46 protein-coding genes (2 of these 46 cut by a window edge) are annotated in these 57,671 nt (G+C 71.7%); 20 read left to right on the top strand and 26 right to left on the bottom strand.

Features of this window, described 5'->3' with window-relative positions; all coding sequences use genetic code 11:
• The 9 genes in view from ABJI51_RS06100 to ABJI51_RS06060 are tightly spaced (at most 41 nt apart) and all read left to right on the top strand, a layout consistent with a single transcriptional unit that may run on beyond the window.
• Positions 1-950 carry the 3' portion of an MCE family protein gene (locus ABJI51_RS06100; protein ID WP_348948119.1) on the top strand. The gene continues 325 nt to the left of window position 1, outside the view, so the window shows 950 of its 1,275 coding nt (coding positions 326-1,275); the start codon falls outside the window, past its left edge; it ends in the stop codon at positions 948-950.
• The gene (locus ABJI51_RS06095; protein ID WP_348948117.1) at positions 947-1,954 is read left to right on the top strand and encodes an MCE family protein; all 1,008 of its coding nucleotides are present in this window, start codon (positions 947-949) and stop codon (positions 1,952-1,954) included. The genes ABJI51_RS06100 and ABJI51_RS06095 overlap by 4 nt, the downstream gene beginning before the upstream one ends.
• Complete coding sequence (locus ABJI51_RS06090; RefSeq protein ID WP_348948115.1) at positions 1,951-2,943, top strand: MCE family protein; 993 nt, start codon at positions 1,951-1,953, stop codon at positions 2,941-2,943. Before ABJI51_RS06095 ends, ABJI51_RS06090 begins: the two co-directional genes overlap by 4 nt.
• Positions 2,940-3,947: an MCE family protein gene (locus tag ABJI51_RS06085; RefSeq protein WP_348948113.1), complete on the top strand. Its 1,008-nt coding sequence runs from the start codon at positions 2,940-2,942 to the stop codon at positions 3,945-3,947. The genes ABJI51_RS06090 and ABJI51_RS06085 overlap by 4 nt, the downstream gene beginning before the upstream one ends.
• The gene (locus tag ABJI51_RS06080; protein ID WP_348948111.1) at positions 3,944-5,035 is read left to right on the top strand and encodes an MCE family protein; all 1,092 of its coding nucleotides are present in this window, start codon (positions 3,944-3,946) and stop codon (positions 5,033-5,035) included. Before ABJI51_RS06085 ends, ABJI51_RS06080 begins: the two co-directional genes overlap by 4 nt.
• The gene (locus tag ABJI51_RS06075; protein ID WP_348948109.1) at positions 5,035-6,237 is read left to right on the top strand and encodes an MCE family protein; all 1,203 of its coding nucleotides are present in this window, start codon (positions 5,035-5,037) and stop codon (positions 6,235-6,237) included. The genes ABJI51_RS06080 and ABJI51_RS06075 overlap by 1 nt, the downstream gene beginning before the upstream one ends.
• Positions 6,222-6,737, top strand: coding sequence for a hypothetical protein (locus ABJI51_RS06070; protein WP_431605578.1), 516 nt, complete (start codon positions 6,222-6,224; stop codon positions 6,735-6,737). The genes ABJI51_RS06075 and ABJI51_RS06070 overlap by 16 nt, the downstream gene beginning before the upstream one ends.
• Positions 6,734-7,354 (top strand): hypothetical protein, encoded by a 621-nt coding sequence (locus ABJI51_RS06065; RefSeq protein WP_348948107.1) that lies wholly within the window; start codon positions 6,734-6,736, stop codon positions 7,352-7,354. The genes ABJI51_RS06070 and ABJI51_RS06065 overlap by 4 nt, the downstream gene beginning before the upstream one ends.
• 41 nt (positions 7,355-7,395) lie before the next feature.
• On the top strand, positions 7,396-8,064 hold the full coding sequence (locus tag ABJI51_RS06060) for a hypothetical protein (RefSeq protein ID WP_431605577.1): 669 nt from the start codon (positions 7,396-7,398) through the stop codon (positions 8,062-8,064).
• Positions 8,065-8,117: 53 nt separating this feature from the next.
• Here the strand turns inward: ABJI51_RS06060 and ABJI51_RS06055 are convergent, their stop codons facing one another.
• Positions 8,118-9,065: an RCC1 domain-containing protein gene (locus ABJI51_RS06055; protein ID WP_348948105.1), complete on the bottom strand. Its 948-nt coding sequence runs from the start codon at positions 9,063-9,065 to the stop codon at positions 8,118-8,120.
• A gap of 359 nt (positions 9,066-9,424) precedes the next feature.
• Between ABJI51_RS06055 and ABJI51_RS06050 the strand changes: the two genes are divergently transcribed.
• Both ABJI51_RS06050 and ABJI51_RS06045 read left to right on the top strand, forming a co-directional pair.
• Positions 9,425-10,048: a DUF6801 domain-containing protein gene (locus ABJI51_RS06050; protein WP_348948103.1), complete on the top strand. Its 624-nt coding sequence runs from the start codon at positions 9,425-9,427 to the stop codon at positions 10,046-10,048.
• An 87-nt stretch (positions 10,049-10,135) separates the two neighbouring features.
• Positions 10,136-11,563, top strand: a complete 1,428-nt coding sequence (locus tag ABJI51_RS06045; protein ID WP_348948101.1) for a DUF6801 domain-containing protein — start codon at positions 10,136-10,138, stop codon at positions 11,561-11,563.
• A gap of 4 nt (positions 11,564-11,567) precedes the next feature.
• On the opposite strand, the gene ABJI51_RS06040 is transcribed toward ABJI51_RS06045, so the two are convergent.
• The 4 genes from ABJI51_RS06040 to ABJI51_RS06025 are packed head-to-tail and all read right to left on the bottom strand — an operon-like array spanning position 11,568 to position 16,454.
• A complete protein-coding gene (locus ABJI51_RS06040; protein WP_348948099.1) occupies positions 11,568-13,442 on the bottom strand; it encodes a hypothetical protein in 1,875 nt (624 codons plus the stop codon).
• On the bottom strand, positions 13,439-14,353 hold the full coding sequence (locus ABJI51_RS06035; RefSeq protein ID WP_348948098.1) for a polyprenyl synthetase family protein: 915 nt from the start codon (positions 14,351-14,353) through the stop codon (positions 13,439-13,441). Before ABJI51_RS06035 ends, ABJI51_RS06040 begins: the two co-directional genes overlap by 4 nt.
• Positions 14,350-15,840: a chymotrypsin family serine protease gene (locus ABJI51_RS06030; RefSeq protein ID WP_348948096.1), complete on the bottom strand. Its 1,491-nt coding sequence runs from the start codon at positions 15,838-15,840 to the stop codon at positions 14,350-14,352. The genes ABJI51_RS06035 and ABJI51_RS06030 overlap by 4 nt, the downstream gene beginning before the upstream one ends.
• Positions 15,841-15,848: 8 nt before the next feature.
• Positions 15,849-16,454, bottom strand: coding sequence for a hypothetical protein (locus ABJI51_RS06025; RefSeq protein WP_348948095.1), 606 nt, complete (start codon positions 16,452-16,454; stop codon positions 15,849-15,851).
• Between the two features lie 173 nt (positions 16,455-16,627).
• Here ABJI51_RS06025 and ABJI51_RS06020 point away from each other — a divergent pair, with 173 nt between their 5' ends.
• The 5 genes from ABJI51_RS06020 to ABJI51_RS06000 are packed head-to-tail and all read left to right on the top strand — an operon-like array spanning position 16,628 to position 25,637.
• On the top strand, positions 16,628-17,704 hold the full coding sequence (locus tag ABJI51_RS06020) for a hypothetical protein (protein WP_348948093.1): 1,077 nt from the start codon (positions 16,628-16,630) through the stop codon (positions 17,702-17,704).
• Between the two features lie 45 nt (positions 17,705-17,749).
• Entirely contained in the window at positions 17,750-21,733 is a 3,984-nt protein-coding gene (locus ABJI51_RS06015) for a nucleic acid/nucleotide deaminase domain-containing protein (RefSeq protein ID WP_348948091.1), read from the top strand.
• The gene (locus ABJI51_RS06010; RefSeq protein WP_348948089.1) at positions 21,733-22,134 is read left to right on the top strand and encodes a hypothetical protein; all 402 of its coding nucleotides are present in this window, start codon (positions 21,733-21,735) and stop codon (positions 22,132-22,134) included. Before ABJI51_RS06015 ends, ABJI51_RS06010 begins: the two co-directional genes overlap by 1 nt.
• Positions 22,131-24,149, top strand: coding sequence for an AbfB domain-containing protein (locus ABJI51_RS06005; RefSeq protein ID WP_348948088.1), 2,019 nt, complete (start codon positions 22,131-22,133; stop codon positions 24,147-24,149). The genes ABJI51_RS06010 and ABJI51_RS06005 overlap by 4 nt, the downstream gene beginning before the upstream one ends.
• Before the next feature lie 12 nt (positions 24,150-24,161).
• Complete coding sequence (locus tag ABJI51_RS06000) at positions 24,162-25,637, top strand: AbfB domain-containing protein (protein ID WP_348948086.1); 1,476 nt, start codon at positions 24,162-24,164, stop codon at positions 25,635-25,637.
• 4 nt (positions 25,638-25,641) lie between these two features.
• On the opposite strand, the gene ABJI51_RS05995 is transcribed toward ABJI51_RS06000, so the two are convergent.
• Positions 25,642-26,922 (bottom strand): PucR family transcriptional regulator, encoded by a 1,281-nt coding sequence (locus ABJI51_RS05995; RefSeq protein ID WP_348948084.1) that lies wholly within the window; start codon positions 26,920-26,922, stop codon positions 25,642-25,644.
• Between the two features lie 287 nt (positions 26,923-27,209).
• Here ABJI51_RS05995 and ABJI51_RS05990 point away from each other — a divergent pair, with 287 nt between their 5' ends.
• Positions 27,210-27,905, top strand: a complete 696-nt coding sequence (locus tag ABJI51_RS05990) for a hypothetical protein (RefSeq protein WP_348948082.1) — start codon at positions 27,210-27,212, stop codon at positions 27,903-27,905.
• Positions 27,902-28,285, top strand: coding sequence for a GntR family transcriptional regulator (locus tag ABJI51_RS05985; RefSeq protein WP_348948081.1), 384 nt, complete (start codon positions 27,902-27,904; stop codon positions 28,283-28,285). The genes ABJI51_RS05990 and ABJI51_RS05985 overlap by 4 nt, the downstream gene beginning before the upstream one ends.
• A gap of 7 nt (positions 28,286-28,292) precedes the next feature.
• Here the strand turns inward: ABJI51_RS05985 and ABJI51_RS05980 are convergent, their stop codons facing one another.
• The 5 genes from ABJI51_RS05980 to ABJI51_RS05960 all read right to left on the bottom strand — a co-directional run bounded on the left by ABJI51_RS05980 (position 28,293) and on the right by ABJI51_RS05960 (position 37,149).
• Positions 28,293-29,081, bottom strand: coding sequence for an arginase family protein (locus ABJI51_RS05980; RefSeq protein ID WP_348948080.1), 789 nt, complete (start codon positions 29,079-29,081; stop codon positions 28,293-28,295).
• A gap of 16 nt (positions 29,082-29,097) precedes the next feature.
• Positions 29,098-32,475, bottom strand: a complete 3,378-nt coding sequence (locus ABJI51_RS05975; protein WP_348948079.1) for a pyruvate carboxylase — start codon at positions 32,473-32,475, stop codon at positions 29,098-29,100.
• A 132-nt stretch (positions 32,476-32,607) separates the two neighbouring features.
• Entirely contained in the window at positions 32,608-33,492 is an 885-nt protein-coding gene (locus tag ABJI51_RS05970; protein WP_348948692.1) for a S8 family peptidase, read from the bottom strand.
• A 43-nt stretch (positions 33,493-33,535) separates the two neighbouring features.
• A complete protein-coding gene (locus ABJI51_RS05965; protein ID WP_348948077.1) occupies positions 33,536-35,962 on the bottom strand; it encodes a caspase, EACC1-associated type in 2,427 nt (808 codons plus the stop codon).
• A gap of 53 nt (positions 35,963-36,015) precedes the next feature.
• Entirely contained in the window at positions 36,016-37,149 is a 1,134-nt protein-coding gene (locus ABJI51_RS05960; RefSeq protein WP_348948075.1) for an erythromycin esterase family protein, read from the bottom strand.
• 31 nt (positions 37,150-37,180) lie between these two features.
• On the opposite strand from ABJI51_RS05960, the gene ABJI51_RS05955 reads away from it, so the two are divergent.
• Positions 37,181-37,795 carry a TetR/AcrR family transcriptional regulator gene (locus ABJI51_RS05955; protein ID WP_348948073.1) on the top strand — a complete coding sequence of 205 codons (615 nt, stop codon included), beginning with the start codon at positions 37,181-37,183 and terminating at the stop codon, positions 37,793-37,795.
• Between the two features lie 10 nt (positions 37,796-37,805).
• Here ABJI51_RS05955 and recG read toward each other — a convergent pair whose 3' ends face one another.
• Together recG and ABJI51_RS05945 are read right to left on the bottom strand one after the other, a co-directional pair.
• Positions 37,806-39,959, bottom strand: coding sequence for an ATP-dependent DNA helicase RecG (recG, locus tag ABJI51_RS05950; protein ID WP_348948071.1), 2,154 nt, complete (start codon positions 39,957-39,959; stop codon positions 37,806-37,808).
• Positions 39,960-39,962: 3 nt separating this feature from the next.
• Positions 39,963-41,537: a DAK2 domain-containing protein gene (locus ABJI51_RS05945; RefSeq protein WP_348948069.1), complete on the bottom strand. Its 1,575-nt coding sequence runs from the start codon at positions 41,535-41,537 to the stop codon at positions 39,963-39,965.
• 156 nt (positions 41,538-41,693) lie between these two features.
• Between ABJI51_RS05945 and ABJI51_RS05940 the strand changes: the two genes are divergently transcribed.
• Positions 41,694-42,893: a nucleotide disphospho-sugar-binding domain-containing protein gene (locus tag ABJI51_RS05940; protein WP_348948067.1), complete on the top strand. Its 1,200-nt coding sequence runs from the start codon at positions 41,694-41,696 to the stop codon at positions 42,891-42,893.
• 44 nt (positions 42,894-42,937) lie between these two features.
• On the opposite strand, the gene ABJI51_RS05935 is transcribed toward ABJI51_RS05940, so the two are convergent.
• From ABJI51_RS05935 to ABJI51_RS05875, 13 genes are all read right to left on the bottom strand, one after another.
• Entirely contained in the window at positions 42,938-44,305 is a 1,368-nt protein-coding gene (locus ABJI51_RS05935) for an amidase (protein ID WP_348948066.1), read from the bottom strand.
• Between the two features lie 128 nt (positions 44,306-44,433).
• Positions 44,434-45,720, bottom strand: coding sequence for a UDP-glucose dehydrogenase family protein (locus tag ABJI51_RS05930; RefSeq protein WP_348948064.1), 1,287 nt, complete (start codon positions 45,718-45,720; stop codon positions 44,434-44,436).
• A gap of 37 nt (positions 45,721-45,757) precedes the next feature.
• A complete protein-coding gene (locus tag ABJI51_RS05925) occupies positions 45,758-46,822 on the bottom strand; it encodes a glycosyltransferase family 4 protein (RefSeq protein ID WP_348948062.1) in 1,065 nt (354 codons plus the stop codon).
• A gap of 28 nt (positions 46,823-46,850) precedes the next feature.
• Complete coding sequence (locus ABJI51_RS05920; protein ID WP_348948061.1) at positions 46,851-48,626, bottom strand: asparagine synthetase B family protein; 1,776 nt, start codon at positions 48,624-48,626, stop codon at positions 46,851-46,853.
• Between the two features lie 59 nt (positions 48,627-48,685).
• Positions 48,686-49,597: a 2-hydroxyacid dehydrogenase gene (locus ABJI51_RS05915; RefSeq protein WP_348948059.1), complete on the bottom strand. Its 912-nt coding sequence runs from the start codon at positions 49,595-49,597 to the stop codon at positions 48,686-48,688.
• Positions 49,598-49,644: 47 nt separating this feature from the next.
• On the bottom strand, positions 49,645-50,538 hold the full coding sequence (mtnP, locus tag ABJI51_RS05910; protein WP_348948057.1) for an S-methyl-5'-thioadenosine phosphorylase: 894 nt from the start codon (positions 50,536-50,538) through the stop codon (positions 49,645-49,647).
• Positions 50,535-50,834: an acyl carrier protein gene (locus ABJI51_RS05905; RefSeq protein ID WP_348948055.1), complete on the bottom strand. Its 300-nt coding sequence runs from the start codon at positions 50,832-50,834 to the stop codon at positions 50,535-50,537. Before ABJI51_RS05905 ends, mtnP begins: the two co-directional genes overlap by 4 nt.
• A 26-nt stretch (positions 50,835-50,860) precedes the next feature.
• Complete coding sequence (locus ABJI51_RS05900) at positions 50,861-52,465, bottom strand: B12-binding domain-containing radical SAM protein (RefSeq protein ID WP_348948053.1); 1,605 nt, start codon at positions 52,463-52,465, stop codon at positions 50,861-50,863.
• A 20-nt stretch (positions 52,466-52,485) separates the two neighbouring features.
• Positions 52,486-53,496: a Gfo/Idh/MocA family protein gene (locus ABJI51_RS05895; protein WP_348948052.1), complete on the bottom strand. Its 1,011-nt coding sequence runs from the start codon at positions 53,494-53,496 to the stop codon at positions 52,486-52,488.
• A gap of 14 nt (positions 53,497-53,510) precedes the next feature.
• Positions 53,511-54,344: a sugar phosphate isomerase/epimerase family protein gene (locus ABJI51_RS05890; protein WP_348948050.1), complete on the bottom strand. Its 834-nt coding sequence runs from the start codon at positions 54,342-54,344 to the stop codon at positions 53,511-53,513.
• Positions 54,341-55,414 (bottom strand): Gfo/Idh/MocA family protein, encoded by a 1,074-nt coding sequence (locus ABJI51_RS05885; protein WP_348948048.1) that lies wholly within the window; start codon positions 55,412-55,414, stop codon positions 54,341-54,343. The genes ABJI51_RS05890 and ABJI51_RS05885 overlap by 4 nt, the downstream gene beginning before the upstream one ends.
• On the bottom strand, positions 55,411-56,658 hold the full coding sequence (locus tag ABJI51_RS05880; RefSeq protein WP_348948046.1) for a hypothetical protein: 1,248 nt from the start codon (positions 56,656-56,658) through the stop codon (positions 55,411-55,413). Before ABJI51_RS05880 ends, ABJI51_RS05885 begins: the two co-directional genes overlap by 4 nt.
• A 159-nt stretch (positions 56,659-56,817) precedes the next feature.
• A protein-coding gene (locus ABJI51_RS05875; protein ID WP_348948044.1) for an amino acid adenylation domain-containing protein crosses the window boundary here: on the bottom strand, positions 56,818-57,671 show its 3' portion. The gene runs 625 nt beyond the window's last position; the window shows 854 of its 1,479 coding nt (coding positions 626-1,479); its start codon lies beyond the right edge, outside the window; it ends in the stop codon at positions 56,818-56,820.

The raw sequence follows: 57,671 nt of genomic DNA, 5'->3' as shown, positions 1-57,671 counted from the left end.
GCGAGCGGTACGTCCAGCTGTCCATTCCGGACGGTGCCGGGGCGCCGCACCTGACCGCGGGCGACGTCATCGAGCAGGACCGGTCGGCGAACGCGGTCGAGCTGGAACGGGTCTTCGACAACCTCCTGCCGGTGCTGCAGGCCGTCCAGCCGCAGAAGCTGGCGACGACGCTGACCGCGGTGTCGACGGCACTGCAGGGCCGCGGCGAGCAGATCGGCCAGACCCTGTCGACCGCCTCGGACTACCTGACCGGCTTCAATCCCCAGCTGCCGGAGTTCACCAAGGACGTCCAGGACCTCGCGGCGGTTTCCCGGCTGTACGGCGACATCGCGCCCGACCTGCTCGACGCGCTCACCGACTCGGCCGTCACGCTGACCACGCTGCACGACAAGGCCCCGAACCTCGCGACGGTCTACCAGCAGGTCCGCGCGTCTTCGGGCGAAGTCCGGCAGTTCCTCGACCGCAACAAGGACAACATCATCGGCCTGTCCGCCGAAAGCCGCGAAGCACTCGAGGTTGCGGCGCGGTACTCCCCCAGCTTCCCCTGCACCCTCAAGGCGATGGACGCGCTGCGCAAGCCGGTCGACGAAGCACTCGGCAAGGGCACCAGCCAGCCGGGCATGCACGCCAAGGTGACGGTCACCCAGTCCCGCGGCAAGTACGTGCCCGGCAAGGACGATCCGGTGTACCGGGCCGACGGTGGCCCGCGCTGTTACCCCAGCGGCGTCACCCCGACGACCGGCACCGCCGCGGCCGCTCCCGGCGAGCCGCAGCACCCGCTGCTTGCCGGCACGCGCGACGACCTCGGCGTCGCGAACTCGCCGCAGGAACGGGAACTGCTCGCCACGGTGCTCGCGCCCCAGCTGGGCGTGCCCGCCGGCGAAGTCGCGGACTGGAGCAGCGTGCTGGTCGGCCCGCTCTACCGCGGCACGGAGGTGACGCTGAAGTGAGGAACATCGCCGCCCCGCTGGTCAAGAGCCTGATCTTCGTCCTCGTCACCGCGGCCGCCACCGTGCTGCTGGCGGTGTCCATCGCCAACACCGGCATCGGCCGGACCGACCTCTACGGTGCGACCTTCACCGATGCGACGTCGCTGAACGTCGGCGACGACGTGCGGATCTCCGGGGTCCGCGTCGGGCAGGTCGAGGAGCTGGAGATCGCCGGGCACAGCCTGGCGCACGTGCGGTTCTCCCTGGAGGCCGGACGGCAGCTGCCCGCCGACGTCCGCGCGGTCATCAAGTACCGCAACATGGTCGGGCAGCGGTACGTCGCGCTGGAACGCGGTGCCGGGAACCGGGGCACCCTCCCGGCAGGCGGCGAGATCCCGCTGGAGCGCACCACGCCCGCCCTGGACCTGACCGACCTGTTCAACGGCTTCAAGCCGCTGTTCCAGGCGTTGTCGCCCACCGACGTCAACCAGCTCTCCGGCGAGATCGTGCAGGTGCTGCAGGGCGAGGGCGGCACCGTCGAGGAGCTGCTCGCGCACACCGGCTCGCTGACCTCGACGCTGGCGAGCCGCGACCACCTGATCGGCGAGGTCATCACCAACCTCAACCACGTGCTCGGCACGGTGAACAGCAAGGGAACCGCACTGACCACGCTGATTTCGACGCTGCGGGAGCTGGTTTCCGGCCTCGCCGCCGACCGCGAGGCGATCGGCGACGCGATCGGCGGCATCGGCGAGCTGTCCACCGCCACCGCGGGCCTGCTCGGCGACGCGCGGCCGCCGCTGAAGGACAGCATCAGCGGGCTCGACGCCGTCACGAAGAACCTGTCCGGCCCGGACACCGTCCGCGACCTGGAACAGACGCTGACCAACCTGCCGGAGAAGCTCAACGGCCTCGGCCGGATCAGCTCCTACGGGTCGTGGATGAACTTCTACGTCTGCAGCGCCACCCTGCAGACCCTGCCCCCGCGCGGGACCCCGGTGACGGCCAAGAGGTGCGGCTCGTGAAGTCCTTCAAGGAACGCAATCCGCTCGCGCTCGGCGTCGCGGGCAGCGTCGTCCTCGCCGCGCTGCTGACCGTGACGTTCAACTACGACAACCTGCCGATCGTCGGCGGCGGCACCACCTACCGCGCGGAGTTCTCCGAAGCGGCCGGGCTGCAGCCCGACGACGAGGTCCGCGTCGCGGGCATCAAGGTCGGCGAGGTCCGCGACGTCGAGCTGGCCGACGACCACGTGCTCGTCACCTTCCGCGTCAAGAACGCCTGGGTCGGCGACCGCACGTCGGCGGAGATCCGGATCAAGACGCTGCTGGGCCGCAAGTTCCTCGCGCTGCGGCCGACCGGCGACGGCGTGCAGGACCCGGACCAGGCGATCCCGCGTGCCCGGACGGTGACCCCGTACGACGTCACCGAGGCGTTCAACGGCCTTGCGACCACCGCGGGCTCGATCGACACGAAACAGCTGGCCGACAGCTTCACCGCGATCAGCGACACCTTCCGCAACGCCCCGGCCCACGTGCGGACCGCGCTCGACGGGCTGTCCGCGCTGTCGAAGACGGTGTCCTCCCGCGACGAGCAGCTCGCCGGCCTGCTGGCCAACGCCAAGCAGCTCACCACGACGCTGGCGAACTCCAACCAGGACTTCGAGCAGCTGCTCTCCGACGGCAACCTGCTGCTGGGCGAGCTGGACCGGCGCCGCCAGGCCATCCACGACCTGCTGACCGGCGCGCAGGCGCTGGCCGGGCAGCTGTCCGGGCTGGTCGCGGACAACGCGAGCGCGCTCAAGCCTGCCTTGAGCCAGCTGAACACCGTGACCGACCTGCTGACCCGGCAGAACGACAACCTGGCGAAGAGCCTGGCCGCCGCCGGGCCGTACTTCCGCCTGGCCAACAACGCGATCGGCAACGGCCGCTGGCTCGACTCCTACCTGTGCGGCCTGCTGCCGGAGAACCGTGACCCGTGTGTGCCGCCGAAGCGGACGGGAGCCCCGAAGTGAACGCCACCCGCACCTACCGGTTCCTCGCCGCGGCGGTCGTCACGGCGCTCGCCGTCGTCGCCGCGCTGTGGTGGCTGTTCTCCGGGACCGGCCTCGACCGCGCCACCGTGCTGTTCTCCCGCGCGGTCGGCGTCTACAGCGGCTCCGACGTCCGGCTGCTCGGCGTCCGGATCGGCCAGGTCGAATCGGTGGTCCCGCGCGGCGAGCAGGTCGAGGTGACGCTGACCTACGACGGCTCCGCGCCGATCGCCGCCGACACCGACGTCGTCGTCATCGCCCCCAGCGTCGTCGCCGACCGGTACGTCCAGTTCTCGAAGCCGGCGCGCGGCGGGCCACGGCTGGCGAACCACGCGACCATCGGCGTCGACCGGACCGCGACCCCGGTCGAGCTGGACGAGCTGTACGCCAGCCTGGACTCGATCACGAAGGCGCTGGGCCCGGACGGGGCGAACAAGAACGGTGCCCTGTCGGACCTGCTCACCACCGGCGCGAACAACCTGCGGGGCAACGGAACCGCGTTCAACGACACCGTGCGGCAGCTCGCGGAACTGGCCAGGACCCTGTCGGGCAACTCCGGCGACCTGTTCGCCACCGTCCGGGAACTGCAGCGGTTCACCAGCATGCTGGCCGCCAACGACGGCCAGGTGAACGAGGTCAACCGGCAGCTCGCGTCGGTGTCCGGCACCCTGGCGGCCAACCGCGACGAGCTGGCCTCGGCGCTGCGCTCGCTCGGCGCCGCGCTCGGCGACATCCAGGGGTTCCTCAAGGACAACCGCGCGCTCATCAAGTCCAATGTGGACAAGCTGGCGGTCACCACGCAGACGCTCGTCGACCAGCGTGCGTCCCTGGCCGAGTACCTCGAAACCGCGCCGCTGGCGGCGACCAACCTCATCCAGACGGTCGACCCCGCGACCGGGGCACTGCAGACCCGCACCGACCTGATCGACTACCTGCCGCTGCCGGTGACCGGGGACGTCTACACGAACGAGGCAGGCGGCAAATGAAACCACTGCGACGCGTCACCGCCCTGGCCGCAGGCTGCTGCCTCGTGCTGACCGCCTGCTCGGGCGAGTTCAAGGGCGTCTACGACCTGCCGCTGCCTGGCGGCGCGGACGTCGGCGACCACCCGTACCACGTCACCGTGCAGTTCGCCGACGTCCTCGACCTCGTGCCGCAGGCCGCGGTCAAGGTCGGCGACGTCCCGGTCGGGCGGGTCCAGGCCATCCGCCTCGGCGCGGACGGCTGGACCGCCGAAGCCGTCGTCGAGGTCAACGGCGACGTCGTGCTCCCCGCCGACGCCGTCGCGCGGCTGCGGCAGTCCAGCCTGCTGGGCGAGAAGTTCGTCGAACTCGCCGCGCCGGAAGGACAGGCCAAGCAGACGGCGCGGCTGGCCGACAACGCCGTGATCCCGGTGTCCCGCACCAACCGCAACCCGGAGGTCGAGGAGGTCTTCGGCGCGCTTTCGCTGCTGCTCAACGGCGGCGGCATCGGGCAGCTGCAGACGATCAACCAGGAACTGAGCAAGGTGATGACCGGCAACGAGGCCCAGATCCGCTCGTTCCTCTCCGGCGTGCAGACCCTCGCCACCGACCTCGACGCTCACCGCCAGGACATCACCGCGGCGCTGGAGGGCGTCAACCGGCTGGCGGCCACGCTCGCCGACCGTGACAAGCAGGTGTCCGGGGCGCTCACCGACCTGACCCCGGGCCTGCGCACGCTGACCGACCAGCGCAGCCAGCTGGTGGCGATGCTGCAGTCGCTCGACGACCTCTCCGGCGTCGCCACCGAGGTCGTCCACAAGAGCAAGGACGACCTGGTCGCCGACCTGTACGCGCTGGCGCCGATCCTGCAGCGGCTGGCCGACGCCGGTGCGTCGCTGCCGAACGCGCTGGAGATCCTGCCGTCCTTCCCCTACACCGACGCGGTGCTCCCGGCGATCAAGGGCGACTACCTCAACGTCTACCTGTCGGTCATTCCGGCCCCGGGCGTGCCGCTGCCGAACTACGGCGAAGGCGTCCCGCCCGGCGTGCCGACCCTGCCGCCCCTGCCGCTCCCGGCCACCGGCGAGGCCACGACGCCGGGAGGGCGCTGATGCTCACCACCAGAGTCCGCGTGCAGGTCATCGCGTTCGTGGTGATCTCGCTTGTCACGGTCGCGTTCGTCGGCGCCAGCTACGCCGGGATCGGACGGCTCTTCGGCGACGGCGGGTACACCGTCAAGCTGGAGCTGGCCGAAGGCGGCGGCATCTTCACCAACGGCGAGGTGACCTACCGCGGCGTCGCCGTCGGGCGGATCGGGGAACTGCGGCTGACGCCGACCGGGATGGAGGCGGACCTCGTCATCGACGACGCGGCCCCGCCGATCCCGGCGAACGCGCAGGCCGTGGTGGCCAACCGGTCCGCGGTCGGCGAGCAGTACGTCGACCTGCAGCCTCGCACCTCCGACGGGCCGTTCCTGGCCGCCGGCTCGGTCATCCCGCGCGAGAAGACGACGCTGCCGATGCCGGTGCAGCGGCTGCTCGGCAACCTCGACGCGCTGACCGCGTCGGTGCCGACCACCGACCTGCGCACCGTCGTCGACGAGCTGGACAACGCCCTGCGCGGCACCGGCCCGGACCTGCAGGTGCTGCTGGACACCACGACGTCGTTCACCCGCGACGCGTCGGTGAACCTGCCGCAGACGACGAAACTGATCGACGACGGCTCGACCGTGCTGCGCACCCAGCTGGACTCCTCGGCCGAGTGGCGCGCGTTCGCGGGCAACGCCAAGCTGTTCGCCGCGCAACTGTCCAGTGCGGACGGTGACCTGCGGCGGCTGATCGCGACCGCGCCGCCCGCCGCGTCCGAGCTGGGCACCCTGCTCAGGGAGACCGACCCCGGGCTGCCGATCCTGCTGGCGAACCTGCTCACCACCGCGCAGGTGGCCCAGGCCCGCACCGGCGACCTGGAGGAACTGCTGGTCGCGACGCCGAAGGCGGTCGCGGCGACGTCGACGGCCTTCGCCGGCGGCGACGGAAACCTGGCCATGGCGCTGACGTTCTACGACCCCGTCCCGTGCCGTGCCGGGTACGCGAGCACGCAGTACCGGCCCAGCACGGACGTCTCGCCGCTGCCGTTCAACACGGGGGTGTCGTGCACGCTGCCGAAGGGCGACCCGACGTCGGTGCGGGGCTCGCAGAACGTGCCGCACCCGCCGGTGCCGCCGCCGGTGGTGCCCGGTTCGGGCACCCCGCCCGCGTCGCCCGGCCTGACGGTGTCCCCGACCCTGGAGGAGATGCTGTGGCTGGGAAAGTGAAGTGGCCGCTGCGGGCCGCCGTGCTCGCGGTCGTCGTCACCGCCGCGTTCGCGGGCTGGTCGGGGTACTCCTGGTACCGCACCGCGCACAGCGAGGAGCTGACCTACGGCACGGCGCGCGACGAAGCGCTCGCCGCGGGCCGCGAGCTGGTCGCGCGGCTGTGCACCCTGGACTACCACCGGCTCGACGAGGGTCTCGGGCAGTGGCTCGACGCGTCGACCGGCCCGCTGCACGACCGGCTGGCCCGCACCGACGAGGCCACGAAGAAGACCCTCACCCAGGACGCGACGGTGTCCACGGGCAAGGTGCTGGACGCGGGCCTGAGCGAGCTGGACGAGCACGCGGGGACGGCGAAGCTGCTGGCGTCGGTGGAGATCACGGCGCAGAAGGCGGGGGTCGCGCCCTCGACCAAGCGCAACCGGTTCGCCGCGGGGCTGCAGCGGACGGATCGCGGCTGGAAGCTCAGCGCGCTCGACGAACTGCCAGTGGGGGCGCGATGAGTACCGCCGACGCACTCGTTCCCGCGGAGGCGGCATCGGACTCCGACGCCTTGACCGAGTCCTCGTCGGAACCCGGCACCGCCGACACTGCCGATGCCGCCAAGACCCCGCGGCGGCGCCGGTTGCTGCTGCCCGTACTGGTCGCCGTCTCGGTGCTGCTGGCGGCGGCGGGAGTGGTGGGCACGCTGGCGGCGCGGTCGGCGGCCGGTGACCCGGCCGCCGCCAACCACGCCCTCACCGACGTCGGGGCCACCGCCGACGTGACCTCGGCGGTGACGCTGGCGCTGAACAAGATCTTCTCCTACTCCTACGACAAGACCGACGTCACCGGACAGGCCGCCCAGGACGTCCTGCGCGGTGACGCCCGCACCACCTACGACCGGCTGTTCGCCCAGGTGAAGGAAAAAGCGCCGGCCCAGAAACTGGTGCTGACCACGCGGGTGACGTCGTCCGCGGTGCAGGAAATCCGCGACGGCCACGCCAGGCTGCTGGTGTTCCTCGACCAGTTCGCCACCCGCGCGGACACCAATTCGAGCAGTTCCGCTGCCGCGCAGCTTTCGGTGACGGCGGAACGCGAGGGCAATACCTGGAAAATCACCGGTCTGACACCCCGCTGACCCGGTTTCCGCACCGCTGCACAATTCGAAGGAGAGTTGGCATGCCTGTTTTGTCGCGCACTCGTAACAATGGCCGGAAAACGACCAGAGCGGCCGCGGTGGTCGCCGCGGCGGGGGTCGCCATGAGCCTGGCCGCCGCGGTGCCCGCGTCGGCCGACGTGGTCGAGATCCCGGTGGGCTACACGGTCACCGGCAGCACGGTGGTGAAGAAGACCGGCAGCACGATGAACCTCGGCCCCGGCACCCTCGACGGCGCCCTGATCATCGACGACCAGACCGGTTCGGTGGGCCTGCGCGCCAACCTGACGCTGCCGCCGTCCCAGGCGAACATCTCGCTGGCATCGGGCATCTTCAAGATCAAGGCCAAGGTCAAGATCACCCCGACCGGCCCGGCAACGGGCACCCTCGCCGACGGCACGCTGACCACGCACGCCCAGGCGAACATGGAGATCTACGACATCTGGGCGGGCCTGCTGGTCCCGGTGATCCCGCTGCCGACGGTGCCGGGCAGCTGCAAGGCGAGCAAGCCGCTCGACCTGGACCTGAGCGCCAAGGACGTCGACATCTTCGGCCCGAAGATCACGGTGACCGGCACGTACACCATCCCGGAGTTCAAGAACTGCTTCATCGCCGACCTGGCGCTGGGCGCCCTGGTCTCCGGGCCGGGCAACACGATCTCACTGGACCTGGCAGCCAAGACCGACGGCTGAGCAGGGTACGGAAAGTGGGGCTTCCCGGCTGGGAAGCCCCACTTTTCGCTGTGTCAGCAGGATGCGTTGGGATCAGCCTTGAGCGTGACCGTGAACCGGTCGCCTGCCGAGACGGCCAGGAACGGCCCGCAGAGACCCCAGCCGGCCGGATCGCTTTCGGACACGTCGTTGGAACCCCAGGTGACGTAGTCGCCATTGCTCTTGAGCGCGAAGTTGAACGTCCAGCCTGCCTCGATCGCGACGACGTCCGACAGCGCGGCTTCGGGAACCTCCGCCTGGTGGCTGTCGTTGCGGCCCCAGGCGATCACGCGGCCGTCCTTGAGAGCGAGGCTGTGCTGGTGACCTGCCGAGATCGCGGTGACCCCGGACTTCGCGTCGGCAGGGACGTCGATCTGGCCGTGGTCGTCGGAACCCCAGGCGAGCACTCCGCCGTCCTTGATCGCCAGGCTGTGGTCACCGCCGGCGGAAACGGCGGTGACGCCGGACGTGGCGGCCGCCGGCACGTCCGACCGCAGCCCCCAGCCGATCACGCGGCCACCCGCCTTGAGCGCGAGGTTGTGCATGGCGCTCGTGGAAATGGCGACGACGCCCGACTTCGCGTCGGCAGGGACGTCGGTCTGGCCGTACCAGTTGTTCCCCCAGGCCAGGACGCCGCCGTTCTTGAGCGCCAGCTCATGTGCCCAGCCGGCGGAGATCGCGCTGACGCCCGACGCCGCCGCCTCCGGTACCTCCGTCTGGCCGAAGTTGTTGTCACCCCACACCAGGACCCGGCCGTCCTTGAGGCCCATCGCGTCCATGCCGCCCATGGACACCGCGGTCACCCCGTCGGAAGCCTCCGGCGGCGGCCCCAGGATGTAGTTCGAGAAACCCCATTCCACGACACCGCCGGCGTCCTGGGGCGAGGCGGACGCGGCCGGTACGAGCGGGACGGCGGCCACCGCCACGGCCGCCAGCACGGCGGCCCGGCGGGGGGCGCTCCGGAAACGGAAGACTTCGGCCACGGGTATCTTCTTTCGCTGAATCGATTCCTGCGGTAACGGTGTACGCGCATCCAGATACTAACCCGGACAATGGCACGACGACAGTGGCCGAGTTCTTTGTCAAGCGACAACCAAGGGGCGGCCGCGAATACTCCGGCGTTGACAAAAACCGCAGCCGGAAGGACCACGGGACAAGCCGGTACGTCACACGCTTGTTGCGCAACCGACTGGCGAGTAACCTCATTTCCCACAGCCACCTCGCGAGGGTCAGGGCTGGACCACCGAAATACCGGGGGAATTCGCGGCACCGGCAGGTCCGCGGGGCGCGTGGGCAGCGCCCACCGAGCCGTCTACTGGATGATCGAAGGAGATTGACAGTCATGACCCGACTCAGGAACCTGTCCCTCAAGGCCGTCACCACCGCCGCCATCGTCAGCACGCTGGGCATGCTGACCGCGGGCGTCGCGGCGGCCGACACGACCTACAACGCCGCGGCCATCCACCGCTGCACGTTCCCCGGCATCCCGCAGCAGGACGTGGCGATCACCGCCTTCCTGACCGGCCCGGACTCCATCCCGGTCAACGGCACCGCCACCCCGACCAACGTCGGCGGCACCGCGACGATCTCCGCCGCGGTCCACTCGCTGCTGACCGCCGTCGGCTACGACGGCATCCGCGGCAAGGCGACCGTCCCGGTCACCGCGGCGCGCGGATCGGTGTCCGGCCCGGCGACCAACCTGAACATCCCGGAGACGATCTACCCGGCCGGTGGCCCGATCACGGTGAACATCAGCCAGGACAGCGGCTCGACGGTGCCGACCTACACCGCCCCGGCGACCGCCGGTTCGGACACGCTGTCGCTCGGCTCGCCGATCACCGCCGCGCTGCAGTTCCACAAGGCGTCCAACAACACCTGGGCGAACTGGAACATGAGCTGCACCCTGAAGACCACCAGCCCGGCGCAGAACAAGGCGTTCTCGCCCGACTTCGTCATCACCCCCTGATCACCGGGTGAAGCACTGCCGTAGGGATGGCCGGGGCCCCGGCCATCCCTACGGTTCGTTCCCCAGCGGCACGGACAGGAGCACGGCATGGCCACACGGCTGACCCGCCGGACGGCGACCCGCGGCGCGATCGCGCTGGCGTGCGCGGTGTCGGTCACCACCGGCGCGTTCACCGGTACCGGTTCGGCCGCGCCGGGCGAACCGGGCGACGCGGCGCCCGGACGGCACGAAACGTCCAAGACCCTGGTCACAACGTGCCCGTTCGCCGATCCCGTCGGCCCGCTGGAACTCGCCGTGAAGACGACCGCCTCCCTGCCCACCTCGATGACCGTGGGTCAGCCGTCGACCATCGACGGCCTGGCCGTGACGTTCTCCCTGCCGCGTGCCGCCGCTCAGCAGCTGCTCGGCACCGGCACCACGCTCGAAGGCGGGCTGACCTTCCAGCTGCTGCTCGAGCAGGGGAAGGTCAAGGACACCCTCGCCGTCCCGATGACCATCGCGGCCACCGGCTTGCCCGCCGAAGGCGATCTCCCGCTGGTGGCCACCGGAAGGCTTGCCGCGTTTTCGCCGTCCAAGGCCGGAGTGCTGCGGATGCGGGTGACGGCACCGAAACTCGCGCTCGGCCCCACGGGGGCGCCGAGGGACCAGCCTGCCGAGCAAGTGACCTGCACGGCAGGCAACGGCCAGGATCTTTCCTTCGGTTCGATCCCGGTGCTCGCGGCCGCCAAGGCACCGGCGGGCACGCCGGTCCCGGGCGAGAAGACCACCCCCGCTCCGCGGCCCACCGGCCCGCAGAAGCACTCCCTGCTGGCCGAAGAACCGCCACCGGACGAGACCACCACGCAGGTCTTGCCGTTGCAGCCGAACCAGGTCGACAACAAGACCACGATCGCCAAGACCGGCGCCGTGATCCGCAGTAAGCCCGCCGCGCTGGTCAACGGCGTCTGGTTCCGGATCGTGACCCCGGACGGTTTCCCCATCAGGAGCGAGGTCACCGGCGAGGTGGCGTTCGCGCCGGTGACGGTGTCTTATCTGGGCTACGGATTCCTGCCGATCAGCGCGACCGTCGAGTTCCTCCCGGTGGACTACCGGCACACGACCATGATCCGCTCGTTCGGAACGCTGTTCGAAGGAACCTTGCGCAACCACCTCGACGTCGTCTCCCGGCTGAGCGACGTCAAGGTCAACGGCGTTCCGCTGGACGCCGGCCCGGACTGTGTGTCCGAGACGCCGATACCGATCGACATGATCGGCGAGTACGACCCGTTCGCCGGCGGCCTGATCACCACCGACCCGGCGAACCCTGACCCGAAGTTCCGTGGCTTCACACTGCCCCCGTTCAAGAACTGTGGCGCCGCGGAAAAGCTGAGTTCCCTGTTCACCGGCCAGAACTCGGGCCCGGGCAACCAGGCCACGGCACGGCTCACGATCATCCCGCTCTGCCAGGAAGCCGACCACCGCGCCTGCCCACCGGTCGCGCCGATCCCCGCGGAGGTCTTCCGCAAGGGCCGCTGAGCGATCACTTCACCGGAGCGGCTACCCAAGCCCCCACGGCGCTCAACAAGCTGCGTGCGAACGGATCCGGGAGTCGACCGCACTCCTGCTCGAACTCCCCTGAGGTGTCTTGCGCGGCCTCCACGGCGACGCGAAGAGCGTGCGGTGGAAGCGAGCCGACCTCCAGACCCGGCGTGGCGAGCAACTCGGGAAGTGCCGAGATCCGCCCGTCGAACAGGTCGGTGAGCGTGGTGTCGAGCCGTGTCCGGTCGCCTCGCAGGGCCAACACGTCTTCGACGCGGAGGAACAGCCTGCCCAGCGTCGCGCCACAGGCCCGGAACGCCTCGGCGTCCGCGCCGCCGAGGGCCGCACCGATGCGCAGCGGGAACTCGAACAGCGAGGCAAAGACCGCTTCCGCGCCCACCCCCGTCGTCACGACGGCGGCCCGCAGCGAGGTCAGCTCACCCAGCCAGTCCGAAAAGGACCAGGCGAGTTCTGGCGCCGCCTCCGCGATCAGCCGCGATGCCTGGCCCAGCAGGTAGTCGCCGGCCAGCACGGTCGTCGCGGACTCCCAGTCCACGCCCCGGACCTCCTGCGGTGTGACCGCGGGACCGAGGAAGGCCAGTGTGCCGAAAGTGGCCAGTTCGATGGCGGCGGCGACAGACGCGTCCCCGCGCGCCGGGGCGTCCTCGCCGCCCACGAGGGCAGCGAAGAAGCCGATCGCGGGCCGCAGCAGCAGCTTCTCTTCCCGGTCGGCGGTGAACATCCTGGCCAGGAACGGCCAGTCGCTCCGGACGAGCGACAGGCAGACCTCGTCGCAGGCGGCGAGGAACGGCAGCAGCCGGACCCGGGTGGCGGGCGGCAGCTCCAGGGGTTCGGCCCCAGCGAGGGCTGACACGCCTTCGGGGAGCATCACGGCCCGACGTCCCTTCACGTAGAAGGGGTGCTCGCTGCCCGCGCCGGCGGCGAGCACGCGCCAGGCGAGGTGGTACCGGCGGGCCGCGTGCCGGGCGGTTTCGAAGTAGCCGACGAACGCCGATTCCAGTAGCCGCTCGTATTCCCGGCGCGCGGCGGCCGGATCGTCCCGTGCGGAAAGGATGGCCCGCGCGGCGAGCCGTCCGGATTGGACGGCGGCGCTCAGTCCCTCACCGGTGAACGGGTTGACCAGGCCCGCGGCGTCCCCAGCCCGCAGCCCGCCTGGACCGGCCGCCGAACCGGGACTGAAACCGCAGGACAGTGGCCCGGAAGCCACCAGGCCGTCCGGGACGCAGTCCCGCACCCGGGGGTCCAGTTCGGCCAGGGCTTCGACCGCCGCGGCCATCAGTTCTTCGGCGGCCACGGCACCCAAGGCGGACGCGCCGATCGTGCACCCGCCCGGCACCGGAGCGAGCCAGGCACAGCGGGGCTGCCCTCGCGGGTCGTCCGCGGGCGGGGCGAGCAGCCTGAGCACGACCCGGTCCCCGGCGACGGGTCCGGTGAACCTCCGCGCACAACTCACCCCGATGCCGTCCGGCTGTGGTTCACCGAGGTGCCCCGCACCGCCCGCCAGCACCACGTGCGGGGCGCCCGGCGCCGTGGACCGGTAGTCCGCACCACACCGGATGGCGTGTTCCCGCAGGGTTTCCCGGAGGACGGAACTGTCCACAACGGCGTATCCGGCGTCGGGAACGGCGTGCGAAGTGGTGGCGTCGAAGGCGATCGTCACCGGGCGGACCGGCCAGTCGTCGACGGCGACGCCGATCGAGCGCAGGATTTCCCGCGCCGGGCCGCTGAGCAGCACATCGTACCGGGGTCCGCGCTCCTCACGCCCGGCCAGCACGACGGGCATCCCGCCGCGGGCCAGCACGGCGGCGGCCACTGCACCGGCAGGCCCGCCTCCGACGACGACGGCGTGACTCAAGACCGGCTCGCTTCGAGCATGCGGGCGAGAGTGCGGCGCGCTTCCCCATCCGCAGTGCGGGCCAGCGCGGCCATCGCATGCCCGAAGTGGACACTGGCGAGGGTACGCGCGGCCCGCAGGCCCCCGTGCGCGGCGACCAGCTCACGCACCCGCGGAAGGTCACCACCCGAGAACGACGGCGCGAGCAGGAGCCGGCGCAGTTCTCCGGTGGAGTCCGCGCGCAAGGCGGCGAGCGTCGGTGCGCCGAACAGGCCGAGCAGGTGGTCGGTGCCCGCCGGCTTGTCGTCGCCTGCGGCTTCGAGGTCGAGGCAGTCGTCGAGGACCTGGAAGGCGATTCCCCACTCCACGCCGAACTCGGCGAGTGCGGCGACCGCCGAACTGTCCGCTCCGGCCTCCACGGCGCCGAGCAGGCAGCACAGCCGGAACAGCACGCCGGTCTTGTGCCGGACGAGATCCACGTAGTCCGGCAAGGACAGGCCGGTGTCGAAGCCACGCTCGACGTCGAGCAGCTCGCCGTGGGCCAGCTCGGCCACCGTCCTGCTCACCGCGGTGGCGACCCCCTCACCGAGGTCCGCGGCCTCGGTCCCAGCCGCCGACAAGCAGGCAAGCCCGGCCAGCACGGCCAGCTCCGGCCCGGCGGTCCGATGGGCGGCGGGTCCGCCCCGCCGGGTCGCCGCCCGGTCGATCACGTCGTCGTGCACCAGCGAGGCCAGGTGTACCAGTTCGACGACGGCGCCGAGCCGCGCCACACGCCCGGCGTCGGGTCGTCCGAACCCGGCGCAGGCGGTAAGCAGCCGTGACCTCAGCAGCTTGCCCGGCCGGTCGACGAGCCCGCCGACGGTGTCACGCAGGGACGCGGGCAGACCGCCGACGAGCCGGACGAGGTGGTACCGGACCGCATCGGCAGTCACCGGGAGGAGAATCCGTAGGTCTCTTCGACCTCGAGACCGGGGATCTCCCGCAGTGCCGCCACCACCCGCTGGTACACCGCCAGGTCGTTCATGTAGTCGAGCAGCTGGGCGCGCGTGCGGCCCACCGAAGGCGCGATGACGTCGTCGAAGATCACCCACAGTGCCTGCTTTTCCGGCAGGGTGACCAGTTCGGGCGACAGTCCGGCGAAGACCGCCCGCACGTCGTCCACGTTCTCCTGGCTCAGCTGCGCGGTCGAGGCGGGATCGCCGAGCAGGCCGATGACGAGCGCGCGGTACTTGTCGTAGTACCGCCGTGCCTCGGCCTTTTCCTCCGGGCTGACGGTCGCCACTTCGAGCCGGTTCACGGCGACGTCGAGATTCTGGTAGACGAGCCGGACGACCAGGTTACCGACGATGCTCTGGCCGAAGAACTCGTCACGGGCCTGGTCGACGTAGGCGTTGTCGTTCTCCAACGGCAGGTCGTACAGGGCCTGGGCCGCACCGAGCATCCGGCAGGCGATCGACGGCATCGGCGTGTAGGTCCGGCCGTTGCCGCCTTCGCACACGACCGCCCCGGAGTCGCCGACGAGTGAGAACCGCTGCGCGTAGATCAGGTCGGTGAAGTGGTAGCCGTCGACGAAAACGGTCGCGGTCGTGTCCAGCACGACGCTCGACGTGTAGCCGGAGCTGCGGCCGACCTTTTCGATCCGGCGGCCCTCGACCGCGGCCGCGGTCGAATCCGGGGTGAGCAGTTCGACGTCCAGCTGCGCCAGCACGGTGTCGATCTTGGTCATGAACGTGCCGCCGTGGGCGCTGGCGAGGAAAGCCAGCCCGATCACCGGATGTGTGGCGGAAATCGGCGCCATCAGGTTGCGGGCTACCGTCGAGCTGACACCGATGCCCGGCTCCAGCTGGGCGATGGCGGCGTCGGCGCTGTTCGCGACACCCTTGACGAGGGGAATGGCCCGTTTGAACCGGGCGATGGTGTTCCCGGCGTCAGCGCCGCCGTCGAGAGGGGCGGGCTGCACGATCGCCGCGCCCGGAGAGGTGGCGCCGAAGTTTGCCAGGACGTGGTTGGCCGAGAGCACGCAGATCGAGCCGTCGGTGCGGTCGCGGACCAGGCAGCCGAGGGTGCCCAGGGTCCCGTCGGCGAGGGAGCCGAGGCTGCCACCCTGTAGTGGGGGCCGGAACCGGTCCGTGATCGGCGACGGCGCGGCCGCCTTGGTGGCACCGGAGAACCGGAACTCCCCCGTCTCGACGACGTCCACGCCGTGCCCGTCGATCGTGGCCGGCAGCAGCCGGCTCCGGGAGACAAGGGCGGCGCGGCGCTTCTTGCGGACCAGGGCGATCACGACCGGCTCTCCGGTCAGTTCACCGTTGCTGGTGCGGAAGCCCTTGGCCACGCCGACGAGGTTCGGGTCGGCGAGGTACCCCTCGGCCAGGCGGGCTTTCGCCGCGTCGAGCGCCGCCACCGTTCGCGTGTCCATGCGCACGGTCAGCGCACCTCGATCGTCGCGACCGGAGGAGTCGGGTACGGCCTGTCAAGAGTGATCACGCTGGTGTAGGAATTGCTGGCGCCGCTGTCCTTGAACACTGTGATGGCACCCTTGGCACCGGACTCCGCCATGATCGTCATGGTTCCGGGATTGCGGACCGCGGGGAGCTGGGGTGACCCGGTCAGCGTGGCGTTACCGGTCAGTACGGTCTCGACGGCGACTGTCGGCATCGTGACGCGCGGAAAGACGATCGTGACCGGCACCCGTCCGGAGAGGCCACGAGCGTCGGTCACCAGGACCGTGCCGGTGACGGTCGCGGTCACCGAGCTGTATCCCGCGTTCCGCATGAGCAGCGGCAGGCTGCGGTCGCTGATCGCCTGCACGATGACCGGACCGAGCATCACGGACGTCCCGTAGCCGACGACCGCAGGGATTCCGGACACGACCCTGGTCCGGAAGGGCTGCGGGGTGATCCCCGGCGCGCTGGCGCGCCAGGCGATCTCCGTGAACTCGCCCGCGGCCGCGGCTCCCACCGGCACTGTCGCGCCCGCGGCGAGTACTGCCGCTCCCCGCAGCGCGGTCCGTCTTTTGAATGCGGGTTCCATCGTGACTCCCCCTCGGAATCGTCCTTTTCGGAGGCTAGCCACAAAATCCGCGGACGGACAAGGATATTTTCCGCTTTCATCGGATTGCGACAAAAAACCCACATGGGTCCGAACGGCCGATTGATCACCACTTCACCGTGCTGTTACGTTGACGTCGATGGGGGGAGGCGACGATGTCGCGGCTGGCTGTCCTGCTGAGCGGTACACTGGTGGTCACCACAATTGCCGGACTCTGCGAAATTCCCGGCGCTGCGGCGTCCACTTCGGACTATCCGGTGATCACTGCCGCCGCCGATCCCGCGGCCACGGCACGGAAGCTCGTCCGGCGGCTGGCCGGGAAGGATCCGCGGGCCGCCGTCCGCGCCGACGCGTGGGTGGCGTGGGCCGACGAGAGCGACGGTGCCGTCTTCGATTTTCTCGACCACGGGCTGGCCGAGGCGGAGCAACGGGCGGCGGAAACCGCGGCCGTCGACGCGGATTTCTGCCGCCGGATCCTGGCCACTTACACCGCGGCGTACGCACCCGAGGTCAACGCCGCCGCGCAACGGGCGCTGCTGGGCACCGATTCGGACCGCGAGTTGTTCGTAAGACAGGGGTTCGCGGCCGCCGAGCAGCGCGACCGGCTGGCCCGGGATGCGGACGGCCGTCAGCAGGCCGCCCTCGCCGAAGCGGACCGCCAGTACGTCCGCACACTGGCCACGCACGATCCGGGCGCGCAGGTGCGCGCGGCGGCCGCGTGGGCGACCCGGCCCGGCGCCACTGACGCGGACATCGTCGAGTTCTTCGCCTACGGCTGGGCGACCGGCGCGGAACTGGACCTGGAGGCACATCGGCTGCGCGACGCGGAACACGAGGCCCGCTGGCTGGCCACCGTCCGGCGGCTGCTGCTCGAGGCTCAGGCAGCGGAACAGGCCGCACTCGACGCCGCGGGGGAAGCCGCCGCCCAGCTCCGGGAGGCTGCCGCGCGGGCGTGGCAGCGGGTCGGCGAGCAGACTGCGGCGCCCCGCGTCGCGTGGGCGGACGCCGAGCGAGCCGCGCGCGAGCAGGCTGCGAACTGGGCCGCCGTAGCGGCGGCCGCGCGGGCAGCGACCGGACCGAACTGGCAGGCCGTGCGCGACGCGGCCGATCCCGTCCTGACCTCCTGGGCTGCCGAACAGGATTGGGCGGCCGGACAGGCCGTCTTCTGGAACGACCTGCTCGCCCGAGCCGTCGACGGCGAAACCCGGATGCGGAATCCGGTCGTCAGGTAAGCGCTTTCCCCTTTTTCGTCCGATCCGATCACGGAGGACGCCGAAATGCCGCACGGAATCGTCACGAAGGTGCTCGCTTTGGTGCTGGCGTTCACCGTGTTCGCCACGACCGATGTCGAAGCAGTCACGCCGGCTCCCACCGCCATCACCGCCGACGACCCGCCACCGACCGGTGCGAGACCGATTCCGCACACCGAATACCCGGGCTGGGACGGCGAGACCGGGCTGGGCGAGCCGATCGACCCGCGGCTGTGGAAGCTCGTTGCCGACATCGCCCAGCTCTCCGAAGAACCCGAGGTCCGCGAGGCGGCGCAGGCCGCGCTCGACGCCGGGACCGAGGACGCGATCTGGGAGTTCCTCGACACCGGCGAGGTCGAAGCGCAGCAACGCGCGCAGGCCCGCCGCAACGAGACGGCGCGGTTGAACCGCGAAGCCGTCCTGGACCTGCGTGGCACCGGCGGCCCCATCTTCAACGCCGAGGTCGAACGGGTACTGGCAGGCTCGGACGCCGACCGGGCCGCCTTCCTCGACTACGGCAAGGGCATCGCCGCCGAGCGGGACGAGCGGAACCGCCGCAACACCCAGGCCCGCGCGGACGAGCTGCGAGCCCGCGTGACGGCACTGTCCGGCTCGGCCGGGCCGGAGGTCAAGCTCGCCGCCCAGCAGGCGCTGGCCGCCGGGGACACGGCGATCGTGGCGTTCTTCAACGGCGGGTACGTCGCGGCCGCCCAGCGGGACGCCGCCGCGCGCGAGCAGTACCTGAAGGACCTCGAAGAGCGGAACAAGGCCGCCGAGGCGGCGAGCGACCTCGCCCAGCGCGCGGCCCGCGCGTCGCGTGCCCGGCAGAACCTCCTGGCGGCGAACGGCCGGGGCGTCCGGGCGCTGCAGCGCGCGGCGAACGCGATGGTTTCGGCAGGCACCGGAGCCCGCCAGGCCGCCCAGATCCTGGCGGCGAACACCGTGGGCGGTCACCACTCCCCCGAGTCGTTCAGCCTCGTCCGCCAGGAAGTGCTGCGACAGCTGGACCTCGCCGGACAGGCTGCGGCCGATGCGCAGAGCGCCTCCGTTGCGGCGACGGCCGAAGCAAACATCCTGATCGAGGCAGGCCTGCCCTACGGCGCCGACTGGGCGCGGCTGGCCCAGGGCATGTCCGCCGCCGCGCAGGCCGCCGTGCTCGCGATCCGGACAGCCCAGCACGCGCTCGACGCGACGATGGCCACCGACGCGGCCATCGGCCACCAGAACGAGGCCGCGGCGCGCGCCGAAGAAGCACGGCAGTGGCGGCTGCATGCCGAAGAGCACGCTCGTCAAGCAGATGCCCTGGCCCTGGCGGCCTCGGACCAGGCCGTCGCGGCCACGAACTCGGCCGAGCGGGCCCGCCAGGCCCGCCGGGCCGCCGAAGCGGCCCGCGACCAGGCCTCCGAGGGCCTGCAACGCACCTACTACGCCCTCCTCGACGCGGAGCGGGAAGCAGGCAACGCCCGCACGGCCCGTCAGGAGGCCGAGCGTCAACGTGACGAGGCAGCCCGCTACCGGGCGCAGGCCGACCAGGCTGCGGCCGAGGCGAGCCGGGCGCGAGGCGAAGCGGAGGCCAAGAAGCGCGAAGCCGCCGCCTACCTGGCGCGCGCCCGCGCCCAAGAGGACATCGCGGCCGGGTGTGAAGACACCGCCCGGCGGGAGGAGTCGAACGCCAAGACCGCGCGTGACCTGGCTTGGCAGGCGCAGCGGGAAGGAGACGCCGCCGAAGCCCGGGCGCAGGCGCTCGAAGCGTCGGCGGCCGCGGCGCGGGGAACCGAGCAGGAAGCACCCGCCTGGGCCGCAGCACGGGAAGCCCGCGCGGACGCGACCGACGCGGCGAACGCGGCCCGGGCCGCGCGTGACGCCGCCAACCGCGCGACCGGTGCCGCGGCCCGGGCCCGCGAAGCGGCGACCAAGGCCACCGCGGCCGCCGCCGCGTCCCGTGCTGCGGCACAGGAAGCGGAGACCGCCGCGGCGAACGCGGATCTGGCCGCGGACAAGGCCGAATCCGCCGCGGCCGACACGCACGTGTCGGCGAGCCGGGCAAATGCCGCGGCCGCGACAGCGACAGCCGAAGAGGTCAAGGCCGCGGCCAACGTCCGCAACGCCGCCGGGCTCGCGGAGCAGGCGACCGAGCAGGCCCGCCTGGCGACGGTCGACGCAGTCAGGGCCGGGCAGAGTGCCGGAGAGTCCTTCCGTGAAGCCGTTTCGGCCGCGACCCAGGCAGGTCTGGCCGGCCGCGCCGCACTGGCCGCACGAGCGTCTTCGGCCGCCATCACCGCACCGGCGAACACGGCGATCGTCGTGACCGCCCCCTTCACCGGAGCCGACCTCGACGCCGACTTCGTCGCCGAAGTCGCGGCACAGGCCCAGGCCGCCGGCGCCGAACAAGCCCAGGCCGCGCAGGACCGTGCGAACGAAGCCCGGCTCGCGGCGGACCGGGCCCAGCAGGCCGCCGACAACGCCGCAGCCGACACGAAGGCGGCATTCCAGGCAGCGGCCAACGCGGCGGCCTCGGCGGCATGGGCGGCCCAGTCCGTGGCGAACGCAGCCCGGGCGGCGGCCGACGCGGCCAGGGAGGCGAGCTTCGCCCGCGACGCGGCGGAAACCGCGAACGGCTACGACGTCCAGGCGCACGACAACGCGGCGAAGGCCCGGCAGAAGGCGAACGAAGCAAGCGCGGACGCGGCGATCGCGGGACTGGCAGCGGATGCGGCCGAGGGACAGGCAGCCGCGGCACGCACCGCGGCCACCAAGGCGGAAACGGACGCGGCAGCGGCCCGAGCTGCGGCCACGAAGGCGGAGGGCTACGCGGCCGAAGCAGCCGCGGCGGCCGAGCGGGCGAGAGTCCATGCGCAGAACACCTCGGACGCGGCCCAGCGGGCCCGCGATGCCGCGGTGGATGCCCAGCACGCGGCAGACCAGGCCGAAGCCGACCAGCGGCAGCGGGAAGCGGACCACCGGCAGCTCGAGAACCTGATCGCGTCCGGGTGTCTGCCCAACCTCACGATCCAGGACGCCGACCTGCTGAACTCGGATCCGGAAGGCCGGGCCACGCTCGCGGAATACCGGGCCGCAGCCGCTGACTGCCTCAACGGCAAGGACCTCACCGACTTCCTTCTCGAAGCCGGCGCCGAAGTGCTGCTGGAGTTCATCGGCGTCGAGGACCTCAAGCGCTGTCTCGGTGAGGGTGACGTCGCGTCCTGCCTGTGGACCGTGGTCAACGTGGTCGGCCTGGTCCTGCCGTTCGTCAAGGGCAAGGCGATCGTCAAGGCGATCGGGGCGGTCATCGCCAACATCGGCAAGTGGGTCCTGCGGTCGGAGCGGATCGAGAAGCTGGCTGCGAAAGTACTGAGCATCCTGAACCGGCTGCACAAGTACTGCAGCTGGCTCAGCGTCCTCGGCGGCGCCGGCGGCTTCGCCCCTGCCGGCACCAGAGCCGCGACGTCACCCGCGACGACGTCGGACATCCCAGACTTCGGCTGCGGCATGATTCCCTACGACAGCGATCTGCTCAGCCAGACCGCTTTCGAGGCGCGTGTCGCGATGGGATTCTTCGACGCCGACCACAACGTCGCGGTCGCCTACGTACCCGGCTGGACCGACGGGCCTTACCCCAACATGGTGGTCGCGTCCAGCAGCATGAGCGGCCACTCCGAAACCGACATCCTCGGCAAGCTGGCCGCGAAGGGGTTCTCCCCGAACCAGATCCAAGCCTTGTACACCGACCGTGCACCGTGCAAGGCGTGCCAGACCGAACTGGCGAACGCGCTGCGAGACAACAAGACCGTGAAGATCTCCTGGGCGGTGCCCTGGGGCACGAGCCGTGTCGAACAGTCCAGCGCGAAGGAGGTCCTCAAGGGTTTCATCGACAAGGCGAAGCGCCGCCGGGGCATCGGTTTCAGTCTGAAGATCGTCATCGATCCGGACACCGCGCCCACCACACCGCCCGGCCATGAAACGCTCCCCCTCGCACTCGCCACACCCCCGCCGACCGGAAGACGACCGTGATGCTGAACCCCGAACTCTTCATCGACGAAGCCCATGAAAACCGCCTGCGCCTGCTGGCCGGACGAGTGACCGAGCAACTGCGTATCGCGGGTTTCGCCGTGCCCGCCGAAGCCACGGAAGCGGGCGGGATCGAAGTCGAGGTCAAGAAGATGCGCTATGCGCCCGGGGTCTTCCTCGCGTGGTACGTCCACCCTTCGTGGGCCCGGCGGGTGGTCGAGCACACCGTCGCGGGCGAATCGGACCACCCCGACACGCTCCGCTACGGGAGAGTCAAAGACGCCATGGAAGAGGCGCTCGTAAAGGTCGTGCGAGCAATGGGGTTCACAACTCACTACCACGAATACCCCGACTGGGCCGGCTGGGAAGTCCGCGATCCGGCGGAGGAACAGGAGACACTGTGAGAGCACTGGCCACCTTGGCGATCGCCACCGTGGCGGCGACCGCACTAGCCATTCCGCCCGCTGCCGCCGTGGCGGCACCGCTCAGCGTCACCGCGGCCGCCGAAGTCCCGCCCGTAGCCAGTGAATCCGAGAAACTCCGCGCCGCCCGCACCCTCGGGATCGTGCCGACCGACGCCATGATGCTCCTGCGGGACAAGGACTTCGTCATCGCGCTCTGGCGGCAGGCCACCGGCTCCGAAGTCCGGGCCTCGGCCGAACTCGCCTTCGCCGGCACCGATCTCGCCTGCACCGAGTGGATCAAGTCCGGAGTCCTCTCGGCGAACGAACGGGACCAAGCCCAGCAGATGCGCGACGCCGAAGCCGCCCGGGTCGCCCGGGAAGCCAAGGAAGCGGCCGCCATCGTCGCCGGGATCGCACCCGACCCCGAGCTGGTGGTCCAGAGCGACCGGGACTTCATCTACCAGGTCACGCAACGCGCGACCGGGCCACGGGTCAGGGCGGCCGCGCTCGTCGCGTTCGGGGCGGCCGCCGCCGATCAGAAGGAGTTCATCGCCAACGGCGTCCGCACTGCCCATGCGCAGGACCAGCAGGACGCCATCGACGCCGACGCGCAGGCCACCGAAGCCGAGAAAGCCCGCAAGGCCGCGGAAGCGGCGCGCGGCCGAGCCGTCACCGTGGTGCGGATCGTCCCCACACCGGAGATCGTGTCCCTGCCCGACGACGACGTCCTCCGCGTCATCGCCGACGGTGCCCGGCCGGGCAGCGAAGTCGAAAAAGCCGCCGTCACGGCGTTGCGCAGCCGCGTGCGGGCGGACTGGAAACGCTTTGTCGACACCGGTGTCTACGAGGCCAACTGGCGGGACGTCGCCGCCGTGCTGGCGCAGAAGGCCGCGGCGGACCGGGCGCTGGTCGACGAAATCCGGCACAAGGCCGTCGTCGGCGGCATCCAGCCGCGGCTGGCGCGGGCCGCCGAGCGCGCTCTCGCCGGCGGCGTCGACGCCGTCCGGGCCTTCCTCGACCAGGAACAGTACGAGGTGCTGACGCAGTCCTTCAGCCGCAACGCCATCAACGGCAACATCGCCGGCCAGTACCTGCGCGAGAGCGCCGACGGCGTGGTCGTCAAGCCCGGCGCCGCGGAACCCGCTCCGGGTGAAGGACTCGACGCGACCTGGCGGGTCGTCGCCGGGCTGGCCGGTGATGGCTGCTTCTCGCTGGAGTCGCCCGCGAAACCCAACCACTACCTGGCGCGGTACTACGACGGCAAGAAGACGCAGGTCGCGGTGCAGCCTGCCAACGGAACCGTCGACTTCGGCTGGAACGCCACCTGGTGCGTCGACAACATCCTGCCCGGCGCCGGGGTGACGCTGCGTGGCGGCGCCGACTTCCTGACCCGGCAGGCCGACGGCCGGGCCGGGATGGGCGTCGAGTTCTACTGGTGGGTCACCGAACCGCTGCCGGACTCCACCGAGATCACGGTGAACTGGCTGAACAAGTACCTGCCCGACTACGACCCTTACACCGACCTGCTGGTCTCGCCGCTGGGGCCGGAACAGGTCGACGGCGCCGTGCGCTACCGGGACTTCCAGCGCCGGAGCGCGCCCGGTCAAGCTGCCTTCCGCAGCTACTGGAGCCGCGGCGGCGCGGTCCACCCCCTCACGACCGGACGCGGCGCCGCCTGTGCGTCACCGGAAATCCTGGCCACCTACCTCCGCCTCAGCGGCCATCCGGCGCTCGGTGTGCCCGTCACCGACGAAGCCTGCACGTCCGACAAGGCGGGCCGGTTCGTGAACTTCGCCGGCGGTGGCTCGATCTACTCGGTCGACCGCGCCGGCGCCCACGCCGTGCTCGGCGCGATCCGCGCCAAGTGGCTCTCCCTCGGTGGGGAGAAGTCCACTCTCGGCTACCCGACCTCCGACGAGGTCGCCATCCCCGGCGGCCGCCGCAGCACGTTCGAACGCGGCCGTATCGACTACGACACCGCCACCGGCGTGGCGACCGTCTACCCGGCGAGCTGAAGGAGCACGACGATGACAGGCAGAACCCGGCTGATGTTCGTGTCGGGCGCAGCGGCTCTCGCGTTGCTCGCGACCGCGGCCCCCGTCCTCGTCCCGCAGGCGGAAGCCGCGATCACGGCGGACACACCGCGCAGCGCGACCCAGGAGGACAAGGTCCGGGCAGCACAGGAGATCGGTGTCGTCGCGAGCCCTGACCTGCTGATCCTCACCGACCGGAACTTCGTGTTCGCGTTGTGGCAACGGGCTACCGGCACCGAGGTGCGGGCGTCGGCCGAACTCGCCTACGCGGGTACCGGCCTGGAGCAGACCCAGTGGATCAAGACCGGGATCCGCGACGCGAACGCCCGCGACCAGGCCCGCATCCTGCGCGACGACGCGGCCGCACGGGCGGCCCGGGAGGCGAAGCAGCGGGCGGCGCTGGTGAACGGCGTCGTGCCGTCGCCGGTGCTGCTCATCCAGAACGACCAGGAGTTCGCCTTCGCCATGTGGGAGCACGCGTCCGGGCCGAAGCTGAAGGCCGCCGCCCTGGCGGCCTACCAGGGCGGCGCCGCCGCGCAGAAGGACTTCATCCTTACCGGGATCTTCACCGCCCGCGCGGCCGATCAGCAGGACCTGATCGACGCCGACACGGCGGCGGACGAGGCGCAGAAGAAAGCCCGTGCGGCGCGAGACGCGCGAATCCGGGCCGCCGCCGTGGTCGCCGTCGTGCCCACCGAAGGCCAGCTCGTCGAGCCGGACGTCAACTTCGTGCTCGACCTCTGGCAGGCGGCCAAGGCCGGCACCGAGGTGCGGGCGGCGGCCGAGCGCGCGTTGCGCACGATGGACGAGGCCCAGCTGAAGGCCTACGTCGCCACCGGGATTCACAGCGCGAACCTGCAGGACTGGTTCACCTGGATCCGGAAGAAGGGCGAAGCGGACCGGCGGCTGCTGTTCGAGCTGCGGACGCGTGCCGAGCAGAGCCGCGTGCACCCCGCGTTGGTCGCGGGGGCGAACGCCGCCATGGCGGGCACTGACGACGATGTCGACCGCTTCCTGCGGCTCGGTCAGTACGAGGACGCATCCCTGGTCCAGTCCATCCGCTCGCAGAGCCCAGGCGCCGCCGGCTGGTACCTTCGCGGCCTGACCGACGCCGTCGTCGGCGCGGGAGCCGGCGCCGACACCGCGTGGCGGATCGTGCCCGGCAAGGCGGACCCGTCGTGCCACTCCTTCGAATCGGTGGCACATCCCGAGTATTACCTGCGGCAGCAGGGGCAGCGAGCCGTCATCGCGGCGTCCGACGGCACCGACCAGTTCCGTGCGGACGCGACGTGGTGCTCCAAGGCCGGGCTCTCCGGCACCGGCGTCACACTCGAGTCCTTCAGCGCCCGGGGGCGGTTCCTGCGCCAGTACACCACCCAGGTGTGGGCGGCCGACTCCAGCGGTCAGCACCCGTATGACACCTCGAACGGCTACGCGGCGGACACGTCCTGGCAGGTGGACGTGGCCTGACCGGCTACCGTGCCGTCCACTGTGGATGGGAGCCGCCCGCGCGCGGGGATGGGAGCATCTCGCTCACCGGGGACCTCAGTGGCATCGGGGCCGCTCCTGCCCGTAATGCCAGCTCCATCTCGAAACGGGCCGCCGGGTCGCGGAGTTTGTCGCCGAATGTTGCCTGGAGCTGGCGCATGCGGTAGCGGACCGTCTGGGGGTGGACTCCCAGGCGTTCCGCTATCTCCACCACGTTGCCCTGGCTGTCCAGCCAGGCCCTCAGCGTCTCCAGGAGGCGCTCCTGCTGCTTGCCCGTCATGTCCGCCAGCGGGGCGAACAACCGGTGCCGCAACGTTCCCACCAGGCCCGTGTCGGAATTGACCAGCAGGGTGGCCAGGTGCTCTTCCGCGCGCAGGACCGGGCGGGCCGGCAGGACTCCCCTCTCGGCCAGGTGCAGTGCGTTGCGGGCCCAGCGCAGGGAATCCGCCACCGAGGCCATCGGGACGCACGGGCCGATCGCCAGCCGGCAGTCCGGCAGGGCCACCTGCAGCGCCGCCAGGCGGGGGCCGCTCAGCTCGCCGGGGACCACCAGTTTCGGGTCGGCCGTGTCGAGTTCGGCGAGGACGTCGGAGTCCAGGCCCGCGTGACGGCGGGCCGGGGCGACGCCGCCTGCCGGGGCCACCGCCACCGGTGTCGCGTCGGACGGGACCGGCCAGCCGATCAGCTGGGCCAGCTCGGCGATCGCCTTGGGGGACGCGGGCGGCGTCTCGAGGATCAGGTGCAGCAGCTTGCGGCGCCACGTGTCCAGCGCACCCGCCGTGCGTGCCTTCGCTTCCAGGTAGCCGTCGAGCGCGACCGACGCCAGTTCGTCCATGAACGCCAGCATCGCGTCCGCCAGCTGCGACATCACCGCCGAGGAAAGCCCGCTGCGCCGTCCGACCCGCATGATGCGCCGCCACGACACCCGCGCGCCCACCCGGTACGCCGACTGCAGCGTGTCGAGGCTGCGGCCTTCCCGCATTTCGTTCTGGCCGAGGCGGTGGTGAACCTCGTGGGACTGTTCCTTGGAGACGGTCGGGTCGGCGATCTGCGCGACGAACAACGTGATCGCGTATTCGACGCCTGCCCGGATCGACTTTCCGTAGGGGCCGTCGAGCGGGCGGGCGTAGGCCGGGATGGTCGCGCGGATCTCGTCGACGATCTCGGCGGCGAGGCTGGCCAGCTCGGGACGCAGGATGTCGGCGAGCTTGCGGGGCAGGGGGGCGGCAGGCGGCGCAGCGTGCTCGAATCCGCGCTCCACCGACATCGCAGCTCCTTTGCTCCGCCCCGGAATGACCGGCCACCCCGCACCTGAAGCGGGATGACAACGCACACATCGAAAAACTAGTCCCGAATGTGTCACACGGATGCGAGGAAACCGTTTTCTTGTCAGCTTCGTGACAATTTCACCGGATTCGACTGAGCGAGGATGACAATGATGCCCCCGACTGCCCGCTCCCATGCGTATGAACGGACGAACCCCCAACGAGCGTCCCGCGCTGCGGTTACGCCGCCGTCTTGTATCATGTGGTTGATACAAGCGAGGAGGTGCGCATGCTGTGGGACACCGTGCTCGGCGTCGCCCTGATCATGGGACTGGCCGGCCTGGCGATCCTGATCGTGCTCTGGCCGGGCGAGAAGCACGGAAAGCGCTTGCTCGTCCGCTGGGGCGTGCCGGACCCGGACGCCGCCGAGGTCGCGCTCGCCGTCCGGTACCTCAAGCGGCGGCGGCTGTGGTACCCGTGGCTGTTCCTGGCCATCCCCCCGGTGCTCGACAGCACGGGCGCGGGCTCGATCGTCGCCACGCTGCTGCTGGGCGGGCTGATCGCCGAACTGCTGGCCCAGCGCCCGTCCCGCGGCCCGCGACGGGAAGCCGAGCTGACGCCGCGGACGCTGCTCGGGATCGTCCCGGCGTGGGTGCTGGAGCTGGCCGCGCTGGCCGCGGCGGGGTCGATCGTGCACCTGGCGCTGACCGCGCAGGGCAGGCTGCTGGCGATTGCGGCGGGCACGATCGTGGTCTGCGCGGCGATCGCGGCCCTGGCGGTGCGCCGCCCGGCGGCCGGTGCGCCGCGCGCCGACCTGGCCCTGCGCTGCCGCAGCGCGCGGGTCGCGATCGGGCTGGGCATCGGTGCCGGCACGGCGATCGGCTGGCCGGGCGGCGACCTCGGTTCGTTCCTGGTGGTCGTGGCCGGGGCGGCGGCGTTCCTGGCCGTGACGGCCCCGGTGAAACGGCTGCCGGCGGCGGCGTGAAGATCGTCGTCGACACCGAGAACGGCGTCGCCCCCTGGCGGCAGGTGCACGACCAGGTGATCCGGGCGGTCGCGGCGGGAGCGCTCCCCGAGGGAACGCGGCTGCCGCCGATCCGCCAGCTGGCACGCGACCTCGGCCTGGCGCCGGGCACGGTGGCGCGGGCGTACCGCGAGCTGGAGGCGGCGGGCTGGGTGGCGACGGCACGGGCCCGCGGCACGGTGGTGACGGTCCCGCCCACCAGACCGGACCGCGCGGCCCTGCTGCACTCCGCGGCGGCGGAGTACGCGGCTCAGGCCCGTGACCTCGGCGCGGACCTCGGCGACGCCCTGGCCGCCGTCCGCGCCGCCTGGGCAAGCCCGCCGGAGGGCGAGGGGCCGTGAACGGCAGCTACCGGGGGTCGAGGAGGCGGCCGAGGGCGGCCAGGACCGGTTCCAGGACCTCGACTTCGCGCGGGGTGCCCACGCACTCCGTGACTCCCGCGCCGACGACGTCGTGGCCCGACAGGGCATCGAGGGCGGACACCAGCTGCGGGATCGTCCAGCCGCCCGGTTCCGGGTAGTTGAGGCCGGGGAACTCCGCCGGGTCCAGCACGTCCAGATCCACGTGGACGTACAGCTTCTCCACGCCCTCCAGCGCGTCCACCGACGTCACCACCAGGCCGCGGTCCACCGCCTCCTGCTCGGCCGGGTCGAACACGCGCGTGCCGGCCAGTGCCACGTTGCCCGGCGTCAGTGCCGGGTCCGCCGCGAACTCCGGGTCGCCCTCGCCGAACAGTGATCGCAGGACCATGCCGTGGAACGCGCCCGAGGGGGACGTCTCCGCCGTGTTGAGGTCCGGGTGGGCGTCGAACCACACGACGCCCAGCCCGGGCCCGTGCCGGAAGCGCGCAACGCCGATCGGGACCAGCTCGGTTCCGCAGTCGCCGCCGATCGTCAGTACCGGGCCGCCCGGGGACTCCAGCGCGGCCAGCTGGGCTGCCCGGTTCGGCCCGGTCAGCACGGCCCGCGACGCGATCCCGCGGTCCACTTCGGACACTTCACGGGTCTGCCGGACGTGGTGCACCGGCCTGCCGAGCACGTGCCCGGCCAGCTCCGCGAGGGCGAGGCAGCCGTCCGGCAGCTCCGCCGCCCGCGGGCCGGTCGCACCCTGGCGCTGGGGTACCGCGTTGATCAGCATCCGGCGATGCTAGCGCTCATTCCAGCACCAGCAGGAGGTCACCGCCTTCGACCTGCTGCACCGACGTGATCGCCAGCCTGCCGACCCGGCCGCCGGTGGACGCGGTGATCGACGCCTCCATCTTCATGGCCTCGATCGTCGCCACCGTCGCGCCCGCCTCGACCGTGTCGCCCTCGGCCACCTGCAGCGTCACCACGCCCGCGAACGGCGCCGCGATCTGCTTCGGGTTGCCCTTCTCCGCCTTCTCCGTCGCCGGGATGTCCGAGGCGATCGAGCGGTCGCGGATCTGGATCGGGCGCAGCTGGCCGTTCAGCGTCGACATCACCGTGCGCATGCCGCGCTCGTCGGCCTCGCCGATCGCCTCCAGCTCGATGAGCAGCCGCACGCCCGGTTCGAGGTCGACCGCGTACTCCTCCCCCGGGCGCAGCCCGTAGAAGAAGTCCTTGCTGGGCAGCACCGACGTGTCGCCGTAGGCCTCGCGGTGCGCCTCGAACTCCTTCGTCGGCCCGGGGAACAGCAGGCGGTTGAGCGTCCGGCGCGGTTCCGACGCCAGCGCCGCACGGTCCTCTTCGGACAGTTCGACGACCGGCTTCGCCGCCGCGCGGCCCTCCAGTGCCTTGGTGCGGAACGGCTCCGGCCAGCCACCGGGCGGGTCGCCCAGCTCGCCGCGCAGGAAGCCGATCACCGAGTCGGGGATGTCGAACCGGTTCGGCTCCGCCTCGAAGTCGGCAGGCGAGACGCCCGCGCCGACCAGGTGCAGCGCCAGGTCGCCGACGACCTTGGACGACGGCGTCACCTTCACCAGGTGGCCGAGGATCTTGTCGGCCGCGGCGTACATCGCCTCGATGTCCTCGAACCGGTCGCCCAGGCCCAGCGCGATGGCCTGCGTGCGCAGGTTCGACAGCTGCCCGCCGGGGATCTCGTGGTCGTAGACGCGCCCGGTCGGCGACGCCAGCCCGGCCTCGAACGGCGCGTAGATCTTGCGCACGCTCTCCCAGTACGGCTCCAGGTCGCCGATCGCCCGCAGGTCCAGCCCGGTCGTGCGGTCGGAGTGGTCGGTGGCCGCCACGATCGAGGACAGCGAGGGCTGCGACGTCGTGCCCGCCATGGACGACACCGCGCCGTCGACGGCGTCCGCGCCCGCGTTGATCGCCGCGAGGTAGGTGGCCAGCTGGCCGCCCGCGGTGTCGTGGGTGTGGATGTGCACCGGCAGGTCGAACTCCTTGCGCAGCGCGGTGACCAGCTTCGTCGCCGCGGGCGCGCGCAGCAGCCCGGCCATGTCCTTGATCGCCAGGACGTGCGCCCCGGCGCCGACGATCTGCTCGGCCAGCTTGAGGTAGTAGTCGAGCGTGTAGAGCTTCTCGGACGGGTCGGACAGGTCCGACGTGTAGCAGAGCGCGACCTCGGCGACCGCGGTCCCGGTCTCCCGCACGGCTTCGATGGCCGGGCGCATCTGCTCGACGTCGTTGAGCGCGTCGAAGATCCGGAAGATGTCGATGCCGGTCTTGGTCGCCTCCTCGACGAACGCGGTGGTCACCTCGGTCGGGTACGGCGTGTACCCGACGGTGTTGCGCCCGCGCAGCAGCATCTGCAGGCAGATGTTCGGCACGGCCTCGCGCAGCGCGGCCAGCCGCTCCCACGGGTCCTCGGCGAGGAACCGCAGCGCGACGTCGTAGGTCGCGCCGCCCCAGCACTCCAGCGACAGCAGCTGCGGCAGCGTGTTCGCGACGACCGGCGCCACCGCGAGGAGGTCCTTCGTGCGGACGCGGGTGGCGAGCAGCGACTGGTGGGCGTCGCGGAACGTCGTGTCGGTGACGCCGATGTGCGGCGACTTCCGCAGCCACTCCGCGAACCCGGCCGGGCCCAGCTCGGCGAGCTTCTGCTTGGAGCCCGGCGCCGGCTGCGCGTCCTTCGGCAGCTTCGGCAGCTTGAGCGTCGCGTCCGGGGTCTTCGGGCGTTCGCCGTGCGGCTTGTTGACCGTCTGGTCGGCGAGGTAGGTCAGCAGCTTCGTGCCGCGGTCGGCCGAGGTCCGCGCGGTCAGCAGATGCGGGCGCTCCTCGATGAACGACGTCGTGACGCGGCCGGCGCGGAAGTCCGGGTCGTCGAGGACCGCCTGCAGGAACGGGATGTTCGTGGCGACCCCGCGGATGCGGAACTCGGCGACCGCGCGGCGCGCGCGGCCGACGGCGGTCTTGAAGTCCCGGCCGCGGCAGGTGAGCTTGACCAGCAGCGAGTCGAAGTGGGCGCTGATCTCGGTGCCGGAGAAGGCGGTGCCGCCGTCGAGCCGGATGCCGGAGCCGCCCGGCGAGCGGTAGGCGGAGATCATGCCGGTGTCCGGGCGGAAGCCGTTGGCCGGGTCCTCGGTGGTGATGCGGCACTGCAGCGCGGCACCGCGCAGGTAGACCTTGTCCTGGGACAGCCCGAGGTCGTCGAGGGTCTCGCCGGAGGCGATGCGCAGCTGCGACTGCACGAGGTCGACGTCGGTGACCTCCTCGGTCACCGTGTGCTCGACCTGGATGCGCGGGTTCATCTCGATGAAGACGTGGTTGCCGTCGCGGTCGAGGAGGAACTCGACGGTGCCGGCGTTGCGGTAGCCGATCTGCCGGGCGAACTTCACGGCGTCGGCGCAGATGCGGTCCCGCAGCTCGGGGTCGAGGTTCGGCGCCGGCGCGAGTTCGACGACCTTCTGGTGGCGCCGCTGCACCGAGCAGTCACGCTCGAAGAGGTGGATGACGTTGCCGGCACCGTCGGCGAGGATCTGCACCTCGATGTGCCGCGGCTCGACGACGGCCTTCTCGAGGAAGACGGTCGGGTCGCCGAAGGCGGACTCGGCCTCGCGCGCGGCGGCCTCGATGGACTCACGCAGCAGGGCGGGGTCCTCGACGCGGCGCATCCCGCGCCCGCCACCGCCGGCGACGGCCTTGACGAAGACCGGGAAGCCCAGCTCCTCGGCGGCCGCGACCAGCGTGTCGACGTCGCTGGAGGGTTCCGACGACCCGAGCACCGGCACGCCGGCCTCGCGCGCGGCCTTGACCGCGCGGGCCTTGTTCCCGGTCAGTTCGAGGATCTCGGCGCTCGGCCCGACGAAGGTGATGCCCGCTTCCTCGCACGCGCGCGCGAGATCGGGGTTCTCCGAGAGGAACCCGTAACCGGGATAGACGGCGTCGGCCTTCGCCTTCTTCGCGGCGGCGACGATCTCGTCGACCGAGAGATAGGCGCGCACGGGGTGACCGGGTTCGCCGATCTCGTACGCCTCGTCGGCCTTCAGCCGGTGCAGAGAGTTACGGTCTTCGTACGGAAACACGGCGACGGTTCCCGCGCCGAGTTCGTAGCCGGCGCGGAACGCCCGGATCGCGATCTCCCCGCGGTTGGCCACCAGCACCTTGCGGAACATGCCCGGTCCTCCCATTTGGATCGGTAAGTCAACGCACGTTACCCGGTTCTTCCCGCTCTGCGGGAGTTCAGTCCCGGGTGATGGACATCATGCGCCGCGGGGGGTTGCCGGGCGAGGCTCCTGGGCAGCTTTTCAGGATCCCGGCGGGGCGTAAAGGAGCCGGTTGGCGGTGCCGTCCGGGACGCCCTTGAGCACGTCGGGCGTCGCGGCGTTCACCAGGGCTTCGTCGACCTGTGCGGGTGTGGCCTCGGGGTGCTGGGCGCGGTAGAGCGCCGCCACGCCGGCCGCGAACGCCGCCGCCATCGACGTCCCCGATTCCGGGCCCGCGCCGGTGCCGCCCGCGATCGGGGCCGGGATGCCGGCACCCGGGGCGTAGAGGTCGACGTCCTGGCCGAAGTTCGACGTCTTGTCCGGCCGGTCCTGGGCATCGGTGGCGCCGACCGTCAGTGCCTCGGCGACGCGGCCCGGGGAGTAGCCACCGGCGTCGGCCGTCTCGCTGCCCGCGGGGACGGCGATCGGCACCACCGCCGCGAGCCGCCGGACCGCCGCGTCGAGCTGGTCGTTCGGGACGCCGCCGATGCCGAGGACGGCCACCGCGGGCTGCTGGGCGTTCTGCGCGACCCAGTCGATCCCGGCGATGATCTGGTCGGTGGCGCCGCCGCCGTCCTTGTCGAGCACCCGCACCGGCACGATCTGCGCGCCCTTCGCGACGCCGTAGTCCTTGCCCGCGGCGATGCCCGCGAGGCGCGTGCCGTGGCCGTTGGTGTCGGAGGTGTCGGAGCCGCCGTCGAGGAAGTCGCGGCCGGGGGCGACGCGGCCCTGGAAGTCGGGGTGGCGGGCGTCGACGCCGCTGTCGATCACGTAGATCGTGACGCCCGAGGCGTCGGTCGCGTAGTGGTACGCGTGGTCGAGACCGGTCCGCTGGTCGATCCGGTCGAGCCCCCAGCCGGGCGGATCCGGCTGGACCCCGCCGCCCGAGACCTGCCCGGCGAGCACGGCGACCGCCGCGAGAAGCATCCTCATGATCGTCGTGGTACCCCGGCGGTGACCGGGCGACAACTCAGGGCTGTCGCCCGTTCGGCTGATTCCGCCTCATCAGCACGCCCACCACGACGGCCAGCAGCAGGGTGAGGCCGTAGAGGAGCAACGCGGTGACGTTCACGTCGCTGCTGTCGGGCTTGGTCCTGGCGATGGCGACGACGACGCCCAGCGCGCCGATCGCCCACCCGGCCAGCATCTCGCCGCCGGTCCCGGCCGGGAAGACCAGCGCCGCCACCACCGGCACGGCGATCGACAGGATTACCAGGAAGACGAAGGCGCGCCAGGCACCGTCGTAGCGGAAGGAGTCCGCGGAGTACTGGACGAAGAGCGCGACGGCTCCGAGGACGCCGAGCGCGATCGCCGCCCACTCGTACCGCCCGGGCCGCCGGAAACGCGGGCCGTGGTGCCAGGCGGTGACCGCGCCGGCGGCGAGGACGGCGAGCAGTCCCGTGAACAGGAACCCGAACCCGGCTCCGAGGTGGTGGGAACTGTCGTCCTGGGTGAACGTCTTTTCCAGGTCGTAGACGGTCAGCAGGCCCCAGAGCGCGGCCGAGCCCAGGCCCACGGCCCAGCCGGTGCCGACGCGCGCCCGGACGGCCGGGACGGCGAGGCACCCACCGGCGATCGAGAAGGCGCCGAGCAGCCAGACGTACCACTCCAGCCCGGGGCGGGCGCCTGCCAGGGTGTAGCTGTAGCTGTTCTCGGCGTAGTGGAATTCGAAGGCCATGGCGGTGAGGGCGAGGAGGCCGCCGGTGAGGAGCAGCAGCCCGGGGGACGCGGAGTCGGCGGGCGCTGTGCCCGGTTGATGCGGCAGGGAAGGTTCGGCCGGGCCGGGCGCCGCTGCGGTGGGCACCGGGCCGCCGGATCCGCTCCCCGCCGGGTCGCGCTCCGCCGCGGCAACCCCGGCCGCGACCGGCCCGGGGGATCCGGGCTCGGCGGTCGCCGCGCCCGCTTGATGCGGCAGAGAGGGTTCGGGCGGGCCGGGCGCCGCTGGGGTAGGCACCGGGCCGCCGGATCCGCTCCCCGCCGGGTCGCGCTCCGCCGCGGCAACCCCGGCCGCGACCGGCCCGGGGGATCCGGGCTCGGCGGTCGCCGCGCCCGCTTGATGCGGAAGGGAGGGCTCGGCCGGGCCGGGCGCCGCTGCGGTGGGCACCGGGCCACCGGATCCGCTCCCCGCCGGGTCGCGCTCCGCCGTGGCAGCCTCGGCGACTTCCTCCCCGCCACTGGCCTCCGGGGCCGCCGGTTCCGCCTCCACCGTCACGACCGTCTCCCCCGTCGGGCCCTTCACCACGACCTTGCCCCGCCGCAGCTCGGGTCCCCGTGTCACCCTCACCTCGGCTCCGTCCGGAACCTCGCGGACCTCGATCCACTCGTGAGATGCCTCGAACGAGCACTCCCGGGCCACCGGCGCCCCCAGCACCCGGATCCGTCTCGCCTCCTCACCCGTGAACCGGACCTCCGCCGGATCCACCCGCACCGCCGCGAACGCCGCCGCGTCCGCTGCCGCCGCCGCGACGTGCTGGACGTCCGTCGATGCCATCGCCTGCAGCGCCTCGAACGCTCCCATCGCCACCGGCAGGTTGTCGCTCGCCAGTCTCCGGCGCAGCTCCGCCACCGCGCCCAGCCGCGTGAACGGGTTCTCCGCCGCGATTGCCGACGCAAGGTCCGGCGGGATCGGGGACGGCTTGATCCGGCGCCGTCTGCTCTTGGCCAGGTACAGCTCGCCCTGCATCTCGATGTCGCGGCTGGGCGTCTGCTTCGGATTCCGCTCGCGGACCCGGTCGAACAGGTACTCGTACAGCTCACCCAGTGCGATCCAGCCGTCCTCGTCGCGGTCCGCCTCGCCCGTGCGCAGGCCCTCCACCAGCGCCGCCGTGAACACCGACGGCCGGGCCGGGCCGTCCGAGGCCAGCGTCGCGCCCTCGAATGCGTACTCGATCGAGTTCGAGGCCGTGATCACCGCGCGGCCGTGGCCGCCGCGGAAACTGTCCAGCACGTTCGCCTCGCCCGCCGCCCGGACCGCCACGCCCTGGCCGAACGCGCCGCCGTAGCAGCAGTCCAGCAGCAACACGATGCTGCGCGAGCGGCTCTGGCGGATGCACTGCTGCACGAACTGCGCCGGCACCGCCGTGGACCGCAGCCGGTCCGGGCGGGTGTTGCGCGCCGCGAAGTACAGCCCGCCCGCGTCGTCCTTCAGGCCGTGGCACGAAAAGTGCAGCAGCAGGACGTCGTCGGGCCTGCCCTCGGCGCACAGGTCCTCGATCTCCGCCTGGACCGCGTGCGCGGTCTCGTTGCGCACGACACGGACCTCGAAGTCGCTGATCGCCCGGTCGGACAGCACCGCGGCCAGCGCGTCGGCGTCCGCCGCGGGCGAGCCCAGCCGCTGCAGCCCCGCGTTGTCGTACTCGCCGTTGGCGACGATCAGCGCCCGCCTCCGCCCGGCCATACCAGCAGGAAACGCCCGGCCGGGCGGTACGGCAATCAGCCGAACGGGGACACCTACTCGGCGGTGCCCGCGAAAATCGTTTCCTGCTTCTCCAGGCACACGACGGCGTCCCAGGCGGACGCGACGTCCACCGCGGGCGTCATGTGCGCGTGCCGGATGGCCGACGCCGCCGGACGCACGGCCACGCAGGGCGCCCGGTCCGCGAGCAACGCCTCGACACTGCCCTCGGCCGGTTCGTCCATGACCTGCTCGAACATCCGGAAGCCCAGCGGGAACGCCGGGTCGGGCGCCAGGCCGGTCGTCGTCCCGGAGACGGCGGTGAGCGCGAGCGCAAAGTACTTCTCCCCCAGCTCGGCGGCCAGGTGCGTGCCCGCCGACGGCGAGGTCATGCCCGGCATCGGCGAGAACGGCACGCGCTGGAGGTGTCCGTTGTGGAGCATCAGCACGATCTTCTCGCCGGGGAACTGCCGCCGCAGCAGCCGCACAGTGGCCGCCATGTACGTGTCCCGCGACGAACTCTGCGGCTCGGGTGCGCGGCCCGCCATCAGCGCGTCCAGTTCGCGCAGGTAGAGGTCGACGCGCAGGGCGCCCTCCGCGTGGTGCGCGGCGACCGGGCCGTAGCCAAGGGACTCCACGTGTCCTTTGAGGACAGTCAACGCCGTCGTCGCGGCATCCCGCGCTTCGGTGCTCATCGCCCCGTACCGCCCGGGCGCGACCGCGCTGCTCACCGACGCATACGGCTCGCACGCCGCGATGGCATTGTCCACAAGGGACACGTTGGCCGGATCCACGCGCAGGATCTCTTCCCGCAGCGCCTGCAGCGCGGGCACCGGCGACCCCGCCGAGCTGGGCACGTCCAGGCCGGAGAACCGGACACCCCGGCCGCGCAGCCAGGTCAGCATCTCGTGCACCTCGGCCGAGTCGCCGAGGCCGAAGGTGAAGCCGTCGCGGGCGACGTCGGCGACCTCGCCCGGGCCGCCCTGCAGCCACGCGTCGACCAGGTGCCCCTCCGGGAAGCCGCCTTCGAACCCGAGCACGGTGAAGCCGCGTTCGGTGACGAGGTGGCGCAGGAGGCGGTCGCGCAGCACGCCGAACTCGCGGATGTGATGGTTGTTCTCGCCGATGGCGACGACCTCGGCGTCACCGATGAGGTCGGCGATGTCGGCAACGGCGACGGTTCCTGTCATACTGGGCACACTAACGCAACAGGAGTAGCAGTTGGCAACCGAGATTTCCGGGACCCGGCGTCCGGGCGGCCGCACCGAGCGGACCCGCCTCGCCGCGCTGAACGCCACGCTCGAGCTGCTCGGGGAACGCGGGTACGCGGAGCTGACCGTCGACGCGGTGGCCGAGCGCTCCGGCGTGCACAAGACGACGCTGTACCGCCGCTGGGAGTCCGCCGAGGGCCTGGTCGCGGCGGCCCTGCAGATGGGCACCGAGCAGGAGTGGGCGGTCCCGGACACCGGTTCGCTCGAAGGCGACCTGCGCGCGATCAACCTGGAGCTGGTCCGCTACTTCACCACACCGGGCGAGCGCGAGCTGCCGACGGCATCGATCTCGGCGGCGTTCCTGTCCGCCCGCGCGGCGGAGGCGCTGCGCGAGTTCTACGTGGACCGCCACGCCCGCTCGGCGGCCGCGGTCCACCGCGCCGTCGAGCGCGGCGAGGTCCCGCCCGGCACCGACCCGGTCGAGGTCGTGCGGGTCGCCTGCGGGCCGGTCTTCTACCGGCTGTTCGTTTCGCGCGAAGGCGTGACACCGGAGGACGCCGGGGTCGCGGCCAAAGCCGCCGCGGCCGCGGCGAAGGCGGGCGTGTTCACCGCAGCCGGCGGCTGAGGCGCGCCGGTCAGCTCTTCTCCAGGTATTCCGCGCGTTCCAGGTCGACGACGTCGGCGACCATCTGCGCCAGGCCGCGGTACTTCTTCAGGTCCGGGTCCTGCTCGACGATCTCCTGGGCGCTGGCCCGCGACGCCGCGATCACGTCCTCGTCGCGCAGCAGGGACAGCAGCTTCAGGCCGGACCGCTTGCCCGACTGTGCCGCGCCGAGGATGTCGCCCTCGCGGCGCAGCTCCAGGTCGAGGCGGGACAGCTCGAAACCGTCCGTTGTGGACTCGACCGCTGCCAGGCGCTCGCGGGTTGTCGTGCCGTCGAGGGCTTCGGTGACCAGCAGGCACAGACCCGGGTTGCTGCCCCGGCCGACGCGGCCGCGCAGCTGGTGCAGCTGGCTGACGCCGAAGCGGTCGGCGTCCATGATCACCATCGCCGTCGCGTTCGGCACGTTGACGCCGACCTCGATCACCGTCGTGGCCACCAGGACGTCCAGCTTGCCCGCCGAGAACGCGCGCATCACCGCGTCCTTGTCGTCGGGGGGCATCCGGCCGTGCAGGACGCCGACGCGCAGGCCCTGCAACGCCCCGTTCTCCAGGTCGGGCGCCACGTCCAGGACCGCGAGCGGCGGGCGCTTGTCGCTCTTGTCCGACGGCGGCTCGTCGCCGATCCGCGGGCACACCACATACGCCTGGTGGCCCTTGCCGACCTCTTCGCGGACGCGCTGCCAGATCCGGTCGAACCAGGCGGGCTTCTCGGCCACCGGCACCACCGTCGTCTTGATCGGCGACCGCCCGACCGGCATCTCGCGCAGCGCCGAGACCTCCAGGTCGCCGTACACCGTCATGGCGACCGTGCGCGGGATCGGCGTCGCCGTCATCACCAGGACGTGCGGGCTGGTGTCGCCGGAGCCGCGGGTGCGCAGCGCGTCCCGCTGCTCGACGCCGAAGCGGTGCTGCTCGTCGACGACGGCGAGGCCGAGGTCGGCGAACTCGACGTGGTCCTGGATCAGCGCGTGCGTGCCGACGACGATGCCCGCTTCGCCGCTGACGATCTCCAGCAGCGCCTTCTTCCGCTCCTTCGCGCCCATCGAGCCGGTCAGCAGCGTGACCTTCGTGGCGTTCTCCGCCGCGCCCAGCTCGCCCGCCTGGCCGAGGTCGCCGAGCATCTCCCGCAGCGACCGCGCGTGCTGGGCGGCCAGCACCTCGGTCGGGGCCAGCATCGCGGCCTGCCGCCCGTTGTCGACGACCTGCAGCATCGCCCGCAGCGCCACGACCGTCTTGCCCGAGCCGACCTCGCCCTGCAGCAGCCGGTTCATCGGGTGCTCGGAAGCGAGGTCCGCGGCGATCTCGTCGCCGATCCCGCGCTGGCCCGCGGTGAGGTCGAAGGGCAGCCGCTTGTCGAAGGCGTCCAGGATGCCGCCGCTGACGTGCGGGTTCGGCTTCGCCGGGCGCGAGATCGCCGAATGCCGCCGCTGCGCGAAGATCAGCTGGACGGCCATCGCCTCGTCCCACTTGAGCCGCTTGCGCGAGGCCTCCAGGTGCGCCCAGTTCTCCGGGCGGTGGATGCCGCGCAGCGCGTTGTCGAGGTCGGCGAGCTTGTGCAGGCGCCGCAGGTCGGCGGGCATCGGGTCGTCGTCGACCTCGAGGACGTCGAGGACCTGCCGGACGCACTTGCCGATCGACCACGACGGCATGCCCTGCGCCGCCGGGTAGACCGGGATGATCGCGGCGAGGAAGTCGTCCATCGCCTCGTCGGCGCGGTCGGCCTCGAACAGCTCGTACTCGGGGTTGGTCAGCTGCAGCGTGTCGCGGAAGGCCGACACCTTGCCCGCGAACAGGCCGGTCTTGCCGGGGACCAGTTCCTTCTCGCGCCAGGCCTGGTTGAAGAAGGCGCAGGTGAGCCGGCGCTTGCCGTCGGTGATCACCATGTCGAGGATGGTCCCGTTGCGGGACTTCATCCGCCGCTTGCTCACCTTCTCGATGCGCGCCATGACCGTGGCGTGCTCGCCGAGTTCGAGGCCCGCGATGTCGGTCAGCTCGCCGCGCTCGGCGTAGCGGCGCGGGTAGTGGCGCAGCAGGTCGCTGACCGTCTCGATGCCCAGCGCCGTGGCGAGCGCCTTCGCCGTCTTGGCGCCCAGCAGCAACGGCAGCTTGTCGCGCAGTCCGGCCATCGGTTATTCGACTCCCATCAGCAGCACGGCGTCCGCCTGCCCACTGGCGTAGCCGGTCAGCTCCACCTCCGGGTGCTCCACCCGCAGCTGTTCGGCGAGCTCCTCGGCGACCCCGGGCGGGGCGGCGGCCCCGCTCAGCACGGTCACCAGCTCCCCGCCGAGCGCCAGCATCCGGTTCAGCACCTTCATCGCGGCCGCGACCAGGCTCGTCTCCGACGCGGGCGCGGGCTCGATCAGCACCACCTCGTCGTCGACCAGGCCGACCACGTCGCCGGACTGGGCCCGGCCCACCCAGGTTAGCGACTCCTCCTGCGCGATCCGCAGTTCGCCACGCCTGGTCGCGGCGGCCGCCTCGGCCATCGCGACGACGTCGTCGTTGGTGCGGCGCCCGGCGTCGTGCACGGCGAGGGCGGCCAGCACCTGCACCGGCGACGCGCACGGGATGACCACGACGTCCCGGTCGGCGGCCATCGCGTGCCCGGCGGCGGCGTCGGCCGCGGCGGTGAGCGCGGCACTGCCCGGCAGCACGGTCACGTGCCGCCCGGCGGCCTCGTTGAGCAGGCTCATCATGTCCTCGACGCTCGGCGTCTCGCCCTCGGGCACGGCCAGCACCGGGATGCTCTCGGCGCGCAGCAGCTCGGCGAGCGCACCGCCGTGGACGACGGCGACGACGGTCCGGTCGATCCCGCCCCCTGGCTCGATCGGCGTCGGTGTGAGCAGGGGTTCGACGCGGATCCGGCGCGGGCGGCCGAGCGCGAGCCCGGCCTCGATGGCGGCGCCGATGTCGGCGCAGTGGACGTGCACGGCGTGGCTTCCGGCACCGTCCCCGGCCACGGTGACGCTGTCGCCGAGGCCGCTCAGCTCCTTGCGCAGGGTCGGCAGGCTCGCTTCGTCGACGCCGTCGAGCAGGTACATGACCTCCCAGGCGTAGGCCTCGGTGGTCCCGGCGTGGGCTTCGAGGGCGTGGTCGTGCTCCACCGGGGTGCCGGCGAGGACGTCGACCAGGGCGTCGAGCACCGCGACCAGGCCGCGGGCGCCCGCGTCGACGACCCCGGCCCTGGCCAGCGCGGGCAGCTGCTCCGGCGTCTTCTCCAGCGCGTGGGCGGCTTCCTGCGCGGCCTTGCGCGCGACTTCACCCAGCGTACCCGTGTTGCCACGGACCGCGAGAGCAACGGCGTGCAGGACGGTCAGGATGGTGCCGGCGACCGGCCTGCTGACGGCACCGGTGGCGACCTCGTCGGCCCGGCCCAGCGCCCTGGCCAGCCACGGCCCGTCCAGCTCGCCCTCGGCGCAGTCGGCGAGCCCGCGGATGACCTGCGAGAGGATGACCCCGGAGTTGCCCTTGGCGGCGGCCACGGCACCCCGCGCGAGAGTCTTCAGCGCTTGGGCGGCGTCGCCCGGCTCGGACTTCCCGAGTTCGGCGGCCGCGCCGGTCATCGTGAAGAGCATGTTGGAGCCGGTGTCGGAGTCGGCGACGGGATAGACGTTGATCCCGTCGATGGCCGGGCGCAGGCTCGCCAGGCTGTGCACACAGCCCGCAGCCCAGGCCGACACCGCCGCCGCGTCCAGCACCCGCACCCGTGAACCTCCTGACCGGTCCCCGGCAGCGTATCGACCCGGTGCGCGGCGCCGGGCAGCCGCCAGCGGACGGCCGGGGTGTCCGCCGGAACAGGGTGTTTGCGGTCAGCGTTCGCACGCTGGTCACAATGGCGAAAGAACGGTTATTTTGAGCCAATGCGAATCCTGTTCATGGCATTGCCCGCCTACGGATTGTCCCTTCCTCTCGTGCCATTGGCGTGGGCCGCGCGGTCCGCCGGGCACGAAATTCTTTTCGCCAGTGCCAACCCGATGGCGAACGTGCTCGCCGACGCCGGGCTGCCGGTCGTGGACGCCTTCCCGGACCAGGACATCTGGCTCGATTTCACGCAGCTGGCCCAGGAGCAGGAGACCGCCGCCATGCCGGACGACGTCCGGGAACTCGTGCGGACGAACAACTCCTACGGCTATGTCGCCTTGACCACCGCCGAGCCGACCGTCCGGGCCGGACGGGATTTCGGCGCGGATCTGGTGGTGTTCGCCTCCGATCACGGCGGCGGCCCGTTCGTCGCCGCAAAACTCGGGGTGCCCGCTCTCGAAGCCGGGAACCGCATGGCATGGGCAATGCGCGACCGGGAATTCCGGGAAACGCCGAGCATTCTGACCGACGGGGTGATCGGCGAACTGCTGACCGCACGCCTCGGCCTCTCCGGCCCGCCGCCGGTTTCCCTGGCCGGAATCGACCTGCGGGCGCCGAGCATCGGCGGGCTCGCCGGGACCGAACCGGACGAAGTGGACGGCAAGCCCTGGTGGCCGATGCGCTGCCTGCCCTACAACGGCGGCGTCGTCGTGCCCGCGTGGGCGCTGGCCGAGCCGTCGCGGCCGCGGGTGCTGGTCACGCTGGGCACCACCGTGCCGCTGCTCACCGGGGTGTCCGGTCTTGCGGTGGTGCTGGACGCCCTGTCGGCCATGGACGTCGAGGTCGTCCTCGCCGGCGGCAGCGCGGACCTGACCGAGCTGGGCCCGCTGCCGCCGAACGTGACTTCGGCGGGCTTCCTGCCGTTTTCGACGATCCTGCCGAGGTGCTCGCTGATGATCCACCACGGCGGGGCAGGCACGATCGCCGCGGCGCTGGCGTACGGCGTCCCGCAGTTCGTCCTGCCCGCGTACGGCGAAAACCGCACGTCGGCGGACCAGCTGACCGAGCGCGGGGTCGCATTGCAGGCGGATCCGGAGCAGGTGACCGCCGGGCAGCTCCGCGACACGGCCCGGCGGCTGCTCGACGAACCGGCGTTCGCCAAAGTGGCCCGCGAGGTCGCCACGGAAATCGCCGGGATGCCCAGCCCCGCGTCGATCATCACGAAGATCGAAGACCGGCTGCGGGAGACCCAGCACTGAACGCCCCGGCCGGCTTCCCGAGGCCGGGAAGCCGGCGCAGGCGGTCACCAGACCGGCGGCTTCCGGTCCGCCCACGGGGCGGCCTGCTCCAGTGCCGCGCCGACCGCGAGGAGCAGGGCGTCCTGGCCCTGCTGTGCGGCCAGCATGACGCCGATCGGCAGCCCGCTCTCGCTCTGCCCCAGCGGCAGCGACACGGCAGGCTGCCCGGTCAGGTTGTACGGCGCGCAGAACGGCGAGAACCGGCGCTGCCGGGCCAGGTGCTCGGCCGGGTCGCCCGGCTCGGTGAAGTGGCCGAGCGGCACCGAGACCTCGGCCACCGTCGGGGTGAGCACCAGATCGACGTCGGCGAGGGCACGCATCGCCGCCCGGGCGGCGTTCTGGAGCTGGCTGAGGATGCCGAGCACCCCCACCGCGGACACCTTCGCCGCTTCCGCGCGGACGTACCGGGTCAGCGGCTGGAGCAGCCGCTCCCGGCTCGGCGGCAGCGGCATCGCCGCCAGCACGGAGAACACCTGCTGGAACAGCGAGCCGATCGAGGGGTCGAACGGCGCGGGCACGTCGAAGACCTCGCAGCCCAGCGATTCGAGCAGCCGTCCGGCCCGGTCCCACTCCCGCAGCACCTCGCGGTCCACGACGGTCTCCGCCAGCAGGGGCTCGGCATGCCTGCCGACCCGCAGCGGGCGCCCGTCCGGCCGCCGGAGCGGCCGCCGCAGCGCGGCGAGGTAGGACCCTTCCGGTGGCGGCGGCGGGCAGAAGTAGGGCTCGCCGGGCATCGCCACGGCCATCGCGTCCAGCAGCACCGCGGCGTCGGCGACGGTACGGGCGACCGGGCCGTTGATCGGCATGCCGAACATCCCCGAGTGCAGGGGCCCGTGACTCACCAGCCCCCGGCTCGGCTTGAAGCCGATCACACCGCACAGGGCCGCCGGGACGCGGAGCGAACCGGCCCCGTCCGACCCCTGCGCGAAGGGCACCAGCCCGGCCGCGACCGCCGCGGCCGCGCCGCCGGAGGACCCACCGGCCATCAGGCCCCTCCGCCAGGGACTGTGCGTCGGCGGCCCCAGCTCGGTCTCACAGGACAGGGAGATCCCCAGTTCGCTGGTCGCGGTCTTGCCCAGGCTGAGCACCCCGGCCTCGTTCAGCAGCTTCACCACGTCGGCGTCGAACGGCGGAACGTTGTCGGCGAGCGCGAGCGACCCGAACTTCGTGGGCACACCGGCGGTCGCCGTGAGGTCCTTGAACGCGATGGGCACGCCGTGCAGCAGCGGCAGGTCATCGGCATCGGACTGCACGACCCGCGTTTCGGCTTCCTTGGCCGCCGCCCGCGCCGCGTCGGCCGTCATCGTGACGAACGACCCCAGCGCCCCGTCGAGACGCTCGACCCGATCCAGGTAATGGTCCACCAATTCCACGGGAGAAATCGTCCTGTCACGGACCATCGACAATTGTTCGGTCGCCGTCAGATCATGTAAGTCGCTCACAAGAACACTATAGGGAACAAATATGCGGTTGAGAATTCCCGGCGGACACCCGGAAACCCTCAGGCAGCAGCTTGCCTGCCGATTCCACGCCAGCGCAGTCCGGACCTTTCGAGAACGGCGGGATCGAGGTGGTTGCGGGCGTCGAAGACCAGGCCGCCGTCCATCAGGTCGGCCACCGCGGGCCAGTCCAGTTCGCGGAACTGGGGCCACTCCGTGACCAGCAGGACCGCGTCGACCTCCTTGACCGCCAGGTAGGCGTCGCCGACCACGGTGATCCGGGGCAGCTCGCGGTGGACCGCCGGGTCGTGGGCCACGACTTCGGCGCCCGCGTCGGCCAGCAGCTCGGCCACCTGGAGCGCCGGTGAGCCGCGCAGGTCGTTGGTGCCCGGCTTGAACGCCAGGCCCAGCAGGCCGATGCGGGCGCCGTCCAGTGGCTTGCCGAGTTCGTCCGCCAGCCTGCGCACCACCCGCCTGCTCTGCCGGGCGTTGTCGTCGACCGCGGCCTGCAGCAGGTCGAACCGGACGCCGCGGCCCTCGGCCAGCCGCAGCAGCGCCGAGGCGTCCTTGGGCAGGCAGGGCCCGCCCCAGCCGGGACCCGGTCTCAGGAACGCCTGCCCGATCCGGGGGTCGTGGCCCATTCCGGCGGTCACCGCGTCGATTTCCGCGCCGAACGTCTCGCACAGTTCGGCCACGGCGTTGACGTAGGACAGCTTGACCGCGAGAAAACAGTTGGCCGCGTATTTGATCAGCTCCGCACTCGCGGCGTTCGTGCAGACGACCGGCGCCCGCAGCGGCGAATACAATTCGGCGATCCGGCGGGCGGCCGGTTCGTCGGCCGAGCCGACGACGATCCGGTCCGGGTGCAGGAAATCGTGCACCGCCGAGCCCTCGCGGAGGAATTCCGGATTGCTGACCACGGCGACGTCGTCCCGGCCGAGCAGCCGCCGAACCCACTCGGCGGTGCCGACCGGGACGGTCGACTTGTTCACCACCACGCAGCCCGCCGGCAGCAGCGCTCCCAGCTCGGCGGCCACCGACGCCACCGCGGACAGGTCGGCGGTGCCGTCCGCGGCCATCGGCGTCGGCACGCACAGGAACACGGCCTCGGCGTCCTGCACCGCCGCGGCCGCCCCCACCTCGAACGCCAGGGTGCCCGCGGCCAGCCCGGCCGCGACCAGCTCCGGCAGCCCGGCTTCGAGGATGTCCACCTTGCCCGCGCGCAGCCGGGCGATCTTCCCGGCGTCCACGTCCGCGCACACCACGCGGTGGCCGAAGGACGCCAGGCAGGCTCCGGTGGTGAGCCCGACATAGCCGGCCCCGACGACCGTGATGCGATGGATCGACACGTCCACACTCCCAGCTCCGCTCCGCGAGCGGCGAAGTTCAGCGCGCTCCGGCGATGTACCGGTAGGCGTCCAGATGTTCGCGTCCGGAAACCGCCCAGTCGTAGTGGTCTTCCAGCGCACGACGGCGTTCCGGACGCCGGTGCGTGAACGCCTCCCGCAGCACGCCCGCCCGGATCCCGCCCCGGTAGGTGTGCACCCAGTCCCGGCCCACGGTTTCCTGCAGCTCGACGAACGCGCCGTGGGACGGCACGACCACCGGGCAGTCGTAGGACAGGGCCAGCAGCGCGCTCGCCGAGTTGAACACCGACGAGCTGGCCAGCACCATCGCGTCGGCCGCGCGCAGGTAGTACTGCATGTCGGAATCGGCGATGTAGCCCAGATCGAGACGGACCGACGGGGTGCGGTCGCATTCGTCGCGCACCTGCCGGGCGTAGCCGGGATCGAGCGCGTCCCCCGCGATCAGCAGGAACCTTCCCGGGTCCTCCCCCAGCTCCCGGAAGGACCGCACGAGCGGGACGATGTTCTTGTACCGCCGGATCATGCCGATGGCCAGCAGGATGCGCGCGTCCGCCGGAAGGCCGAGTTTCTCCCGCGCCTGCGCGGTCGACACGCCGTCGTCGGGGTAGAGACAGCGGTAGCCGCCGGGCCGGATGACCCGGTGCTCGGCCGCGCGGATCGCCGGGTACTCGCGGAGGAACTCGTCGAGCAGGCTCTGCGAGGAGCAGACGGCCAGGTCGACCAGCCGCGAAAACTCCGCCACGAACAGGTCGACCACCCGGTCCGACTCGTGCGGGCGGAGATTGTTCAGCGTCCACACCACTTTCGTGCCGCGCCGCCGCGCGGCACGCAGCTGCAGCAGCAGCCTCGCCGCGTCGGCGGCGCACACGGCCGCACCCCGGTCGCGGCGGACACACCACTCCGGCCAGTTGATGTGGACGACGTCCCAGTGCTCCCGCCGCAGCGCGGCCGCGGAAAACGGCTCGACGACCACGTCACCGGCCTCCCGGACCGCCGCGTACAGCAGCGGCAGGTCCCGGTTGCCCCCTGCCTCGCTGGACAGGTGGGCCACCAGAATCTTGAGCGGCTTCCCCGGCTTGCTCACCCGCGACCTCCTCGGTTGGCGACGGCGGTCAGGGCCCGACCGGGCTGGCGACGTCGTCGAAACTCCCCATGCGCAGCGCTTCGTACTCAAACAACGTGATCGCCCCGTAGAGGGACCGGGCCATCGGCGCGCGCTGCTCCGGGCTCGTCCGGTCGCTCATGACGGCCTCGAACGCGGGCCGGCTGACCACGTTCCACAGCGACGAGGACGTCCGGTCCAGGCACCGGGCGGCGACGTCGTGGCGCACGTCCTCGAGGATGCGTGCCCGGAAGCCCAGCGGGTCGCGCCCGGAGTTCTGCAGCACCTTCTGCCGGGCGTAGCCGTGGCACAGGTTCAGGTAGGGCAGCTGCGAGCGCCACTTCCCGGACGGGTGGTTGGCGATGTCCTCGCCCGGCGCCAGCAGCTGGAACAACCGGTAGTGCAGCGGCTCGGAATAGCGCTGCACCGGCGACATCGAGAACGCCGCCCGCAGCCACGGCCGGGTGGACAGCGGCGCGAACACCGGCACCGGGTGGATCTTGTGCGCGTTCGGCGCCGCCCACCGGCCGATGAGTTCCAGGGTGAGGAAGGCATCCGAGAGGACGCCCGGTGCCGTGCCCCTGGCCAGCACGTCGTCGGCGAACTCCCGCAGGCGGCGGCGGATGGTCGCGGTGCCTTCGGCGGTGAGCAGGCCGTCGGCGTCCTTGGCCTGCTTGTCCACGAACCGGGCGCGCAGCGCGCCGCGCCGGAACTCCAGGAGGTCGCGGGGCATGCCGTAGAACGACCGGCCGATCGCGCCGCCGACGCCCCACAACGACACCGGCGCGGCCACCGGCGGCCGCATCAGGTCGCTGGCCTGCCACAGGCTGACCATGCCGTCGTTCTGGGCCAGCAGCTGACGGCAGACGCGGTGCCAGTTCCGGCGCAGCTCGTCCTCGGGCAGCGGCGGGATGTACCGGCGGTCGATGCCGTAGGTGTCCGCGATCCGGGCGCTGACCTGCACGTCCGGGCTGTCCGGTGCGCCGCCGGTGATGTAGACGGTGTCGACGTCGCCGGCGCGCAGCAGCATGAACAGCAGGCGCGAGTCGAGCCCGGAGGTCAGCCCGGACTCGACCCCGCCCAGCCAGCCGCCGACGGTCGCGCACCGGGCGACGAGGGCGTCGCGCAGCGCGGGGATGTCGACCCGGGCGCGGGGCAGGCCGAGGATCCGCAGCGGATCCCGCGGCTTGGCGAAGACCGGCTCAGTGTCCGGGCGCCACGACCAGTGCGCGCCGCCCGGCACGGTGTTCACGCCGGTGAGCAGCGTCCGTTCCCCGGTCACCCAGCCCACCGACAGGAAGGCCGTCGCGGCGTCCTGGTCGATCGTGGTCTTGCCGGCGAGCCGGGCCAGCGGCTCGACCCGGTTGGAGACGAACCAGCCGTCCGGGGTGCGGCACCAGTGCAGCAGGCACAGCCCGAGCGTGTCGACGGCGATGTCGAGGGTGTCCGCGGTCGCGTCGACGAGCGCGAACTGCCCGTCCAGCTCGGGGTCCGCGCAGAGTTCGCCCGGCGGCTTGGCCGCCAGGACCGCGGCGGTGACCACGGAATCACCGGACGCGCTGAGCGCGACACCGTCCACGAGGGACACCCGCCCGGGCGTGCGCTCCTCGGCGGTGGCGGGCCCGTCCCCGCTCACCCAGGCGACGTGCACCGGCCCGGCCCACTCCGTCTCGCGGATCCCGCGGCCCGGCGCTTCGGGGAACTCGCGGGCGTAGTCCCGCAGTGTTTCCACCGCGCGGGCGCGGACCTCGTCGTTCGCGCCCCACGATGCCAAGAACAATGTCATTGGTCGGCTCCCGACTCTCTGGCGAAAAGCTCGTCGATTCCGGCGGACACAGGTGCTCCTCACAGCACTCGATGCACCACCCGGCCTTCGGCGAGTGCGCACAGCGTGTCCACCCAGGTCCGGCTGCGCCGCTGCACCGCTTCCCGCGTGTACCACCCGCGCATCCCGGTCAGGACGGTGTTCGGCAGGTCCGCGTACCGGGCCGGATCGCCCATCACGTCGAGTCCCGCGCCCGCGATCCGGCCGGTGGTGAGCGCGCTCGCGAGCGCGGCGAAGTCGATCAGCCCGTCCGCGGAGATGTTCACCACGACCGAATCCCGCTTCATCAGCGAGAACTCCGCCGGGCCGAGCACCGGCCCCGCCCCGGCGGCCAGCGGCAGGGTCAGGAAGACGACGTCGGCGGTGGCGAGCAGTTCCGGCAGCTCGACCTGGCGCGAGCCGGGGACGTCCCGGCGGCTGCGGTTGACGTGGAGCACGCGCATGCCGAGACCGTGGGCGAGGGCAGCGACGCGGGAGCCGATGCCGCCTGCCCCCACCACGCCGGCGACCAGCCCGGACAGTTCCCGGGCGACGAGCCCGCCGGTCGCGGCGCCGGAGCGGGCCGCGGCGTCGAGCCGGGGCAGGTGCCGGACGACGCCGAGCATGAGCGCGACGGCGTGCTCGGCCACCGAGGAACCGGTGTAGTCCGGCGTGTTGTGCAGGCGCACGCCGTGGCGCACGCAGTAGTCCCGGTCGATGTAGTCGACCGCGGTGCTCGTGGTCAGGATGTCCCGCAGTCCCGGCAGCGCGCCGAGCTGGGTGGCAGTGAGGTCCGGGTCGGTGTGCGCGGTCACCAGGGTCTCCACCTCGGGCCGGGGGCCGGGGCCGCCGGTCCAGTGCGGGTCCCAGATCGGCCGCGTCACCCGCTCGACCCGGGCCCGCAGGTCCTCGGGCAGCTCGTCGCGGGACATCGCGAGCAGCACGGTCTTCACGGCCAGCCACCTCGTCACAACGTTCGGCAGGGTTTCGGCGGCCCGGGTCAGTGCCCGGACGGCAGGTACTTCCCGAGCAGCACGCGATAGCGTTCGGCGGCACGGGCGGGCAGGTTCTCCAGCGATGTGTTGATCGAACTGGCGAGCACGTTCTGGCACGCGCAGTCCGGATCGGGCTGCTGCTTCGCCAGCAGCGTGGTGAGCGTCGCCTTCGCCGCTTCGCTGTTGCGCCGCATCACTTCGACGACCGCGTGCGCGGTCACGTCGTCGTGCCCGTCGAACCAGCAGTCGTAGTCGGTGACCAGGCACAGCGAGGCGTAACACAGCTCCGCCTCCCTGGCCAGCTTGGCCTCGGGGATGGCGGTCATCCCGATGAGGTCGAAGCCGAGACGGCGGTGCAGCTCGGACTCGGCCCGCGTGGAGAACTGCGGGCCCTCCATGCAGCAGTAGGTCCCCGACTCGTGCACCTTCGCCGTGGTCGCGCGCCCGGCGGCTTCGACGAGCGACTGCCGCAGCCGCCCGCAGTACGGTTCGGCGAACGCCACGTGCACGACGACGTCCTCGTCGAAGAACGTGCTGCCGCGGTCGACCCGGGTGCGGTCGACGAGCTGGTCCGGGACCACCAGGTCGCCCGGCGCGTAGTCCTCCCGCAGGCTGCCCACGGCGCTGACCGCCAGGATCTGCCGGACGCCGAGGCTCTTCAGCGCGTGGATGTTGGCCCGTGCCGGAATCCGCGACGGGAGGATGTGGTGGCCCTCGCCGTGCCGGGGCACGAACGCGACCCGGGTGCCGGACAGCTCGCCGAGGACCAGCTCGCCACTGGGGTCGCCGTACGGCGTGGCGACGCGGACCCGCCGCACGTCCGTCAGTGCGTCCAGCGCGTAGATCCCGCTGCCGCCGATGATCCCGACTTCGGCCTGCTGCTCAGGGCCGCTCGTCACGCCGTGCCCGCCTTCCCGGCCGGCACCTTGGCACCGTCCTGCTGCTGTGCCCGCATCCGCTGCACCATCGCGGTGATGCTGGCGAGGTCCTTGAAGTTCCTGCCGACCACTTCGTCGGAAGGCACCTCGATCCCGAACCGTTCGGACAGGAAGCCGACCAGCCGCATGGTGGACATGGAGCTGAGCACGCCCCATTCCAGCAGCGGGGTGTCCGCGGTGACGTTCGCGTTCACCCCTTCCAGCACCTCGTCGACCAGAAACTTCCGGATCGTTTCCAGGACGGCCGCGTTCTCCATGAAAGTCCCTTCGTGGGCATGACGGTTCAGGCGGGCAGGTCTTCGGGTTCACCGGTTCCGGGAGCGAATTCGACGCCTTTGCCGCGCAGCACTTCCAGCTGCCGCGTCACGCAGCCGGCGGCTTCGTCGACGTCGTCGTAATCGCGGGGCACCATGGCCAGCCGCTCCAGTGCTTTCTCCACGACCAGATTGCCCTTCCGGTCCGCCGTCGGCAACAGCGGACGCGCGTATTCGCGCTGCCACAGCGACACGACGGCGTGGTCGTTCTTGCGGCGCACTTCGTCCAGCGTCTCCAGCTGCAGCCGTTTCGCTTCTTCGCTGTCCATGCCGATGTGCGACCACGCGGAATCCGGGGAGAGCGGGTCGTCGACGGTGATCTGCAGCTCTTCGCGGTCTTCCCAGAGCGGCATCGTCTCGTCGTTCACCGAGAACACGTACAGGCCGAACCGGCCGTCGAACTCGTCGACGAGGAACCGCCTGGTGTCTTCGAACGCCTCGGCGTCCTCACCGGGATAGCCGATCATGAAGCACATCCCGTATCCGATGTCGCTGCCGCTGAGCAGTTCGAACGCGCGGCGGTTCTGTTTCGCCGTCACCCGCTTGCTCATCCGCTTGAGCGTCTGCTCGTTCATCGACTCGAAGCCGATTTCCAGATGCGTGCAGTTGGACGCGACCATCCCGTCGATGAACTCCTGGTTCTTGACCGAGTTCGCCCGGGTGAAACACGACCACTGGGGAACCCCGGATCCGGGCAGGATCCGGTGCAGCTCCCGCAGCCGGGTGGGTGGCACGGTGAACGTCGAATCCATGGCCGTGATCTGCTTGACGCCGTTCTCCCCCGCGTAGCGGAGCCAGTCGTCCTTGATCTTCTGCGCCGACTTGTACCGCCATTTCGGCGACGCGGCCGGGAACGAGCAGAACTTGCAGTCGAACGGGCAGCCGCGCATCGACTCGTACGGTGCGACGTCGAAGACGTGCGGGAACGACGGCGAGGGGAACGCGTCGAGGTCGACGTATTCGATCGCGTTGATCCGGATCCGCTCGCCGTCGCGCCACACCAGGTTCGGGACCTTGGACAGGTCTCCGGACACCCGGAGCTCGTCGAGCAGCATCGGCAGGGCGATTTCCGCGTCACCCCGGACGGTCGCGGTGATCTCCGGGTAGGCCTGCATGATCACCATGTACTTGAGGTTCGTGTACTGCCCGCCGACGACGACCGGGATGCCCGGGCAGTGCTCGGAGATCCAGCGCATCACCAGCGCGATCATCTGCTTGTTCCAGATGTAGGTCGTGGACAGCAGCACCAGGTCGATGTCCGGGGGCACGGACACCTCGTTGCCCTCCCAGACCTCCTTGAGCGGGATCTGGGTGTAGGCGTGCTTGGAGCCCTGCAGGATGGACTCCAGCGTGAACGTGGTCAGGTGCGGGTCCACCCCCGGCGGGCGCAGCAGCGGCTTCCGGGCGGCACCGTCGGCGAAGGAAAGGTCGGACAGCCGGAGCCGGGGCGCGCCCGACCGGGCCAGGATCGCCTGGATCCGCTCGTCCGGCTGTTTCCGGAACAGGGACGACTCGCCGAAGTAGTCGGACGTGCGGTAGGTCGGGCCGAGCCCGGAAAGAAGCAGCGCGTGCATGGTGTCCCTTCGCGGAGGAATCAGGTCGCGGCGTACAGCTCGGCCAGGAGGCGCACCATCCCGACGCCGACGCCGGCGGGCACGGCCATCGGCGTCCCGTCCCGCACCGCGGCCGCGAAGTCGGCGATCTGCCGCCGGTGCGAGACGCCGTAGTAGCCGATGCCCGGCGGCGGTGGCTCGACCTCCCGGGCGCTCAGTGCCCTGGCCCGGCGTTCGAGTTCCGCGTTGCCGGTCGCGCGGTGCACCGCACCGGGGTGGTCGATGTCGAGGCTCACCGTGCCCCGGTCGCCGACGAGGTCGATGCGCGTGCGCCACTCGGTGGTGCTTCCGACGGTGACCTGCAGCGTCACCGGGGTGTCGCCGGCGGCGAGCAGGGCGGCCAGCGTGTCCTCGGTTTCGATCACGCCTGCCAGCGCGGTCGTGTTCGCCATGGCGGCACGGACCACCAGGTCGCCGCACAGCAGCCGGGTCACGTCGAGGCAGTGGTAGCCCTGGTTGATCAGCGCCGAGCCGCCTTCCCCGGCGCGGGTGCCGCGCCAGTAGCTGTCGCTGTAGTACTCCCGCTCGCGGCTGGCCTCCAGCGACGCCCGCACGAACAGCAGGCGGCCGAGCAGGCCGTCGTCCAGCCATTCCCGGACGGCCAGCACGACCGGGTCGTACCGGTGCTGGGACACCGCCGACAGCACCCGGTCACCGGCCGCGGCGAGCCCGGCCAGCCGTTCGGCGTCGGAAACCGTCAGGCACAACGGCTTCTCGACCAGGACGTGCTTGCCCGCGAGCAGCGCGCGCTCGGCGAGCGCGGCGTGCTGCGCGTGGTCCACGGCGATCGACACGCTGGTCACGCCGGGGTCGCCGAGGACGTCGCCGACCTCGGTCGTCCAGTGTGTGATGCCGTGGTCGGCGGCGAACTGCTTGGCCGTCACCGCGTCCCGGTCGCAGGCCCAGGCGAGTTCGTAGCCCTCCAGCGCGCGGAAACCGTCCACGTGGTTCGGGGCGACGCGCCCGCATCCGATGATGGCGTGAGCCGGCATGGCAGGCACTCCGTTCAGCCTCGGCGGTGGGACTTCAGCTGCGCGGGCACGCCCGGCAGCACCGTTTCCGCCTCGGCCAGCTCGGGGTGCCACCACTTCTCCCATTCGAAGGAGAACCAGCCGTCGAACCCGGCGCCGGTGACCCAGCCGACGATGTCGCCGACCGGCACGTCACCCTCGCCGAGTGGCACGTACCGCCACTTCCCGTCCTCGTGCACCATGTCCTTGATCTGCAGGTAGGCCAGCCGGGAGCGCACGTTCTCCCACGTCTGCGCCGCCGGCTCGCCCTCGAGGACCGGGTTGCCGAGGTCCCACTGCAGGGCAGCCTCCGGAACGTCCACACCGGACAGGACGTCGGCGAGGAAGCGGCTGGAAGTGATGCCGCGGGTGCCCGCGCGGTCCCAGCCGCAGTCGTGCAGTTCGAGCGCGATCCGCACGCCGGTGTCGCGGGCCTGCGGCTGGAGCGCGACGAGCGCCTCCTGCGTCCACTGCCGCGCGTCTGCGTCGGCCACCGACTCCGGGTAGGTGCCGGCGAAGACCCGCAGGTGCTCGGCGCCGAACGCCGCCGCGAGCCGGAGCATGCCGCGGGCCTCGGCGAGCATCTTGTCCCTGGCCTCGCCCGGCTCGGCGGTCAGCTGGATGCTGCTGTCCAGCGCGGGGACGCCCAGCCCGGCCGCGGCGGTCGCCTTCGCGATGGTCTTCGCCGTCTCCAGCGGGAAGTCGGCGCTCACCATGGCACCGTCGATCAGCCGCCATTCGACGCCGTCGTAGCCGAGCGCGACGGCCTGGTCGACGGCGTGCTGCCACGACCAGCCGGGGCAGGCGATCGTGCTGTACGCGAGCTTCATCGGACATCCTCCGCGATCGGGGTTTCCGTCAGGGCCGGGCGGCACTGGTCCAGCACGGCCAGCTGACGCCGGATTTCGGCGAGCGGGATCGGCACGGGGGCGGTGCCGCGCAACGCCGGCGCGAGTTCGGTGTACATCCGCACGTGGCTGTCGGCGTACGCGTCACCCGCCACGCTGGCTTCTTCTTCCACCCACGGCAGCTCTTCGGTGTCGTAGGCGCGGCCTTCGGCGGGGGCGGCCGAGGCGGTCCGCGGCGGCAGCGCCGCGGGGTCGAGGTACCGCCAGCGGACTGTGTCCCCCTCGGCGACAAGCGTGCCGTTTTCGCCGAGGACCAGCCACTTCGGCTGGGGGTAGGCGCAGGCGTTCGTCAGCTCGATGTCGGCGACCAGGTCGTCCCAGGCGAGCACGATCTTGACGTGGTCTTCGGCGCCGCCCGCCGACAGCGGGGTGGCCCGCATCCGGCAGAACACCTCCGGCGGGCCGCCGGCCCCGGCCAGGGTCAGCACGTGGTCGACGGCGTGGCTGCCGTCGTTGTTCAGCGTGCCGCCGCCCAGCTCGGGAATGGTCTGCCAGTCCCACCGCCGCCGGAAGGCGTGCCAGTGCGTCTTGACCTCCACCAGCTTCCCGAGCTTGCCGGAGGACACGACGTCCCGCACGGTCCGGAACAGGAGGCTGTAGCGCTGGTTCTGGCTCGCGAACAGGATCCGCCCGGCCCGCTGCGCCGCCGCGATCATCGCGTCGGCTTCGGCGAGCGAGGTGGCGAACGGCTTTTCGACGACGACGTGTTTGCCGTGCTCCAGCGCCTGCACCGCCAGCTCGGCGTGCGTGGCGCTCGGGCTGGTCACGACCACGACGTCGACGTCGGCCGCGGCGGCAAGGCCCGCGTAGTCCACATAGGACGTACAGCCGAATTCGGCGACGGCTTCGGCCATCCGGTCCGCCACCGGGTCGTGCACGGCCACCACGCGGTAGTCGGCGGGCAGCGTGGCCAGCGTGCGGGCGTGCAGGTGCCATCCCGCGCGCCCGAGCCCGGCGATCCCGACGCGGACCGGTGCCGCTCCCGCGCTCATCCCGTGACTCCGACCGCGTCCGCGACCGACTTGGCCACGTGGCGGACTTCCTCGGCACCGGACGGCCCACCGAACAGCTCGCCCACCAGCGCGGCCTGTGCCGCGGCAACGCGGGAGCGGTCCCGGCGCGCCTCGGCCATGCCGTCGGCGAGCGAGGCGACCATCGCCGACCAGGCCGAGGTCCGGCGGGTGCGGTGCGCCTCGAGCTGGACGATGAGCGACTTGGTGTCGGCGGAGATGTCGTCGTCGGTGCGGTGGTCGGTCCGGATGCTCATCAGCCCTTCGGCGTACCGCGGCGCGCTCGGGTCCGGGGTGACGAGCCGGTAGTTCGCCAGGTGCGCGTAGTGCTGTTCCGGCAGGAAGATCACCGGCGCGCCATACGCGGCCGCTTCCAGGATCGTGGTCAGTCCCGGCGGAGCGAGGCAGCCGATCGCGTGGTTGAGGTGCTTCAGGACGCCCTCGTGGTTCAGCGGCACCGCCTCGAACCGGGCGGGCAGCTGCCCCGCGGCCGCGGCCAGGACCTCGGGGTTGCCGGTGACCACCATCTGCTCATCGGCACCGCACAGCGCGGCGGCTTCGTCCACCAGTGCGCAGGCCGACCGGACCCAGGACAGCGCCAGCTCGATCGACACGACCGGGCTGAGCAGCCCGCTGGTGGTCACCAGCCAGGAATCCGGCTGTGCGGGCGCCCGGTGGCCGAGATCGAGCACCGGGTCGATCAGGCGCACGTTCGGATGTCCGCGCAGCTTCTCCGCGCGGGCCGACGCGCCGGGCGCGCGCTGCACGCACGCGGTCGTGCACAGGTGGTGGGCGAGGTACTGGCTCGGGTGCATCTCCACGTCCGCCATGACCTGCAGGGCCTGCCGGGCACTGGCCGCGCCGACGATGGCCTCCGCCGTCGGGCGCAGCTGCTCCTCCGAGAGCCCGGCCCAGTCCCACATCCAGTACAGGCTGTCGACGTAGACGCAGGGCAGGCGATGGTAGGCGGCCCAGGCCACCAGGAACGGGTCCATGACGCTGATCGCGGCGTCGAAGCCCTCCGGGGACACCTCGGCGAGGTCGGTCATGGCGGCCACCGGCGTGATCGACGCGTACGTGCCGCTGTTCGACCGGGCGAAGGTGAGCGCCGCGTCATGGCCGAAGAAATGACTCGTCCCGCCGTGGCGGCCGATCTCCGAACAGATCGCGTGCAGCTTGGCGGACGGGCCGTAACCGAACGCCTCGGCGCTCGTGATGATATTCAATGCACTTTCCTCTCCGGAATCGGATGACACGATGACCGGTCACCGTTTCCGACGAAGTGAACGGCACCGGAGGAAATATCCGGCCGGTCCGGCAGGACGAATTCTGCCATCCGGACGGGAAACGTTCCACTGTGCAGGCTCCGGCGCCGGATGGAATCACTAGCCGGTCGCGAGCAGCCGTTTCCGGTCGACCTTGCCGTTCTGGTTGCGGGGCAGCTCGGAGACCCAGCGGACGACGTCCACGATCATGTACCGGGGCAGCGATGCCGCACAGTGCCGTTTGACGTCGAGCAGGTCGGGCGCCTGCGCACCACCCGGGACGGCCCACGCCACCAGCCGGGCCGCGAGGCCCTCCCCCTCGACCGTCACCGCCGCCTCGGCAATGCCGGGGTGGGCGTGCAGCGCCGCCTCGATCTCACCGATTTCGATGCGGTGACCACGGAGTTTCACCATGCCGTCCCGCCGGCCGAGGAAGCGGTACGCGCCGTCGGCGCCGAGGACGACCCGGTCCCCCGTCCGGTACGGCCTGCCCGCCTGGGGCGGGTGGCCCCAGTAGCCGAGCATCACCGTCGGCCCGGCGACCACGAGCTCGCCTTCTTCGCCGACGCCCGCCTCCCGGCCGTCGTCCCGCTCGGCCCAGACCCGGTCCCCGGAACAGGCCCGGCCGATCGGCACCTGGTCGTAGTCGTCGTCGGGCAGCACCGGGACTTCCTGGAAGGTGCAGACGTTCGTTTCGGTCGGGCCGTAGAGATTGAGGAACCGCACCTGCGGCCAGCGGTTCCGCAGTTCCCGCAGCTGCCGCACCGGATACGGCTCGCCCGCGTAAAGAACCGCCCGCAACGGGCCCGGTTCCAGGTCGCGCAATCCGCCGTCCCGCGTCATCAGCTGCAACGCCGACGGAACGGAATACCAGACGGTGATCCGCTCCTCGCGCAGGAACGCGACCAGCTTTTCCGGAGCGTAGGAATGTTCGTGCGGAACCAGGTGCACCGAGGCACCGGCGCGGAAGGCGG

The organism is Amycolatopsis melonis (assembly GCF_040064235.1).
Taxonomy (GTDB): Bacteria; Actinomycetota; Actinomycetes; order Mycobacteriales; family Pseudonocardiaceae; genus Amycolatopsis; species Amycolatopsis melonis.
The sequence above is the reverse complement of the archived record's forward strand: the minus strand, read 5'-3'. Positions and strand labels throughout refer to the sequence as shown.

Excerpts from the sequence above, each read along its gene's own strand:
- ABJI51_RS06080 (WP_348948111.1), top strand. The coding sequence starts at position 3,944 with ATGAAACCACTGCGACGCGTCACCGCCCTGGCCGCAGGCTGCTGCCTC.
- ABJI51_RS06075 (WP_348948109.1), top strand. The coding sequence starts at position 5,035 with ATGCTCACCACCAGAGTCCGCGTGCAGGTCATCGCGTTCGTGGTGATC.
- ABJI51_RS06065 (WP_348948107.1), top strand. The coding sequence starts at position 6,734 with ATGAGTACCGCCGACGCACTCGTTCCCGCGGAGGCGGCATCGGACTCC.
- ABJI51_RS06060 (WP_431605577.1), top strand. The coding sequence starts at position 7,396 with ATGCCTGTTTTGTCGCGCACTCGTAACAATGGCCGGAAAACGACCAGA.
- ABJI51_RS06050 (WP_348948103.1), top strand. The coding sequence starts at position 9,425 with ATGACCCGACTCAGGAACCTGTCCCTCAAGGCCGTCACCACCGCCGCC.
- ABJI51_RS06045 (WP_348948101.1), top strand. The coding sequence starts at position 10,136 with ATGGCCACACGGCTGACCCGCCGGACGGCGACCCGCGGCGCGATCGCG.
- ABJI51_RS06030 (WP_348948096.1), bottom strand. The coding sequence starts at position 15,840 with ATGGACACGCGAACGGTGGCGGCGCTCGACGCGGCGAAAGCCCGCCTG.
- ABJI51_RS06025 (WP_348948095.1), bottom strand. The coding sequence starts at position 16,454 with ATGGAACCCGCATTCAAAAGACGGACCGCGCTGCGGGGAGCGGCAGTA.
- ABJI51_RS06020 (WP_348948093.1), top strand. The coding sequence starts at position 16,628 with ATGTCGCGGCTGGCTGTCCTGCTGAGCGGTACACTGGTGGTCACCACA.
- ABJI51_RS06015 (WP_348948091.1), top strand. The coding sequence starts at position 17,750 with ATGCCGCACGGAATCGTCACGAAGGTGCTCGCTTTGGTGCTGGCGTTC.
- ABJI51_RS06010 (WP_348948089.1), top strand. The coding sequence starts at position 21,733 with ATGCTGAACCCCGAACTCTTCATCGACGAAGCCCATGAAAACCGCCTG.
- ABJI51_RS06000 (WP_348948086.1), top strand. The coding sequence starts at position 24,162 with ATGACAGGCAGAACCCGGCTGATGTTCGTGTCGGGCGCAGCGGCTCTC.
- ABJI51_RS05995 (WP_348948084.1), bottom strand. The coding sequence starts at position 26,922 with ATGTCGGTGGAGCGCGGATTCGAGCACGCTGCGCCGCCTGCCGCCCCC.
- ABJI51_RS05990 (WP_348948082.1), top strand. The coding sequence starts at position 27,210 with ATGCTGTGGGACACCGTGCTCGGCGTCGCCCTGATCATGGGACTGGCC.
- ABJI51_RS05980 (WP_348948080.1), bottom strand. The coding sequence starts at position 29,081 with ATGCTGATCAACGCGGTACCCCAGCGCCAGGGTGCGACCGGCCCGCGG.
- ABJI51_RS05975 (WP_348948079.1), bottom strand. The coding sequence starts at position 32,475 with ATGTTCCGCAAGGTGCTGGTGGCCAACCGCGGGGAGATCGCGATCCGG.
- ABJI51_RS05970 (WP_348948692.1), bottom strand. The coding sequence starts at position 33,492 with ATGCTTCTCGCGGCGGTCGCCGTGCTCGCCGGGCAGGTCTCGGGCGGC.
- ABJI51_RS05965 (WP_348948077.1), bottom strand. The coding sequence starts at position 35,962 with ATGGCCGGGCGGAGGCGGGCGCTGATCGTCGCCAACGGCGAGTACGAC.
- ABJI51_RS05960 (WP_348948075.1), bottom strand. The coding sequence starts at position 37,149 with ATGACAGGAACCGTCGCCGTTGCCGACATCGCCGACCTCATCGGTGAC.
- recG (WP_348948071.1), bottom strand. The coding sequence starts at position 39,959 with ATGGCCGGACTGCGCGACAAGCTGCCGTTGCTGCTGGGCGCCAAGACG.
- ABJI51_RS05940 (WP_348948067.1), top strand. The coding sequence starts at position 41,694 with ATGCGAATCCTGTTCATGGCATTGCCCGCCTACGGATTGTCCCTTCCT.
- ABJI51_RS05920 (WP_348948061.1), bottom strand. The coding sequence starts at position 48,626 with ATGACATTGTTCTTGGCATCGTGGGGCGCGAACGACGAGGTCCGCGCC.
- ABJI51_RS05905 (WP_348948055.1), bottom strand. The coding sequence starts at position 50,834 with ATGGAGAACGCGGCCGTCCTGGAAACGATCCGGAAGTTTCTGGTCGAC.
- ABJI51_RS05900 (WP_348948053.1), bottom strand. The coding sequence starts at position 52,465 with ATGCACGCGCTGCTTCTTTCCGGGCTCGGCCCGACCTACCGCACGTCC.
- ABJI51_RS05895 (WP_348948052.1), bottom strand. The coding sequence starts at position 53,496 with ATGCCGGCTCACGCCATCATCGGATGCGGGCGCGTCGCCCCGAACCAC.
- ABJI51_RS05890 (WP_348948050.1), bottom strand. The coding sequence starts at position 54,344 with ATGAAGCTCGCGTACAGCACGATCGCCTGCCCCGGCTGGTCGTGGCAG.
- ABJI51_RS05885 (WP_348948048.1), bottom strand. The coding sequence starts at position 55,414 with ATGAGCGCGGGAGCGGCACCGGTCCGCGTCGGGATCGCCGGGCTCGGG.